This window comes from Deltaproteobacteria bacterium, from assembly GCA_020848905.1.
GTDB lineage: Bacteria > Myxococcota_A > Polyangia.
Window position 1 is genome coordinate 1 of the sequence record JADLHG010000054.1, and the last position, 57671, is coordinate 57671.

Consider the following 57671-nt stretch of genomic DNA (forward strand, 5'->3'; position numbering starts at 1 on the left):
GCCGCGATCCATCCCGGCAGGCTGTGTCGCGCCTGCGCTCCGGTGCTCACAGCGCCACAAGGCTGCTCCGCTCCGGTGCTCGGCGCTCCTTGCCTGCCGGGCGCCTCGCGGCCAATGCGACCATGTTTGATCACGCAACAACGCGTTTCTGTGTCGACGGGACCCCTGGGCCGCGCGCCTCGACCACCACAACCCGATCAGCGCCTTCCGTGCCGGGCCTTCACTCGGCGCGACCGGCTTCCATCTCCGGAAAGTATCGCTCGCGCATCCGGTGGGTGTAGGCCACCAGGTTCGCGTGCGTTCGGGCGTGGTCCTTGAGCTCCGTCGGCACGGGGGACCAGAGGACGTTGGCGAGGAAGGCGAAGACCGTCGCATCCACGGACGAGGGAGCCGCTCCGAGGAGGAACTCGGAGTCGCCCAGCGTCGCGGCGAGCGCGTCGAGGTCCAGCTTGCCGAGGTGGAGCAGCTCGGGGACGCTGTGGCGGCCGACTCCCTGGGCGTGCAGCATCGAGCGCATCTTGCGCCGCACGATGGGCGCGCCGACCACGCGCAGGTAGGCGGGGAGCGAGGAGAAGAAGGCCTCCTTCACCAGCGCCCAGCCCGCGTCGGCGATCCAGCGCTGGTGGACCGCGACGAAGTAGAAGTGCTCCTCGAGCAGGCGTCGCACCGCGTGCCCCTTCGCCCACGCCTCCCGGGAGAGCGCCCCGTCGAGCGGGTCCCCGTAGCGCTCCTTCAGGTATTCGAGGATGAAGCCGCTGTCGGCGACGAGCCGCCCGGCGTCCTCGATGTACGGCATCTTCCCCTTCGGCGCCTTGCGCATCTCGAGGCCGGCCACGACCCGGTAGGGCAGCTCGACCATGCGAAGGTAGGTCTCCACCTTCATGCAGAAGGGGCTCAGGTTGGGAAGGCCCCACGCGGTGGGGAATTGATAGAGCGTGATCACGAGGCGTCTCCTCGGGCCGCGAGTGGCGGAGGCCCGTCACTGACGGTTGAAGGCCATGGGGTAACGAACCAGCGCCACGCGCGCGTCCGGGCCGTGATGCTCGCGGGCCTGCGCGAGCGCGTCGGCCAGCGTGGCCGTCGGTACGAAGCCGAGGTGACGCACGAGCTCCGGCCGCTCGGCGTGGGCGACGAAGACGCGGGAGGCGTGCCGGAGGCGCTTCAGCGGAAAGGTGGCCATGATCCCGTGCACGGGGTGGAAGCCAAAGCTATGTCGGTATTTAGCGATATAGCCCGCGTGCTGCGCGTAGCGTGCCTCGTGCGCCGCGCGGATCGCGTAGGGGTCGCGCGAGCTCGAGAGGATGTCGTTCCAGACCTCGCGGTAGGTGGGGTGGTGCGCCTCGTCCCATTCGTCGGGGCACGGGGTGGCCAGGATCACCGAGCAGCCGGGCTTGCCGAGCGCCTCGATCACGCCGCCCAGGTAGCCGAGCCCCGTCGAGACCAGGGTGAGGAGCGGGTTCATGCCGGCGTAGGCCGCGTACGGGCTCCAGGCCGGCACTCCGTAGGCGACGATGTCGGCCTTCTCCGCGAGGAGGCTCCGCCGCGACTGGGTCTGCTCGCGCTGCAGGTCGAGCACCGCCTGCCGCGTGGCGCGCACGCTGCCGCCCCACATGCGACCCACCTGGAGCGGGTTCGCGAGCACCGTCTCCACCTTGAAGACGTGGTCTTCGCCGAGCCGCGCCACGACGAGCTCCCCCATCTCGTCGAGGATCTCGTGCATGCGGTTCTTCTCGGTGGACATGGACATCACGTCGGGGCTGTGGTGGTGCCGGATTGAGCGATAGGTCGCGAGACCGACGCAGATCGACTTCCACCCGCCGTTGAAGGCGCGAAAGACCGACGTGTTGAGATAGACGCATAGGTCGGTTTCGACGGCGAGGCGGTTCAGCTCCACCTCGTAGCCGTTCGAGGTAGTGCCGAGGTGCACCATGTTCGCCGCGTCCTCGGCGTCGTGGCAGAGGAGCCGTCCCCGGAAGCGCTCGGCGAGCGGCCGGCCGATGGTGCGCGCGAGCTCCTCGAAGGTGAACTGCCGGTGGAGCGCGTTGGCGCAGAGCAGGGTGATCTGCTCCTCGGCGACCCCGCCGGCGACGAGCGCCGACACGATCTGGCCCAGCGCCTCTTCCCAGAGCGGGGCGTAGCAGGGGACCGTGGGGTCGTCGAAGGCCACGGTGACGCGCTTCGCGCGGCGGGCCAGCTCGCGCAGGGGCGGCCGATCGAGCGGCGTCTCGACGGTGGGTCGCACCGCGGCGGCGAGGTCGCTCTGGGCCGGGATGCCGAGCGAGGCGCCTTGCGAGACCTGCTCGACCCTCTCGTCGAGGGGAAAAGGCACCATCTGGGTGCCGCAGGGGACCATCACCTCGGGCATGGGCGCTCCTTCGCGGGGAAGGCGGCGATGGTACCTCAGGTGCACGGGCACCGGAAGACGCGGTGCGGCATGCAGCGCTGGGCGAGGCGCGTGCGGCCGATCCCCTGGAATTTCTGAGAGCTTGGGAAAGCGCGGGGCCTATGTAGGCACCTGTACTCTACTGTAATTTAACACCTTCTCGCGATCGTGGGCTAGCCTTTGCCGTTGCACCGCAGTATGCTGGAGCCTCTTCACAACCATGGGCGGACACACCGCGGCAGCTCGGGCGAGGGCGCGAGGTCGGGGGATCTCCATGCGCGGGCCCTGACGTTCCTCGCCTGCGGCGGGAGGTCGGCCGACCGCGCCGGGGTCGTGGGCATCCTTCCGCCACTCTGCTATGTTCCGCCTCCATGTGGTCTTCACGGCTGTTCGTCGTTCCCTTCACGCTCTTTCTTGCGGTGGCCTGTAGCGGCTCCTCGTCCTCGGAGGACGGGGGTGTGGCCGCCGACCAGGGGCAAGCCGTAGGTGATCGCGGGGCCGCCAAAGAGGGAGGGGCCACGCGCGACCGCGGGCTCACCGACGGCCGGCTCGGAGATCGGGGGAACCTCCCGCCGGCCGATGCCGGCCCAGAGGCCTGCGACCCCTACGGAGTGCGGAACCCGGGGGCGGAGGCGCTCATCGGTCCGACGCCGCTCGAGCCGAGGCTGGTCACGCTGCTGGGCGCCGCGAAGAGCGAGATCCTCTTGCTCCTCTACGAGCTCAGCAAGGACAACGTGCTCGACCAGCTCGAGGCGGCCAAGAAGCGCGGCGTCTCCGTGCGCGTGCTGCTCGACCCGAAGCAGGACGCGAACGACACGGCCAAGAAGAGGCTCACGGCGGCGGGTATTACCTTCAAGGACACGCCGAGCCAGTTCACCTTCTCGCATTCGAAGGTGGCCATCGTGGACGGAGCGACCGCGATCGTGGCCTCGGCGAACTTCAGCTACACGGGGCTCACCTACCAGCGCAACTACGCCGCGTTCCTGAAGGACGCGGCCGACGTGGCGGACCTCAAGGCCATCTTCGAGGCGGACTGGGCGGGGACCGCGCGACCGGACCTGGCGTGCACGCGGCTGCTCGTCTCGCCGGTGAACGCGCGCCCGAGGCTGCAGAGCTTCGTGGGCTCGGCCAAGACGCGGCTCGACCTCGAGGTCATGTACTTCACCGACAAGGACCTGCTCGCGGCAGTGAAGCAGCGCGCCGCGGCCAAGGTCCCGGTGCGCGTGATCCTGGCCGACCCGGCCTGGCAGGACGGCAACCTGCAGACGGCGGCCGACCTGAAGGCGGCCGGCATTCTCGTGCGCTACCTCAAGAAGCCCGAGGTGCACGCGAAGCTCATCGTGGTGGACAGCGTGGTGTTCGTGGGCTCGCAGAACCTCTCCTACACGGCGATCAACAGCAACCGCGAGGTGGGGGTGCTGCTCACCGAGACGGCCGCGGCCGCGGCTATCCGGTCGCAGTTCGACACCGACTGGAACGCGAGCACGCCCTTCTGACCGCGCGTCTCTGCCGACCGCTCCTTCCGCGCGACTCGGCCCGTCAAAAAGCAAATTTTTTGCCCCGCGCGCGGAGGCCCTCTAACGTGGGCGCCATCGCACGGAGCGGAGCTGTCCGCGGAAGGAGGGAGCGATGCCGACCACGAAGAAGACCCGAACGTCGAGCGCCACCAAGGTTCCCGAGACCAGCGCGGTGACGGTCAAGAAAGTCCGCACGCGGACGCGTACGCCGCGCCAAGGGGCCGTCGCGCCCCTCGTGGTGCGGGCGCCCGAGGAGCCGAGCTACGAGACGGTCGCCGTGCGAGCCTACGAGCTCTACCTGGGACGGGGCGGCGCTCACGGCTGCGACGTCGAGGACTGGCTGCAGGCCGAGCGCGAGCTGCGAGACGCGTAGGGGGAAGATCAATCTGCCGCCGGCGGCGCGGAGCGGCCGGGCAGCTCGATCCCCGCGGCCTGGCCCAGCGCCAGGAGCTGGCCGAGCGCCTCCGCGAGAAACGACAGCCCACGCCCTTCGCCCGAGGAGATCTGCGTGATCTGCACCGGGCCGAGGCTCCCCGCGAGGGCCTGCGCCAGCGCCGGGAGGGCGCGGGTCACGAGCTCGTAGCGAATGCGCGCGTCGGAGACCTCGTTGTCGAGCGCGCGGGTCTGCCGCTCGAGCGCGAGGCGTAGCTCTCCCTGGAGGCGCTCCGCGGCGGCCTGCGTCTCCGCCACGCGCGTGGCCGACGCGGCGGCTTGCTCGGCGAGCGCGAGGCGAGCCTCCTCCTGCAGCCGGTCGAGGGCGCACTGGGCCTGGGCGCGCTCGCGGGAGTGGGCGTGTTCCCTTTCGGCTGCGCGAGCGGCGAGCTCGGCGGCCTGCGCGGCGCGGTGCTCGTCGAGGGAGTGCTCGACGTCGGTGAGCTCGCGCGTCCGCGTGCGCTCGGCCAGGTCGGCGGCGAGCTGGGCCTGCCCCACGCGGGTACGCGCCCCCTCCTGGCTCAGGCGGACCTGCTCGTCGCGCGCTACCAGCGCCAGGCGCGCGCGCAGCTCGAGCTCGGCCCGGTAGGGGGCCTGGAGCTCGGAGAAGACCTTCTCGCTGAGGATGCGCACGTCCTGGATCGCGATCGTGTCGATCACCAGCCCCCAGCCCTGGTCAGCCGCATCGTCGGCGCGTCCGAGCCCCGAGACGACGGGGGCGATCTCCTGCAGCAGCTCGGCGGCCAGGCTCTCCTTGCGGCGGGTCAGGCAGGCCTCCACCGTGAGGCTCGCCACGAGGCGGCGCGCGGCGCCGACGAACATGTCCCGCAGCACGGCCTGGAGCTCGTCGAGTGCCGCCGTGCGCTCGGAGAAGTCCAGCATGCGCGAGGCGAGCAGGGGGTCGGCGATGCGATAGACGGCCACTCCGGTGACCGCGACGCCCACGCGCTCCGCCGTCACCTGGTCGGCGACGAAGGTCACGCGCTGGATCGTCGTCGGCAGCACGGTGTAGGTGTCCCCGGGCCAGAGAAAGCGACTCAGGCCCGGGCCGTGGGCGCGCAGGCGTCCGCGGCGCAGGACGATCAGGTACTCGCTCGGCTTGGCCGAGACGCGGCCCCAGCGCCGGGGACGCGTCGGGCGCGGGCTCGTCGCGGAGCTACGGCTCGGATGCGACATGTGCAGTCCTCCTGCACAGGGCAAAGTGCACTGCGCGTGCCGCTCGCCGGGCGGGCGAGGGGGCCGAGATCACGCGGTGCGCGCCAGGCGGCCGCTCCAGGGCGGTGCGTTCGCCCGGGCGGTTGCGCCGAAATCGGGCGGGCGGCGCCGCGTCTCTCTGGCTCGCCGCCGCCGCGAATCCGAGGAGGACAGCCCGAGGGCGAAAGGCTTGACCGTCCCGAACGCCTTATGCATACTCACGCCGCGTTGTTCATGCACCCATAGCTCAGCTGGATAGAGCATCGGTCTACGGAACCGAGGGTCGGAGGTTCGAATCCTTCTGGGTGCGCGAAGAAGTCGAAGCCCCGCTGGCACCTAGCTAGCGGGGCTTTTTGCTAGGACCCCTCTGCTCCCCCGACTTTGACCAAATCTTGACCAAACTCGTCGCCGGTCTCGAGCTTGGCTACCGCCGCCCGAAGGTCGTCCTCCTCGACCACGTTGTAGCGCTCGAAGACGGCCCGCGTCCGGTGGCCGGACGCGGCCCCAGAGTCCGCATCGAGACTCCACCGTCAGGGTGGTCTGCCACGAGACGGCGCCACAGGCACCGTGCCGGAGTGCCATACACGCGGGGCGGAGGATCGAGAACGGACCCAGCGGCCAAGCCCTTGCGCAACGCAAGACTTGCGTCGTTAGGGCTCGGTGCCACTCGCTAGGTCGGGTCGGCCTCTCTGACGGTTGTCGGAGTCCGACGGCTATGCTATCCGATGTTCATGGGGCGCGTCGTGGGGGGTGGTTGGGCATGACGGTGGACCGACGCGGGCCCAAGCCTCCGGGGCCGCCAGACTTTCAATCCCTCTTCGAATCCGCGCCCGCGTTGCTCCTCGCGCTTGCACCCGATCTGTCGATCGTGGCGGCGAGTGATGCGTACCTCGCAGCCACCATGACCCGAAGGGAAGAGATCCTGGGCCGCGGGATTTTCGAGGTTTTCCCGGACAACCCGGACGACGCCAGCGCCGATGGGACTAGCAACCTCCGCGCCTCTCTCGAGCGGGTGCTGGCAACGCGCGCTGCGGACACCATGGCCGTCCAGAAGTACGACGTACGCGGTCCGGACGGGAGCTTTCAGGTCAAGTACTGGAGCCCGAAGAACGTCCCCGTGCGCTCGGCCAGCGGCGAGCTGCTCTACATCCTGCACCGCGTAGAGGACGTCACCGAGCTCGTCCGGGCGAGCGAGATGGGCGAAGAGCTGCGCGATCGCACGCGCGAGATGGAGCAGGAGGTGCTTATCCGCAGCCGCGAACTGGCCGCCGCGAACCGGGACCTGCGGGACGCGAACGCGCGGCTCGGCGAATTGGACGCGGTCAAGACCGCATTCTTCAGCAACGTGAGTCACGAGTTCCGTACGCCCCTGACGCTGATGATCGGGCCCCTTGAGGACGCGCTCAGCGCATCGGAACCAGCGCTCGCGGGCGAGGCGCTGCAGATGGTCTGGCGTAACGCCTTGCGGCTCATGCGCCTCGTCAACGCGCTGCTCGACTTCTCACGCCTCGAGGCCGGCCGGCTTCAGGCGTCTTTCGAGCCAACCGATCTAGCGGTGACGACCACGTATCTGGCGAGCGCCTTTCGGTCGGCGGTCGAGCGCGTGGGTCTCGTCCTGGATGTCGCCTGCGACCCTCTGCCAGAGCCGGTCTACGTCGACCGTGGACTCTGGGAGAAGGTGGTGCTCAACCTTCTCTCGAACGCCCTGAAGTTCACCTTTGAGGGGTCGATCCGGGTGGCGCTCCGCTGGTGCGGCGACCACGTCGAGCTGGAGGTGCGGGATACGGGGACAGGGATCCCGGGCGAAGAGCTGCCGCACGTCTTCGAGCGCTTTCATCGCATTCAGGGCGCGCGGGCGCGCACGCATGAAGGCTCAGGGATCGGGCTCGCGCTGGTACACGATCTGATTGCGCTCCACGGTGGCACGGTTCGTGTCGCCAGCACGGTCGGCTCGGGCACGACCTTCACGGTATCGCTCCGACGAGGCTCTGCGCACCTGCCACCCGGGCGCATCCGCGAGCAGGGTCGCGACGAAGACGCATCAGCCGGCGCCAGGCCCTTCGTGCAAGAGGCGCTCCGGTGGGCGGGAGGCGCCCCCGTCTCGTTCACGAAGCCCACCACCCTCAATCCAGTTTCCGTCCCGCCGGCAGAGAGAGCGCGCATCCTTGTCGTAGACGATAACGCCGATCTCCGCGACTACATGCGGTCCCTTCTCGGCGAGCTCTATGTCGTCGAGACCGCTATCGATGGCCTCGAAGGGATGAAGGCGGCCGAGCTCCACCGCCCCGACCTCATCCTGAGCGACGTGATGATGCCTCGGATGGACGGGTTCGCCCTGCTCCGGGCCCTCCGCGCGCACGCCACCTTGCGGAGCGTTCCCGTGATCCTGCTCTCCGCCCGCGCGGGTGACGACACCAACATAGCCGGGCTCGAGGCGGGTGCAGACGACTATCTCGTCAAGCCCTTTTCCGGCCGCGAGCTTCTCGCGCGGGTGCGCACGCACGTCGAGCTCCTTCACCATCGTGAGACGCTCGAGCGCTTCTTCGCGCTGTCCCTCGACATGCTCTGCGTCGCGAGTGTCGATGGGTATTTCAAGCGAGTGAACCCGGCCTTCGACGTGCTCGGATATACCGCCGAGGAGCTTACGGCGAGGCCGTTCCTAGAGTTCGTCCACCCGGAGGATCGGGCGGCGACGGTTGCGGAGATCGACAAGCTCGCCCACAAGATCCCGACGCTCCACTTCGAGAACCGCTACCGGGGCAAGGACGGGTTGTATCGGTGGCTTGCGTGGACCTGCGCTCCAGATCGAACCGGGACGATATTCGCCGTGGCCCGCGATGTGACCGAGGAGAAGCAATCGCGCGAGGCGCTCGAGCACGCCAAGGAGGCTGCAGACCGGGCAAACCGTGAGCTGGACGCGTTTTGCCACTCCGTGGCACACGATCTGCGCGCACCGCTGCGGAGCCTCGATGGCTTTAGCCTGGCGCTACTCGAGGACTTCGCCGACCGGCTCGACGACGAGGGGAAGAAGCATCTGTCGTTCATTCGCGAAGCGGCACAGCAGATGGCGCAGCTCATCGACGACCTGCTCGCCCTCTCGCGAGTGACGCGCAGCGAGCTGGAACGTGAGCCGGTGGACCTCACCGACTTGGCGCGAGCCACCGTATCCCGGCTTCAGTCCCGACATGCCGGCCGGCGGGTGCACGTGACCATCCAAGAGGGCCTCGCCGGTCTTGGTGACCCACGACTGCTCACCCTTGTGTTCGACAACCTCCTCGGCAATGCGTGGAAGTTCACGAGCAAGCGCGATCACGCACGCATCGAGTTCGGCGCGCGCGCGCAAGACGGTTGTCCGGTCTATTTCGTTGCCGACAACGGAGCCGGGTTCGACATGACGTACGCGAATAAGCTCTTCGGCGTATTCCAGCGGCTGCACGCGGCCTCGGAGTTCGAGGGGAATGGCGTAGGACTCGCAACGGTGCAGCGAATCATCGGTCGGCACGGCGGACGTGTCTGGGCGGAGGCTGAGGTCGAGCGAGGCGCGACCTTCTACTTCACTCTTCCGGAAGAGATCCGCTCGTCATGACAACCGACAAGGTGATCTTGCTCGTGGAAGACAGCCCACGGGACGAAGCGTTGATCCTTCGGGCGCTGCGCAAGGGGAACATCCTCAACCCCATCGTCGTAGCCCGCGACGGTGTCGAGGCGCTCGACTACTGCCTCGGCCGGGGGGCCTACAGCGAGCATCCTCCGCCCGTTCTGCCGCAGGTTGTGCTGCTCGACCTGAAACTTCCGAAGGTCGACGGACTCGAGGTGTTGAGGACCCTGCGCGCTACCGCGGCGACCAGGCTTCTTCCGGTCGTGGTGCTCACCTCCTCCGTCGAGGACCAGGATCTGGTCCAGAGTTACAGCCTCGGAGCGAATAGCTATGTCCGCAAGCCTGTAGATTTCGCGCAGTTCATCGATGCCGTTCGGCAGCTCGGGCTCTACTGGCTCGTCCTCAACCAGAACACACCCACCCTGAGGAGTCCGTAGTCGATGGGGAAGCCGCTCCGAGCCTTGATCGTCGAGGATGTAGAGAAGGATGCGTTGCTCCTCGTCCGGGAACTCAAGCGCGGGGGCTACGATGTCACGTTCGAGCGTGTGGACACCGCCGACGCAATGGGGGACGCTCTGGCGCGCCGCACCTGGGATGTCGTGCTTTCGGATTACTCGATGCCCACCTTCAGCGCCCCGCAGGCTCTGGCGGTCGTCAAGGCGCACTCGCTCGACCTGCCCTTCATAATCGTTTCTGGCACGGTGAATGAAGACATCGCCGTGGCGGCCATCCATGCTGGAGCGCATGACTTCATGGCCAAGAACAAGCTCCAGCGCCTCATTCCGGCCATCGAACGGGAGCGGCGTAATGCCGCCATGCGAGCCGAGCAGGCCACCATGCAACAGCAGCTCCTCCAGTCCCAGAGGATGGAGGCCATGGGTCAGCTCGCGGGTGGGATTGCCCACGACTTCAACAACATCCTCGCCGTGATCTTGTCGTACGCCACCTTCGTGCGGGACGCACTGCCCGAGGGGGACGAGCGACGTGCGGATGTGGTCGAGGTGCTGAAGGGCGCCGACCGCGCGGCGGGACTCACGCGCCAGCTCCTCGCCTTCTGCCGGCAGCAGCCGGCGGCCGCGCGGCCCACGGACCTGAACGAGAGTCTCACGCAGCTTCACAAGCTCCTTGTCCGGACCCTTGGCGACGACATCGCACTGAGCGTGCTCCCTTCTGCGCGACCCGCCGTCGTGCGCATCGATCCGGTGCAATTCGATCAGATCGTCCTGAACCTGGCGGTCAACGCGCGAGACGCGATGCCTGGAGGCGGAGAGCTGCGCATCGTCGTGCGTAATGACCAGGACGAGGAGGCGAGGCCGGTTGTGCGTCTCAGCGTTTCGGACACGGGCACCGGGATGGACGAGGCGACGCAGCGACGCATTTTCGAGCCCTTCTTCACGACCAAGGAGCGCGGCAAGGGAACAGGCCTTGGGCTCGCCACGTGCTTCGCGATCGTCGAGAAGGTGGGAGGGCGGATACGCGTCGAGAGTGCACCGGGACGAGGTAGCCAGTTCACCGTGGATCTGCCTCTCTGCGACGAGCCAGCGCATGACCAGGGGCGGGACTGGGACATCCCACTACCCGCGAGTGGGGAGGCGGTGCTCGTAGTGGAAGACGAGCCGTCACTTAGGCGCGCGACGGCGCGCGTCCTCGAGCGCGCAGGCTACCGGGTGCAGGTGGCCTCCGACAGCTTGGAGGCGATGCGGCGGATCGATGCCCTCGGGGATCGTTTGCGCGTCGTCGTCACCGATGTGGTGATGCCGGGGGCGAGCGGCGTCGACGTGGCCGCATACGTGGCGCGCACGGCGCCGCATTGCCGCGTCATCTTGACCTCGGGATACTTGACGGACGCGGTACATCGGCGCCAGCCCGAGGAGCTGCCCATGCTCTGGAAGCCCGTCCCACCGCGTGACCTCCTGAGGGCCGTCGCTCAGGCAATCTCCGAAGGCACGGCATCCGAACGAACGCGGTCCACGGAGTCACCGGCGAGCCGCCCTGGCGAGCTCGTTCTCGTGATCGACTGCGACGCTCCGTCACGGCGCGCGATTGTGAGCGCTCTCAACACCGCAGGGTACCGTGCGCTCGAGGCAGAGGCTGTTGCTACTGCTCGGGCCCTGGTCGAGGGCGGCGCGGAGCCAATGTGGATTCTGTGCGAGCAGGGGCTCCTGCATGGCGACGGGGAGGCGCAGTTTCTCCGGTGGATCGAGGTAGACCGGCCAAACCTCATCGAGCGCGTACTGATCCTGTCCGACCGAGCGACGAACGACGGGTGCTCGCACGGGGTCCGATGGCGAGAGGATCTTGTGATCTCCAAGCCCGTGGACGTGAGCGAGTTGCTTTGGCGGTTGGTGCGGACTTCGGCCGACGCGCCGTCGAGGACGGAGATAGGCGTCCCATTCGGGAGCTCCGGTGACCTGGCGCAGCAAGCGCGCGCGGGTGGAACGCTACGGCGCAGCGATGCAACGGGAGACAACGAGGGGGGTCGGGGACACCTGCGCGAGTCCGTTCTCGTGGTGGAGGACGACGAGTCTCTTGCTGGCGCTGTATCTCGTCTCCTCGGTGGCGCGGGTTACGAAGTTCTCGTCGCCGGGTTGCTGGCCGATGCGCGTAGCGCGCTGGCGGCCAAAGAGTTCGACGTCCTAGTCGTTGATCTTGGGCTGCCGGACGGTGGCGGCCTCGACCTGGTTCGTGAGTTGCGCGGCGGGCGGTCGGACGTCCCCATCGTGCTGATGACGGCATCGCCGTCGGTGGATTCGGCTGCTGAGGCAATCCGGTGGCGGGTCAGCGAGTACCTCCCCAAACCCTTTCCGCCGGACGATCTGCTTCGTGTGGTACGCACGACCGTGGACGGCGGACGCATGGCGCGCGTGCGGAACAAGCTTCTTGCGGCACGCTTTGGCGGCAACGAGTTCGTGGCGGACCTGCGCGGCACCGAGCAGGCTTTCTTGCGAGCCCTACCGAAGATCTGGATCGCCTACCAGCCCATCGTACGAGGAGGTGATGGGTCCCTCTTCGGCTACGAGGCGCTCCTCCGCTGCCACGAACCGGATCTGGCCTCTCCCTTGCGGCTGTTTGCAGCGGCCGAGGTGCTGGGACGGGTCCACGAGGTCGGGCGTGCCGTCCGTGCCGTCGTGGCCTCGACGATGCTCGAACACCGCGAACGCCTGGAGGCCATTTTTGTCAACGTGCATCCGTCGGAGCTGCGGGCGGACGTCCTGGCTGACAGCGCCGAGGCCCTCCTGCCCCTGGCACGCCGTGTGGTGCTCGAGGTGACCGAGCGAGCGTCGCTCGACCGGGGCGCGAAGCTCGACGAGGAGCTCGCCCACATCCGAGGTCGCGGTTACCGCCTGGCGGTGGACGACCTCGGCGAGGGCTACGCGGGCCTTTCCAGCGTGGCTACCCTCCGGCCGGACATGGTGAAGATCGACATGTCGCTCGTGCGAGACGTCCATCGCGCGGCTCTCAAGCGGGACATTATCGCTGGGCTCGTCGACACCGCGCGGCGGGCAGGGATCGTGGTGGTCGCCGAGGGCGTCGAGACCGTGGACGAGCGCGACACCCTCGTGACGCTCGGCTGTGACCTCCTACAGGGGTATCTGTTCGCCAAGCCGGGGCCAGCATTTCCCGTTCCACGTACGAACTTCAGATCGGATCCTGCCGCGGCATCTGAAGGCTGAGAGGCGCCGAAGCCGAGCGGCGTCCGTGAGGCTCCCGGAGGCGGATCTACTAGGTCATCCAGAGCCGAACTACCGGAAGCGCGCCCATTGCGTCGCCGCCGGTGTGGCCGTCAGGGTGAACGACGTAGGCTAGAATGACGTGGTGACATCGCGCCCGGCGCGAGGCGACCGGAGCAGGTCGCGAGGTCGCGCCGCAATAGGCGCTCCAACCCGGTCGGCGTTCTAGGTCCGGAGGAAGGGGAGGCTGGACTGGAGAGGGATCGAGGGACGGCGCCTACTTCTTCTCGCGCGGATAGGGCGGCTTGTACGGCCTGGAGATGGCGTGCACCTTGTCCGCCGCGAACTGCCGATCGACGCCGTGGCAGGAGGCGCAGGTCTCCTTCTCGTCACCGCTGTAGGGCTCCGCCGGCGTCGGATCGAAGGTGTTGAGCATGCCGTGCAAGATCGCGCTATCCCGGTCGTGGCAGGACAGGCACGCGAGGCGGCTCGGACGCTGCTTCCAGTAGTCGGCCTTGGCGTGGCAGGTGGTGCAGTTGCGGATGTCCTGAGGGAAGATGCGCGCGGCGAAGTTGACCGTCGGGTTGTAGGCGGGGGCCACCTCCAGCGGCTTGTCGAGGTAGTGTCCGTAGTGGACGCCGTGGACGCGGCGCGAGAGGGGCGCTGCGCCGAACCCGTTGTTCGAGTCGGAGTTCTTGGCCCACCCGGACCTGCCCTTGAGCTGCCGATCGTAGTCGTGGCAGGAGCGACACAAATCCGTGTCGAACTTCACGGCCCAGTAGTTCTCGTGGATCGCGGTGTTTGCGTGGCAGGAGGAGCAGTTCGTCGCGTTGTACTCATCGACGGCCTTTGTCCCCACCTGGAAGTTCAGCTTCGCCACACCGCCGCAGACGTGGCCGTCGGGGCAGGTGATGCCCGAGGGGACCATCTCCACGAAGGCGGTGTACGTGCCGGGGGCCAATCCCTTGACGTCATCGAGCTGGTACTCGACGAATCCGTTGGCACCGGGGGTGCGCTTGACCTTGGGATCGTCGTCGCGCGGGTCGGCGGGGACGTTGAGATGGTTCGCCGGATAGGAGTCGGTCTCCACCGGCACCGCGATGCCCGCGGGAAACTCGAGCGCCGACCCCACGGTGCTGGCGAGGACCTCGACCGAGGAGGTCGCTCCTCTCGAGTTGCTCTTGATGGTCAGCGTCGGAGCGGCGCTGGACCCGGAGGCCGACGCCGTCGCCACGGCCTTGAACGTGGCGTTGGCGTTGAGCCAGGCCGCAGCCTCCGCCGCGGTCGCGGCCGCGAGGTTGGCAAAGGTCCCGGAGGAGATGGGGATGATGATGGCGGCCCCGCCGTCGATCTTTACCCGCAGGTCTGTCGTAGTGGAGAGACTCCAGGGGCCAGCCTTCTTGCAGGTGACCGCCGCGCGAATCATCGCCTCGCCTCGAGCCGCCGTGGTCAAGACCGGCATCGCCTGCTGCGAGCGTGGACCGCTGACGAAGAGGTTGAAGCGGAGCCAGGCGGGCGGCTTGATGGCGGTCGGGTCCGCGATCACTCCCTTGCTGTCCTTGAGCACGATCTTCACCGTCGGAGCCTCGCCCCCCACGTAATGCGTGCCGTTCGCCGGCGGCGTCATGCTGAGCTCGGCGGTAGGCTGGACGAGCGGCTCGATCTCGTGTGACTTCGCCACGGGCACGGTGCCGTTCGGGCCGTGGCAGTTCGCGCACGTGCCGTCGGTCTGCTTCCCGCCCAGGTGCACCGCGAGCTGGCACATCCCTGTCGTCGCGTTGCACGTGGATTCCTTGTTGAAGTCCGCGACGCAATCCGTGCTCTCCTTGCACTTGCCGGCCTTGGGACGTCCCTGTACGCGCGGTGGCGAGAGCACGCCGCTGGCTGCATCGAGGTTGTCGTGGCAGCTCGCGCAGGCCTGCGTCGAGGGCTTGGTCTTCCACGAGTCGTCGAGGTGGCACTTGGTGCAGTTGCGAGGATTGGCCGGAAAGCGGACGCCCGGGTTAGAGCCCACGCCGCCCTTGGCCTGGGAGGTGTAATCCCGGAAGTCACCCGTCACGGGATCGATGTTGAAGAGGCTGCTGAGGCCCCTCGTGGGCTCGCACACGTGGGCGGTTCCGGGTGCCCCGCAGCCCCCGCCCATGTGGACGCCGTGTACGCGCCGCACGATCGCGTCGGAGACTCGGTTTGTCGACTGGCAGGGGCTCTCACCCTGCTTGCCGCAGTAGGCGGCGTAGCCGTCCTGGTTGTGGCAGTTCTTGCAAGTGCGGACAGGATCGGAGTCGATGGCGTAGTTTCCGACGGCAGCGCCCTCGCGATCGATGTGGTGGAGGTAGGTCATGCCGCTGAGGGCGCCCTTGTGGCAATCGGCGCAGTTGCCGACGATCTCCTTCTCCACCGCGGCGGCGCCGAGCTGGAGCTCCTGAACCGGGAAGGCCTGGTCGATGGGAAAGTCCTTCGAGATCGCCCAGAAGCTCACCAGGTACGTCCCCGGCTCCTCGGTCGTGACGGGCTCGAGAGTGTAGGTCAGGACGTTCCCCTTCACCGCGAGGTTGGTCTTCACCGGCTTCTCGCAGGTGGTGGTGCCGCCCGCGGTGGCGCAGGTCCAGTCGGTTCCGCCCTTGGCGTCGGTCGCGGTCGAGGTGCACGTGTGCTTCGCCGCCGAAACGCTGCACTTCCAGGAATACGCGCCGCCCGGGGTGGGGAGTGCGGTGAGATCGACGAAGTGATGCTCGGTCGCGGTGCGCGCGGCGCTCACGTTGAGCAGCTTGGACGCCGTCTTCGCCTTCAGCGCGCTGTTCGGACCCACCATCATGAGGCGGGCCTGGCTCAGGCCCTCGCGAGGAATCGGAGCGCCGGCCTCGTCGGTGACCGTGATGGTGATGACCGGCCTGTCACCGGGGACGAAGTGCGTGCTGTTCGAGGGCTTGGAGACCTCGAGCTTGACCCGCAGCCCGGGGCTGAATCCGGCATTCATGCCATTGGTGCCGTTCGTCCCTGGCGCGCCGGCGGCGCCGGGGTCGCCCTTGGTCCCGGCGGCGCCGGGGTCACCCTTGGTCCCAGCGGCGCCGGGGTCGCCCTTTTCTCCGGACGTACCGGGCTCGCCCTTGGCGCCGGGCTCCCCCTTGCTACCGTCGCAGCTCCCGAGGAGACCGATCAACCCGGCCAGCAACACGACCCGGGCGGGCCCGGCCGCCGACCGCTTGTAGAACGCCAACAGTCCATCGGCCAAAGCTCTCGTCATCGTCAACTCTCCGGGGATAAGGGATGGGGTGGTGCGCGCCCGGCCTAAGCAGCTTGCGTGCCAATGCCGCAGCCTGCGATATCGCTGAGGAACGAGCAGCCGCGGGGCCGAGATGTCGCACGGCACCGGCGTAGCCGGAGTAGGCGCGCCAAAAATATTATTCTTTATCGCGGCGTTAACTTGCAGCCGAAATGTCGGCCGCCTCCGGGCGAAAGGTCGGCCCCCTGGCGGCCTACCGGGTCCGCTTTAACTTGCTCTGCAGGGTGCTGCGCGGCACGCCGAGGATCTTCGCGGCGCGATGCAAGTTGCCGCCGGCCTTCTCCTGCGCCCAGTCGAGCACCGCCTGCTGGAACTGCTCCGTGAGCTGCGGTAGCTCGACAGAGGCCGCCTGGTCGAGGTGGAGTGCAAACGGGAGGGGTTGCTCGTCGGGGGTCTCCCCCCGCAAGTACTCGGGGAGGAAGGTCGGCGTCACGTCCGGCCCCGGGCAAAGGACGAGGGCCGACTCCATGGCGCGGCGCAGCTCCCTCACGTTTCCAGGCCAGGGATGACGCTGGAGGAGGTCTGCGGCACCCACCGAGAGGCGCTTCTTCGGCTGCCCCTCGGTGGTCGCCAACAGCGCGAGGAAGTGCGTGGCCAGCAGCACGATGTCCTCGCCGCGCTCGCGTAGCGGCGGCATATGGAGCCTGAGCCCGTTGAGCCGGTAATACAGGTCGTCGCGGAACCGCTGAGTCCTCACGTGGCCCAGCGATAGATCCGCCTTGGTGGTCGCCAGCACCCGGACATCCACGGCGATCTCGTCGGTGCCGCCCACCCGAGCGAAGCGGCCCTCCTGAAGCACGCGCAACAGCTTCGCTTGCAGCTCGATCGGCAAGTCGTCGATGTCGTCGAGGAGCAGCGTTCCTCCGTGGGCTCGTTCGAAGCATCCACGGCGGGACTGCGTGGCGCCGGTGAAGGCGCCTTTCTCGTGCCCGAGCAACTCGCTCTCGGCGAGCTCTCTCGGGATGGCGCCGCACGCGACCACGACGAAGGGTTCCTGTCGCCGCGGTCCCTGAAGATGCAGGGCACGAGCCGCCATCTCCTTGCCCGTTCCGGTCTCGCCGACGATGAGGACTGGCGCGGACGCCTTGGCGAAGATGGCGAGGCGCTCATGGACCTTTTGCATGGCGGCCGACCTGCCGATCAGCCCCGAGCCACCACCCTCCGCGCTACCCACCAGCGCCTTGAGCGAGGAGAGCTCGCGCCGTGCCGTCGATAGCTCGCGCAACTGTGCGAGCCGCACCTCGAGCTCCATCGTCCGTTCCGCCACCTTCCGCTCGAGACCGTCTTTGAGGGCTCGCAGCTCCACCTCGAGGCGTTTGCGCGCAGTGATGTCCCGGACGAAGTGAACGAAGACTGGACGTCCTTCTGCCGTGACGAGTTCGACGGGGTAGACCAGAGACTCCACCCAGCTCCCGGTTCGCGCGTCGAAGAACTCTCGCTCGGCAGGCCCGCCTTCGGCCACGGACGCCTCGAGGGGGCAGCCCGGAAAGGGCTCGTTGAGCCCGTGCACCTCCCTGGGGCAATAGCAGCCGAGCAGCTCCCGGGAGCTGCGCTTGAGGTCTCTCTGCATGGCGCGGTTGCTGGCGAGCACCCTGTGGGCGGAGTCCAGGACCAGCACGTAGAAGGGCAACGCGTCCAGCAGCGGCTGCAGCAACTCGAGCGCCGCCGGCGGTAGCGGGAGCCCGGGACTCGGGTGTGCGCCGTCGTCGCCTGCTGCCGGCGCGCGCTGATCAGGTTTAGTCTGCACCGGGTTCGTGACGTTGAGTCTCGCATGAGGGGCCTCGTCCCGCAATCGCGGCCCTGGCGCGCGTCGGGGCGGTCGACAGCTTCTTCACTGGATCCTCCCGAGAGAGGTGCGGCCGTTCCTCGGGCCTCAGGTCGAGCTTGGCGAGCCGGCCCTCGCAGAAGGGGGACCGTGCCCCTGTCGTGGACCGCGCGCTGGAGGTCGTAGGCGCCGATGTAGTTGCTTGCCGAAGACCGCGCGCGGGTTCGTGTCGGTCAGCTCGACGGGCGTCCGGGTTACGCCTACAGAGGACGCGTTCGGCAAGGCGTCCCGCAGGCGGCGAGCTCGTGAACCGAACGGCTCAAGTCCACGTCACAGGCCGCGAGTCGCGGGCTTGTTCGATGCCGAGCCGCGTGTCATGCTCCGGGCCTACAGGTGCTGGTGCTCACTCGCCTACCCAGAAGTCGTTCTCCGCGACGGTGTCACGAGGACTCCTGCGCGAGCCCCTTGCTCTTGGCGGGTTTGCTCGCCGCGCTGCAGGCCGGACTGGTGCCCGAGTCATTGCTGTCCGAGCTTCGCCCTGGACGGGGAGGCGCTGGTGCCGGGTCATCCTCGCCTGGCGACGCCCCGCAGCAGCTCGCGGGCGTGCTGCCTGGCCATGGTCTCTCCGCTCGAGTGACGAACTCCGTCGGCGTTCGACAGCACTCCGCCGCAGCGGCGTGGGCCGTCCCGCATGCGGCCATCCATACGACGCTCAGGCATGCGGCGGCCTGTCTGCACTCGACCATCCACGTGGCGCGGAGGGGTGCCCCTCCGCGACCGAGAGTCGCCCATTCCGCAAGCACCCCTCGCGGCCCTCCCTGCCAGTCCTAGCCGCTGAAGCGAGGTCAGTGTCGGTTCGCTCGGCTTACTGACAATCGCCGACGGAGTAGTCGGCGCTACGTCTCCACAACGACGCTGACGCCGCTGCCGCACCGGACCGCGCGGCGCTTGAAGGAACCGCCTCGTTCTTTCTTTGTTTCGTCTCGAAGCGGTGCTGTGCAAATGTGAGGCAGAGAACCCTCAAGGGAGTACCCAAATGGCGATCGGGTTGCAGGCACTAATCACCACCCTCTTGCTTCTCAAGCGAACGTGCCCAAAGTGCGGGCGGGAGCAGGTGGTGTCGGTAAGTAGGCGAAAGGCAACGATACCGTGCAGGGCCTGCGGCGGTCCCGTCCCGCCACCCAAGCGCTGAGGCGGGAGGCGGGATTGCCAGAAGCATCCGACGCAGCGACCTCGAATCAGGGCGGTCGGCCCTCGCCACCCCCTTCGGACGAGAAGACACCGGGGCGAGCGTTCGGCGGGACCGGCCCCGGTCAGAGCACCGACCGGCGCGACGCCAACGGACCACGACGCCGATGGCTGACGCTTCTCGTCTGGACGAGCACCCTTGCGTTCAGCGGCGCCGTCGCGTTCTCGCACCACTGGCTCGCCGACCTCATCTTGGCGCTGCTTCCCCTCGCTCTCATGTTGGTCCTCAGCGTCTTCGGTGTCGTCACGTTGTTGCGCGGGAGGTAGCGATGGGCCTTCTCGATCTCATGGTCCCCGGGCGAGACGACGTCACATCGCGCGCGTTGTCGGGTGAGACAGGGCCGCGCGACTGGGGCGACCAGGTCAGGATCTGAGCTCGGTCCCAGCAGGAGAGGGCGCATGCACAACCTGCAGATCTTGATGACCTTCGCTGTCGGGCTCGCTGCGGCCCTCATCCTCGCCTATGTCGCGCACAGGCTGAAGCTCTCGCCCATCGTGGGCTATCTGCTCGCTGGCATCGCCGTGGGCCCCTTCACGCCGGGGTTCGTGGCCGATCGGCTCGCCACGGAGCAATTCGCCGAGATCGGCGTCATTCTGCTCTTGTTCGGGACCGGGCTGCGTTTTCATCTGCGCGAGCTGATCGCGGTCTGGCGCGTGGCGGTGCCAGGGGCCTTGCTTCAGAGCGCCGCCTCGAGCATCGCCCTCGCGCTGCTCCTGTTGGCGCTGGGATGGAGCTGGAGCGCCGGGCTGCTGCTCGGGATGGCGATCTCGGTCGCCAGCACCGTCGTCATGGTTGTGGTGCTGGCCGACCGTGGAGACCTCGACGGCCCCATCGGTCACCTCGCGGCAGGCTGGACCGTGGTTGAAGACCTCATCACGGTCGCGCTGCTGCTCGTGCTGCCCATCATCGTCTTGCGCGAGAGTGGAGGACAGGGTGTCTGGGTACCGCTCGGGCTGACGGCACTCAAAGTCATGGCACTGGTCGCGGCGGTCGTCGTGCTCGGCCGGTGGATCATCCCGTGGGCCCTGGAGCGCGTCGCACGGACCCGCTCGCGCGAGCTCTTCACGCTCGCCGTGCTCGTCGTCGCGGTCGGCATCGCGGTGGGCGCTGCACGAGTGTTCGGGGTCTCGGTCACGCTCGGCGCCTTCATGGCCGGACTGGCCGTTGGACGCTCCGAGTTCGCCGCCCGAGCGGCTGGCGACGCGGTACCCATGCGCGACGCCTTTGCCGTCCTCTTCTTCGTCTCGGTCGGCATGCTCTGCGATCCACGCGCCCTCGTCGAGGCACCGCTGCTCACTTTGGCGGTGCTGGCAGTCGTGGTCGGGGGCAAGCCGCTCGCCGCGCTGGCAACGATGCGGCTCCTGAGACGGCCCATGACGATCGCCGTTCCGGTCGCAGCGGCGCTCGCCCAAGTCGGTGAGTTCAGCTTTATCCTCTGCTCCTTGGCCAGGGAGCTGGGATTGCTCGGCGGCGCCGGCTGGAACGCCATGGTGGCTGCGTCCATCATCTCCATCGCCGTCAATCCGTCCTTGTACCGTTGGGCCCGTCGGCTGGCGGGCAGAGCCGGAAACCTGATCGGCGACGACGTGCGACGAGGAGTCGTCGATCCGCGGAGCTGCATCCTGGTGGGCTACGGCCCGGTCGGCAGCACGGTCCATCGGCTCCTCGCTGAACGGGGCGCCGCCGTGACCGTCATCGAGCTCAACCTCGACACCGTCCGCCGGCTGAGAGAACAGGGGGTCGCCGCAATCTACGGCGACGTGCTTCGGCCGGGGGTCCTCGAAGCTGCGGGCATCGCCACCGCTGGAAGCTTGATCCTGAGCGCGGACGTCGAAGACGCTGAGGAGGTGATTCGTCAGACACGCAGCGCAAACCCCGGCCTGCGGGTGCTGGTGCGCTGTACCCACCTCCGTGACGTCGCGTCTCTACGACACGCTGGAGCGTCGGTTGTCGCTGCCGGGGAAGCGGAGGTCGCGGTGGCCTTGGCCGAGGCGGTGTCCGTCGTCAGTGGAACAGGCGAGGGTTGGCAGCGAGAGGACATCAGACGCCGCCTCTACGACGAGGGACCGCCCCTCGGTGGAGCATAGAGGTCCCAGCTGCCTGGCACGGCGCTCGGGGGTCAGGCGAGCGGCACGCCCAGCTTGTCGAGCGCGTAGTAGCCGAGCTCTCCGAGGGTGGCCGAGACGGCGTTGGCGAAGAAGGCGAGGCCCAGGCACCAGAGCGCCGAGGTCCCCTCCCAGCGCTGTCGGCGCGCCAGGGCGTAGAGCAGGACTCCCTCCACGCTCACCGCCACGAGCTCGGCGAGGAGGCTGTAGTGCACGGGGTTCTGCATCCACTTGGGGAGCGCGAGGAAGATGAACGGGTGGGTCACGAGGTTGATGAGCAGCGTGAAGCCCACCAGGCGCGAGGCCGAGAGGAAGCGGCGCAGGAAGAGCGCGTAGACCGGTAGCTCGAGCAGATAGGTCGCGGCGAAGATGACGAGCCAGAGCTTCACGGGACCTTACTTCGCGCAGGTCCCCGAGCAGGCGACCTGGCCGGCCTGCGGGGCGCAGAACTGGCTGGGGTCGGGCGCCGTGGCCTTGGTCAGGAAGGCCACCGGGTCCTGCTCCAGGCTGGCCTGTCGCGCGAGCTGCCGCACCTGCCGGGTGAGCGTGCGCGCCTTGGCGGCGAAGTCCGCCACGCCGGTGGCCCGATGGGCGTAGGCCTTGAGCTGCGCCTGGCCGTAGGTGAGGAGCACGGTGGCCGCGTCGTCCTCGAGGTCCTCGAAGAGCGCTTCGTTCTCGGACATCATGTCGCTCTGCAGCACGAGCTCCCAGGCCACCTCCTTCGACAGCGTGCGCTCCACGCAGCGCAGCTTCGGCTGGCACTGCCGCGCGTTGCCGAAGAAGCCGCCGCACCCCTCGTTCTGCTCGGAGAGCGTGCCGGAGTGCATGGTGAAGGTGGAGGGCTCGTGCGCCGGGCGCAGCCGGAGCGTCTCTCCGTCCTTGGAGAAGGAGAAGGCGTCCATGGCCATATAGAAGCCCGTCGAGAGCGGCCCGCCGGTGCGCGGGGTCCAGAAGAGCAGCCACTCGCCGACGCGCGTGACCCAGCCCGCCTCGTAGGTGACCTCGGTGCAGTTGTTCGCCGTGCAGCGGGAGCGCGCGAAGCCGCCCCGCGGGTCGATGACCAGGCTGACGAGCTGGCCCCGGTAGGCGCGCGTGGTGACGAGCCCGTAGCTGCCCGCGAGGTTGACGCGGCTCGCGGCGGAGCGCACGGAGCCCTCGTCGGCGCTCTGGCCCACCTCGGCGGGCCCGTCGGCGCCGCAGGCGCCAAAGGCGGTCAGGCCGATGAGAGCGGCCGCGAGAAGAAGGGGCCTATTCCGGATCGAAGACATGGTCGTGCTCCACGGGCTTGGCGGGCGCGACGGGCGCTCGCGTGACCTGATGGGTTCGAGAAAGCTCGCCTCCGTCGGCTTAGCAGGGACCGTGCCGGATCCTTCGCGAGCGACCTCACGATGTTCCGCGCGCGCGCGGCACCGAAAGTCGGGTACCCGGCGACGGGAGGGGTCAGGGAAGGGTCAGGGAAGGGTCAGGGAGGGGAGAACGCGGGGGGACTTGCGCCCCCTTGGGCCGGGCTATAGGCCGCAGACGTCCTTGATGGGATCCGCGCCCGCCGGGAAGTACTGACCCTGCGGCAGGCAGCGCTCCTTGCACCAGAAGAAGGCGCACTGGCCGGAGCAGGCGTTGATCCCTACGCCCGGCTGGGTCACGTCGATCGTCGCGCAGTGCCAGACCTGATTCCCGTCGGTCCCCCGCGGCAGGCACAGGTTGACGTTCGAGTAGTACGCGCAGCGGTGGGTCGAGGGGAGCGCCTTGCAGGTCTCGAGGGAGATGGTGCCGCACCAGGCGTTCGCCGCAGGCAGCGGAGCCGGCTGCACGGGCGTGGTGGGCCCGAGGGCCTCGAGCTCGCTGCTGCAGCAGTGATCGCACTCGGACCAGTTGTAGTTCCGCGTCGAGGGGCCCTTGCCCCGGCAGGCGCCATACGCGCCGTCATTCGCCCCGCGGTAGTTCTGCTCGCAGATGGCGCCCTTCCACCCCTGCTCGCGCGAGAGCTGGCCGCAGCTCTTGTTCACCCAGGCCGGCAGCGCCTTGCAGTTGCCGTCGGTGGCCGAGATCATCTGGCAGGTCTGGCCGCTCTCGCAGCGCACGATGCTCGTGTTCCCCGCGCACCACTCGTCCTGCTTGCGGTGGGCCGTCCACTTCCAGGTCGAGCCGTACTGCAGGCAGGTCAGCGTATAGGTCTTGCCGTTCATCTGATTGAACCAGAGGACGGCCTGACCGGCCTGGCAGGCCTTGCCCGGCTGATCATAGATCGGCGTCGTCGTCGGCGTGGTGGGCGACGTGGTGGACGGCGTCGTGTAGTACGCGGGGGCCTTGCAGGTCCCCTGGCCGGCCGCGTAAAGCTCGCACTTCGCGGGGGCCGTGCAGCGCACGATCGTGTCGTCTCCGGCGCACCAGTCGCTGACGTCGCGGTAGGCGACCCACTTCAGCGAGCCGCCCTGGTACTGGCAGGCCATGAGGTAGTTGCGCCCCTTCTTGTCGTTGTACCAGCAGGTGGCCGAGTTCTCGGTGTAGCAGCCGACGCCGGGCTTCGAGTAGCCGTACGAGGCGCACTGCTCGTTGGTCATGTCGGCCTTGCTGTCGGACATCACGGCCTGCTTGGCCGCCCAGTCCACCGGGCCGCTGCCCTGCCCCGTCTCCTGGCCGCAGCCGGGAAGCCACGCCGCGCTCCCCACGGTCCCTGTAAGCAGGGTGCAAAGAATTATCGTTCTGCGCGTTTTCATTGTTATACGCCTCCTACCTGTTACAGGGCACAGCTCCGCCAAGACCGTTCGGCGAAGACAAGCCGCGGTTGTTTGCTGGGCCAGCCAGCGGGCCACCAAGAGGTGGCCAGGGGTCGTTGGTCGAGCGCGCCCTGAGCACGTCCCGTACCAACCGATCGGGCGGCCAGACCCGCGCCGCGAAACGATCTTTACGGCCAGTCGGCCAGCCGGGTCTCCGAATGTCGGACGGATCGACGGAGCCGATCCGCAGATCTGGAAACGCAACGACCGCTGGTCGGCTGCCCCCAAGTGACCGCAGTGATTGACTCGAGCGGCCACGCAAAAAGACCCGGATCCCCCTGGCGGCGGGAGGGGCCGCGGCGCACCGGTTTCCGGGCAGGGGCCTCTTTCCGCCGTGCTAGGGCGGCGTGGGCCACGGTTCTGGGCCTCGATCGCGGCCAGCGAAGGTCCCCTTGGCGGTCGGGCCGTTCGTGATGTCGCGGAGCCTGGCCTGTCGCGTGCAAAGCTGCGCCGTACGATGGCCAACCGACTCGAGCAAGCCCGCAAGAACCCCGATTCGAAGAAAGCCACCATCTTGAAGGCCGCGCGTCGCATCTTCGCGCGCCGGGGCTACCACGCCACCGGCATTCGCGACGTGGCGGCCGAGGCGGGCGTGGATACGAAGACGCTCTATTACCATTGGAGCTCGAAGCAGACCCTCTTCGAGGCCGTGCTGGCGGACATCCAGCTCGACTTCGAGAACCTGCTCAAGTACTGGATCAACGCCACGCAGGAGATGGGCTTCGAGCAGAGCATCGAGATGCTCATCGACAAGGTCATCCCGGCCATCCTGGACGATCCCGACGCCGGCCGCATCGTGCTCCTCTCGATGGTGGACTACGGCATCGAGGACGCCCAGTGGGACATCCGGTACATGCCGACGCTGCTCGCGACCATGCGCCGCTACGTGGAACGCCGCCTGGGGATCGAGGCGCTGCCGCCGCAGTTCGACACGGTGGTCCTCGGGGTGGTGAACATGATGATCATGCTCTACGGCGCGAAGAACTATCAGATGAAGGTCCTCGGCGCCGAGACCCACGAGGCCTACCGGGAGCGCATCAAGAGCATGGCCCGCTTTTCCATTGCCGCGGCGATGACGGTGATCGGGCAGGGGGTCGCGAGCGCACCGCAGCACGTGCCGGCCATCGCGCCGTAGCGCGGGGCTGCGGCCGAGGCGCCGGTCTCGCGACGATCGATCAGTTGGAGCCGCCGTCGGCGCGCGCCGCGGGCCGGCTGTCGCGAGCGGCGCGAATCGCGGGCCACATCCCCTTTGGCGCGGCGTCCACCGCGGAACCGGCTCCGCGCACGCCGCCATCGCCGCGAGCGGAGAGCCCGGCCTTCGGAGGCGCGGGCTTCGGTGGAGTGATCCGCCGCGGCACAGCCCTCGAGGGACGAGCCTTCGCCGCCGGCTTCGACCGCGCTATGGCCGCGCCCTTGTCGCCGGCACGCCCCGACTTCGCCTCCGGCTCCTCCTCGGACGCACCGTCGGCTCCCTTCGCGGCGTCGTCCTCCGCTGCGCCGCCGTCCGCTGCACCGGCCGCGGCGCTCGCTCCGTCGCTCGCAGGCTCCGCGCCATCGGAAGTGCGCGTCCCCGCATCCCCGCCGCGCACCACCCCGTCCCCGCTCCGCGCTCCTGCGTCGGGCGCGCTCGCGTGCCCCGCCGCGCCGGCGTCGTGCTTCGTCGCCAGCGGCGCGCCCACGCCGAGTCGCCCGCGGAGCTGCACGAGCCACGCGGGCCCGGGCTTCCAGAGATAGAGCGCCGCCGCCACTCCCCCGGCGAGGGCGAGGAGCACCACGAGCAGGCCTACGAAGGGCGAGCGTCCGCGGTGCCGGCCGAGGCCGTACCGCTCGGCCGTCTCTCCGCCGCGAGAGTGCGAGCGCAGCGGCACGTCGTGCTCGTCATCGAGGGGCAGGCGCGTCGCGGTGTCGTCACGGTCGCGCGGGGCGAGCTCGTCGTCGAGCCGGGGCAGCCGGGCCGGGGCGCTGTCTCCTCGCCGGGCCTGGGCCGGGATGCGTTCGTCGAGGGCGCGCAGGTCCTGAAGCGTGGCGTCGTCGGTGGGGCGAGAACGCCGCGCGGGCGGGGAGGGTGTGGGCTGGCGCGCGTCCTCCTGGCGCAGGGCGTGGATCGTGGCGTCGAAGGCCAGCCGCGGCCGCTGGCTCGGGGAGGCGCGCACCCCGCCGCGCGCGGTGTCGCGGCTGGAGGTCGTGCCCTGCTCCGTGTTGGCCACCGCCTCGTCGAAGGCCAGGCTCACGTCGTCGCTCAGCTGCGTGCGGTCGAGCTTCTGGAGCCACTCGCCTACGCGCCCGGCCGAGACGACGAGCCGGTGCTCGACCTGGAAGGCCAGCAGATCCTCCTGCAGCTCCTTCACGTGCTGGTAGCGATCGTCGGGGTCGAGCGTGGTGGCCTTGAGAAAGATGCCCTCGAGCTCGGGCGGGTAGTCGGGGATGATGCTGCTCGGCGAGGGGAGGTCGCGTTTCGCGGCGGCGAAGATCATCGCCGTGTCGGTGTTGGCCGGATTGGCCCTGCGCCCGACGGTGACCTCGAAGAGCAGAAGCCCCATGGCGTAGATGTCCGAGCGGTAGTCCACCGCGTGGCCGCGCGCCTGCTCCGGCGAGAGGTAGGCGAACTTCCCCTTGAGCACGCCCGCCGCCGTCTGTTGATTCTGGCGCGCGACCTTGGCGATGCCGAAGTCGGAGATCTTCACCGTGCCCGCGTAACCGACGAGGATGTTCGGCGGACTGATGTCGCGGTGCACGAGGTGCAGCGGCTGGCCGTCGTGTCCGACGGCGTCGTGCGCGAAGGCCAGGCCCTCGCACGCGTTGAGCAGGATGTAGAGCGCGTAGGAGAGCTCGAGCGGGCCGCTGACCATCTCGAGCATCGTGCCCAAGTCGCGACCGGGCACGTACTCCATCGCGATGAAGTAGATGCCGTCCACCTCGTCGAGCTCGTAGATCTGGACGATGTTCGGGTGGTCGAGGAGCGCGGCGACGCGGCCCTCGTTCAGGAACATCTCGACGAAGTGCGGGTCGTCCACGAGCGCGGGGCGGATGCGCTTGACCACGACCTGCTTCGAGAAGCCGGCGATCCCCGGTTGCTGGGCGAGGAAGACCTCGCCCATGCCACCCACGGCGAGCCGTCGAAGAAGCGTGTAGCGGCCGAACGGCTCCACGACGGACATGGTACGCCAGGACGGGGGACGCGGGGGAGGGATCCTGCGTGCGCAGCCTCGCACGCGACGCTAACGCAGGAGCGGCGGACCGACGACGAGATCCTGGTTCCCACGAGGCCCGCGCAGCGTCAGGCGATGACAGGGGGCGCGTCCGTCGACGAGCCCCTGGGCGCGGCCCGGGTCCACGAAGCTGCTCGCGGCGTGGGCGGACCGCTCCCAGCGGGCGAGGTGCGGTTCGGTGCGCTCGTCGGGCTGGCAGTAGCAGAGGTGGTCGAGCTCGGGCTCGGACGCGTCGTCGCCGTCGTGCACGGCGAGCGTCGGGAAGTAGAGGCGGTCGGACCATCGTCGCGGAAAGTGCAACGCCACCGGAAGGACGAGCCGCGCCTGCGGCCTACGGAAGTGCGCGAGCAGGCCGCCCCACGAGGTCAGGCGAAGCACGGCGAAGGCGAAGTCGGCGTACTCGGCGAGGCGCGCGAGGAGCCGGGGCGAGGGGGCGAAGCGCGCGTCCAGGCGCGCGAGGGAGGCCAGGTCGGGTGCGACCGAGAGCTCGAGTGGCGCGATCGCGTGCGCCCTGGGGGTGCCGCGGAGCGCGCGGGGGGGCGCAGCGGAGGCCGCGCGGGGCAGGGCCGTAAACCCGAGGCCGAGCTCGTCGAAGAAGGTCGGGTAGCTCTGCAGGTCCAGAAAGCGCACCGCGTCGGCGGCGGTCCCGGCAGGGGTGGGCAGCGGGACGAGCAGGGCCAGATCTTCGCGAGCGGCGACGGTCGCGCTGATCGCGAGGAGCTGCCCGCCGTCGTCGGCCGCGCGCGCGTAGAGCTGCGTTTGACCGACGGCCGCCACGGGGCGCGTGAAACAGGGCATCTCGTCCGACTATAACGCGGCCACGGGCCCCCAAGAACACCGACTACCGCCTCTCCGATTTCTCGCGTCCGGGAGAGGCGTTCGCCGGATTCCGCAGGCCCCGAAGAAGGAGGCCGCGCGCGGATCCGTGGCCCGGCCACGGCTTAGGCTCGTGGCACATGCGTTGCTCACCTGCGTGGGCATGCACGTGCTGCAGGGTCGCGCGGTATGGCTCGCGCTTGCGCTCGGGTGCGCCGGCGCGGCGGGCTGCCAGTCCGAGGGAGGCGCTCCTCCCACCGCGCTCGCCGTGGGCGTGGGAGGCAAGGCCGACGGCGTGGCCCAGGGGTGGGTCGAGTGCATCGCCGAAGCGTGCCCGGTCTACTGGTCCCGCAAGCCGAACCTCGGCCCCGACGAGGACGCGCCCGTGATGAGCGTGCCGCGCGGGCGACGCATGGGGGTCTACTCGGTGGCGCGCCCCTACGCGGTCGTGGCCTATCCCGACCCCGAGCAAGAGCATGCGGTTCAGCTCGCGGAGGTCTTCTCCGAGGAGGGGCAGCTCACCTGGCGGACGAGCGGTCTGCCGAGGCCGGGGGAGGCCGTGGTCTGCACCCGCGCGATCGGATGTCCGATCTACAGCACCGACCGCCCTCTCGGGTCGCCGTCGGGGATGCCCGCGACGACCGCCAGCCAGTGGACCGTGCAAGAGGCGCGGGCGGTGATGGGCGGCGCGACGGTCACGACCTTTCCCTACTGGTTCGATGCGAACCGCGTACGCGTGGTCTACGCGACCGACGGCTGGGCTTCGCCCAGCCTGAAGGTCCCGTTCGTGACGCAGCAGCCGTACGGCGTGGCCTGCGCCGCGGCGGTGATGTCCATGGGCCTCGCGACCTACGGGCAGACGGTGAGTGTGAAGAAGGCCTACGACTGGTTCGCGACCCACGGCGGGCTGAACGAGGCGGGCTACGTGGTGAGCGAGCTCATCCCCGATGCGGCCCGCTCTCTCTCGGGGGGCGCGGTGCGCGCGGTCGTCGACTGGTGGCAGGGCGAAGGGCTCGAGGGGCTCCGGCGGCGCCTGAACCTCGGCATGCCGGCCCACATCTTCGTGAACCACGCGAAGCTGCCGGGCTCGGGGATCACGACCAACACGCCGCACAGCGTGCTCGTCACGGGCTACCGCGACGGCGTCTTCACCTACCACAACCCGTGGCGCTCCGTCGGCGGGCAGACGATCAAGGAGGCGGAGCTCGAGAAGGCCCTGCTCGCGAAGGTCAGCATCAATTACTTCGAGGCGGGGCCGTTCGGGGATTACGTGGAGGCGTTGACCCAGCGCGACCTGGCGCGGGCCCTCGGGCTCTACGCGCCGGAGCGGGTGGTGGTGAGTCCCTACGGCTTCTATCAGACTGACGCCGAGCTCACGACCTGGTTCAGCGAGCTCCTCGGCGAGCACCTGCCGGGAGCGGTCTTCACGCTCGAGGAGGTGCGGGGGCGCGGGACGCACAAGGTCCTGCGCTGGACCGCCACCACCGCGGGGGGCGAGGTGCGCGGCGAGGACACCTTCGGCCTCTTCGACGGGCGCATCCGCTATCAGAGCACCTCCTTCACCGCCGCGGCACCGTAGTTATTGTTGACGCACTAGCGGCGCCAGAGCGAGTCGGGCGGCGCGTACGGCCGAACGATGTGGGCCAGCGCGGCCGTGTCGCGCAGCGCGGCGTCGACCGCGGGGCCCAGCGGCGGGACCGAGAGCCGCCGCGCGAAGGCGCTCTGCGCGAGCGGGGTGGCCAGATCCCCGTCGGGGGCGAGGGGGTCTGCGGGGAGCGCGTCGTAGTAGGCGCGATGGTCCGTGGTGGCGGCGAGGAGCCGGCGCAGACCGTGCTGCTCCGCCCACGCGGCCTGCAGCCGGAGCGTCGCCTGCTCGCGCACCAGGTGCCGCTCGTCGGTGTTCACGAGACCCCAGTCGGGCAGCGCCCAGCTCGCGGGGCCCTCGACGACCGCGTGGCAGAGCTCGTGAAAGAGGAGCTGCGCCAGGCAATCGTCGGCGTCCAGCGTCTCGGAGGTGCCGATGGTCAAGAGGCCCGCACCGTCCCAGGCCACGTTCACCTCGGGGGAGCGCGCGACGCGCACGCCGAGCCCCGTGGCCAAGCCGAGCCAGAGCGTGTCGAGCGGGTCGGCGTAGATCGCCTCCACGCGGCGAGGCGTAGGTCCCGGCAACGGAGAGCGCAGCATCGGCGGCCAGCATAACTGGCCCGCGCGCGAGCGGCCAGGGCCCTAGCCTGGTGCTATATCCTCGCCGGGCCTGTAAAGGAGCTTGGAACATGGCGCTGGCCACCTTCGGTGCGGGGTGCTTCTGGGGGGTGGAGGTCGCGTTCCGCGCCGTCGCGGGGGTGACCGGTGCCGCTGTGGGCTACATGGGGGGCGAGCTCGCGCACCCGAGCTACGAGGACGTGTGCACCGACGCGACCGGGCACGCGGAGGTCGTGCAAGTCCGGTTCGAGCCCGAGCGGCTGAGCTACGACGAGCTGCTCGAGGTCTTCTTCGCCTGCCACGATCCGACCCAGCGGAATCGCCAGGGACCCGACGTGGGGCGGCAATACCGCTCGGCGATCTTCGTGCACGGCCCGGAGCAGGAGGCCGCCGCGCGCGCCATCATCGCGCGACTCACCGAGGCCAAGCGCTTTCCGCGTCCCATCGTCACGACCATCGAGCCCGCCGCGGTCTTCTGGCGGGCCGAGGAGTACCACCAGCGCTACCTCGAGAAGCGGGGACTCGCGCACTGCCACGTGTGATCCGCGCGCGGCGACTCCCGCGGGTTGCCCCGTGATCGACCGTGGCCGCTCCGGTCCTGGCCCCGCGTGCGGCCGTTCGGGCGGCGGCTGACGCCAGGCGCACGGGCCGCGGCATCGGGCACGTGGCTCGGAAATTCACGCACTTGGCGGCGAGGCGGGCTCGCCCGGGGCTGGCACCCCCATTGCAATTCTGGCCACCAACGGCTGCCCCTCTTCGGGGCCCGACAGCGGAGGAACGACGATGAGACGCCAACGCATGGCTTCGTGCACCGCTCTGGCGGCCATCCTGCTCGTGATGGGCGGCGCGGCGCACGCAAGGGTGATGGAGAACCTATCTACCTCGGGCAACGCGCTGGCGCAGAAGCTGGCGCAGCGGGCGACGGCGGCGCGTGAGGCGCTCGGCGTCGTGAAAGCCGAAGCGGTCGGCTACCGGGACCGGATGGTCAAAGGGCAGGTACCCGCCACGGCGAATCTGGTGACCTACGGTGGCTTCCTGTCGCTCTTCATCGGTCTCGGGGTGGACGTGGGTCTCGGGGTGGTCACCAAAGACGGAAAGAGCCAGCCAAACCTGCATATAAACTTCCACACGTCGACCTCGAACTACGGGGGGGCCGGAAGGGTCGGTGTCGGGGGACGCCTGTCGATGACGCGCATGGTGCGTGGCGCCAGCTCGACCGAGCCGGCCAACGTGGTCCCCGTGCTCGAGGATCGCACGCAGGCCCAGCGCCCGGGCTGGGCCTTCGGGCTGGGCGTCGATCGCCACCCGTCGGACCAGAATCACTCGTCGGGAAGCGTTACGGACACTACGGTGATCTACCTGCCGGCGCTGGTCATTTCGGACAACGCGCGCGAGAGGCGGGCCGGCATCTCCATCCCCTTTTTCTTCGGGCTCCCCTCGGCGCCGCTGCGCCAAGCGAACGGCGTGGTGAAGCAGACGGGCCAGATGCTGGCGGAGCTGGACCGCGCGGAGGCCTCGGGCGATCTGAACAAGCTCCTCAAGGCCGTGAACAAGGCCGAGGGCCACCTCGAGGGCTACCGCACCACGAACGCGGGCATCTCCCGCCAGCTCACGGCGGTCAGCAACCTGGCGCACTCGCTCGGCGCCGTGGATTGAAGCTGGGCCCCTTGATCGCGAGACGACGAGTCTTCATACAGGCTCTGCCGCTCGTTCTGGTCCGTCACCGCTCCGCCACCCGCACCCCATCGGCCACCCGATCGCTCGGGTAGACCACCACCCGCTCGCCGAGGCGTAGGCCCGAGAGCACCTGCACCTCGAGGCCACTGCGCGCGCCGACGCGCACCGGGCGCAGGTGCGCGCGCCCCGCATCGAGGACGAAGGCCATCCACTCGCCGCTTCTGCGAAAGACCGCGCCCGCGGGGGCCACGAGCGCGTCCGCGAGGCGCTGGATGCGGATGCGCGCCTCGACGCGGTAGCCGTCCCCGAGGGGGGCGAGCGTGGCGAGCGGCTCGTCGAAGTCGATCACCGCGTTCACCCGCTGCGCCTCGACGCCGAGGGCCGAGAGGCGCGTGAAGGCCGAGGGCTCGATGAGCCGGAGGTGCGCTCGGAGCGCGGCCTCTCCCCCCCAGCGCTCGATCCGCACCGCGGCGCCCGGCGGGATGCGCACGGCGTCGCTCGTGAGGAGCGCGGCCACGACCTCGAGCCCCGACGCGTCGCCGAGCTCGAGGACCGGGGTGCCGAGCTGCACCACCCCGCCCCCCTGCTGGAAGACGCGCAGCACGCGACCGTCGCTCGGCGAGGTCACGCCGAGCTGCTCCTCGGCCGGGGCGCCGCCCCGCAGCCGCGTGAGGGCCACGCGCGCCATCTGGACCTGGTGCTCGGCGACGTGGAAGCCGAACTGCGCCGAGGTGAGCTCCTCGGCGCGCGCTCGGAGCTCGAGCTCGGCTCGCTCCACGGCCTGCGCGACCGTCGCGCCGCGGGCGGCGAGCTGGCGCTGTCGCTCGGCCTCGCGGCGGGCGTCGTGCAGTGCGAGCTGCGCGCGCGAGACGGCGGAGAGCGCCTGGCGCTGACTGGCGTGCGCCGCGCCGAAGCGCGCCTGCGCCTCGGCCCGCGTGCGGGCGTCGAGGAGCGGCGGAGGGAGCGGCACCATGCGGGCCAGGATCTGCCCCTTCTTCACGCGGTCGCCCACGCGCAGCTCGAGGCGCATCAGGTTGCCGGTCAGCGGCGCGGTGACCGCGTAGCGGTCCTTGACCCGCGTCTGTCCTTCCTCCTCGACCACGAGCTCGAGCACGCCGCGCCGGAGCCCCGCGAGGTCCACCGGGACGGGCGCCGGCCGCCACGCCACGGCCAGAGCCGCCGCGAGCCCGCCCACGAGCGCGGCGAGCAGCACCAGCCGTACCGCGCGCTGCAGCTTCCGGCGGTGTCCCCGGCGGTGCTGCTCGATGGTCTCGGCGCGCGGGAGCGACCCCGCTGGTTCCACCTGAGGTTCGGCTCGTGTGGTCATGACTCACTCCCTCGTCTTGAGGACCGCGACCAGGTCCAGCTGGTCCAGCATGCGCCGGACGAGCAGCGCGCTCACCACCCCCGCCCCGATCACCACGGCCACCGCGAAGGCGTAGGTGCGCGCGCTGATCACTGTCGGGAAGCGATACTGCTCGGGGTCCACGGTGCTCATCATCCCGTGCGCGAGGGCGGTGCCGATGAGGAGCCCCGGCCCGAGCGCGAGGAGCAGCTCCGTCGCGAGCTGGCCGAGCAGCAGCGCCGAGACCTCCGCGCGCGAGAAGCCGAGTACCCGCAGACTGCCGAGGTCGCGACTCCGCACCGAGAGCGCCACGCGCGCGTTGTTGTAGACCACGCCGACCGCGATGGTGACCGCGAAGAAGGTCAGGATCGCGGTGGTGAGGCCCATGTTCTCGGCCATCTGCTGGCGCACGCGATCGATCAGCGCCTGCCGCCGCAGCACCGAGCCGACCGCCGGGAAGCGCTTCAGGCGTTCGTCCACCGCGCGCACGCGCTCCGGGTCCACGGTCAGGAGCGCGGCCGATAGCTGCCCCTGCTCGCCGAGGAGGCGCTCGAGGGCCGCCAGGCGCAGGTGTCCCTGCAGCCCGAGCGGCTCCTCGGTGAGGCCGGACACGATGAGCGGTTTCGTGCGGCGGTCCCCCTCGCGGAGCTCGGCCAGCACCGTGCCTCCGACCCCGACGCCGAGGACGGCGGCCAGCTTGCGCGTGAGCACCACTCCCTCGTTAGGGAGAGGCACGACGCGGGCGGGAAACTCGACCACCTGGCGGAGCGTCACCTCCGGGCCGTAGCCGAGGAGCACGCTCTCGCGGTGGCGGTGTCCGACGTGGAAGCGCACGGGCACCGCGCGCAGGCCCTCGACGCGCTGGACGCCGGGGAGCTGGGCCAGCTCGCCGAGCGAGCGTCTCGGCTGCGGGCGAAGGAAGGTGACCGTCAGATCGTCGCGCTGCGCGAGGCTGAACTGGAGGTCCATGAAGTCCTCGACCGCGTCGTACATGAAGCGCCCTACGACCAGGATGCCGATGGCCAGCGCGATGCCGAGAGCCGAGAGCGCGGTGCGGAGCGGGCGGCGCGTGAGCTCGCGCAGGATCATCTTCCCCGCCGGTCCGAGCCACGAGAAGAGCCCCGCGCGTTCCAGCCAGGAGGTGCGGTAGCTCGCGGGGGCCGGCGGCTGCATCGCCTCGGCGGGAGGGAGGCGCATCACCCGCCGGGCGGTGCCGAGCCCGCCGAGCAGCGCCGCGGCGAACGCGGCCAGCGCCGCGGTGGCCACGAGGCCGCCGTCGAGCGCGAAGGAGAGGTTCGGGAAGCGGAAGTACCGCTGATAGAGGTCCGTCATCCCCTGCCCGAGGTACGCGCCGAGGCCGATGCCGAGGAGCGTGCCGCCGGCGACGACGAGGACCACGAGCTTCAGGTAGTGCAAGCCGACCTGGCGGCCCCCGTAGCCGATGGCCTTCAGCGTGGCGATCTGCGTGCGCTGGAGCGAGACGAGCCGGGCCAGCACCAGGTTCAGGAGGAACGCGGCGACGCCGAGGAAGATCACGGGGGTCACGGTGGCGAAGGTGCGGAGCTGGGTGAGCTCGCCGGTGACGAAGCGGTGCGAGAGCTGTTGCTCGCGGGCGTAGGCGCCGCGGCCGCCGTAGGGCTCGAGCTGGCGGTCCAGCGCGGCGACCACCGCGCGCGGCGAGGCGCCGGGCTGGAGGCGCACGACGAGGTCGTTGAAGGCCCCTTCCATGCGGAAGGCCGGGCCGAGCTGGGCCCGGTCCATCCAGAGCACGGCGAAGCGCTTGTCGTCGGGGAAGGCGTCGCCGCCGGAGAGCGCGAAGACGTACTCGGGCGAGAGCGCCACGCCCACCACGCGGAGGCTCCGGCGCTTGCCGTTCAGGATCGCGGGAAGGCGATCGCCGGGCCCGAGCGCGTGGGCCTTCGCGAAGGACTCGTGCACCAGCACCTCGTCGGGCTGACCGGGCTCGGGGAGGCGGCCGCGGCGCAGGTAGATGCCGCAGAGCGGGGCGGGGCCGCTCGCGGGGAGCGAGATGAGGCGCGCGCTCGCGAGCTCGGTCGGGGCGGGGAGGGGCAAGCTGACGCTCTGCACGATCCGCGGATAGACCTCCGCCACGCCGGGGATGGACTCGATGCGGCGGGCCTCGGCCTCGGGGACGCGCTCGGCGCTCGCGAAGAGATCGGCGAAGCGGTAGCGCTCGTAGTAGGTCGTCTGGGCGGTTTCGATCGACGCGTAGGTGCCGCGGGTCGTGATGTACGAGGCCACGCCGCAGGCCACGACGAGCGCGATGGTCAGGACCTGCCCCTTGAGCGCGAGCAGGTCGCGCAGGAGCTTGCGGTCGAGCGCGCTCACCATCGCAGCTCCTCCGGGCGCGCGCGGGCCAGGTTGCGTTCCTCGCGCTGGAGTCGGCCGTCGGCCATGGTCAGCACGCGATGCGCCATGGCGGCGATGGGCACGTTGTGCGTGATCACCGCGGTGGTGGTGCCGAGCTCGCGGTTCACCTGGTCGATGGCGGCGAGCACGAGCCGGCCGGTCTGGAAGTCGAGCGCCCCCGTGGGCTCGTCGCAGAGCAAGAGGTCGGGACGCTTGGCGACGGCGCGGGCGATGGCCACTCGCTGCTGTTCGCCGCCCGAGAGCTGCGACGGGAAATGATCGAGGCGGTCGGCGAGTCCGACGAGCGCGAGCGCCTCCTCGGGGGCGAGCGGGTCGGGCGCGATCTCCGTGACCAGCGCCACGTTCTCGCAGGCCGTGAGGCTCGGGATGAGGTTGTAGAACTGAAAGACGAAGCCCACGTGCTCGCGGCGATAGCGCGTGAGCTCGGCCTCGCTCGCGGCCGAAAGATCGTGGTCGCGATAGATCACCGTGCCGCTCGTCGGCACGTCGAGGCCGCCGAGGATGTTGAGCAGCGTGGATTTCCCGCTGCCGGAGACACCGACGAGCGCCACGAGCTCGCCGGCGTAGAGCTCGAGGTCCACGCCGCGCAGCGCCAGCACGGACACCTCGCCCATGACGTAGGTCTTCGTGAGGGCTCGCGCCTCGAGGACGGCGTGCGGCGGCGCGGCTACCGCGTCGTCGCTGCGGATGGAGGCGCGAAGAGGGCCGTCCATGCTGCCAGGTAGAGCAAGCGGAGTGCCACCGTGTGCGAGACGGAGGCCTCGATCCGCGGGGGGAGGGCTGGGGCGGTGAGAGGCCGAAGACAAGGATCTCGCGGGCCTCGACGCGTGGGGAGGCGCCCGCGCACAAGGGGGGTGCGCCGCGGGCGGCGCGGCCTGGGCCAGCTTGCGGAGGGTGCGAAGCGCTGCGAGGCGAGGTCCGGTGCGAGCTGACCCACCCCTTGCGCCAGTCGCACGGCCCCGTGGCCAGGCTGGCCCGTACCAGGGCGCAGCCGGGCCCGCGCCGGCCCGTCGTCGTGGTTCGTCGCCCGGGGGCCGGGGAAGCCGCGGAGGCGCGTTCGGCCGTTGCTCTCCGTCGGGGCGCGCGAAGATCCTTGACCTGGGGCCCGTGGCACGCGAGATGCTCCCTCTCACGGCACATGCGGTTCCTCGGCATTGCACTCGGCTTGGCGGTCGTCGCGCAGGGCTCCCTGGAGCTCTCTGCGCGGGCGGAAGGCTCGTGCGGCAAGGGCGGCGCCTCGGGCGAGAGCCAGCAGAACCTCGGGCAGAGCTACTACAAGGTCAGCACCCCGCCCGGCTACGACGGGACGAAGGCCGTCCCGCTCTGGCTCGTGCTCCACGGCGACGAAGGCTCGCCGAGCACCGTCTATCCGAAGTTCTTCGCCCTGCAGCAGCAGCGCGGCGGCGACTTCCTGCTCGTCACGCCGAAGGCCTATCTCGACGGCGGGAGCTGGTGGCACACGCCGGACCCGCACATCGCCTTTCTCGATCAGGTGCTGGCCAAGGTGCTGGCCGACTACAACGTGGACAAGGACCGCATCTACCTGGCCGGCTTTTCGGGTGGCGGAAGCCTCTCCACGCGCTACGGCGTCGAGCGCCAGGACCAGTTCGCGGGGATGCTGCTGCTCGCCGGGGGCTCTCTCGGCACGAGCTACAAGCCGCCCGCCGGCTCGTGCAAGATCCCCGCGCGCTACGTGATGGGAGACGTGGACAGCCTGCGCTCGATCAACAAGGCGCACTACACGCTCCTGCAGGGCAAGGGGCACGACGTGGTCTGGGTGACGCTGCCGGGCACGGGCCACGAATGGCAGAAGCTGCTCGCGGAGACGGTGCTCGACGAGGCCTGGGCCTGGATGAAGAGCAAGACGATGTGCGGCACGACGAAGGCCGGACCGTGCGGCGGCGGTGGCACCGCGGACAGCGGGGTTCCTCCCGTGCGCGTGGACAGCGGCTCGCCTCCGACGAAGAGCGACGCCGGTATCGGACGCGCCGACCTCGGTCCGGTCGGGTTTTCCGACGGCGCGCCGACCGGAAAGCCCGCCGCGGCCTCTCCTCGCGCCATGCTCGGAGGGTGCGAGGTGGGTCGTGCCGAGGCGCTGCCCGCACCGACCGCGGCCGCGCTTCTCCTCGCGGTCGGGATCCTGCTACGCAGGTCGCGCCGTCGCCGCCGATAGCCCGCGTTTCTCGCTCCCCGCCGATTTTTCGACATGCACCGGGGAGGCCACACTGGCCGCTTTCAGTAACGTTCCTCGAGGGATCGCGTCGCCGCGTCGCACGGTGGGGCCTGCGGGGCCGCCTGGAAATCGGTCAGCCGTCGTTACTGGCTTGAACCCTCGTCTCGCTAACCCGTGGCCATCGTGCGAGATCCGCGGTCGTGGGCGTGGCACGTCCGTTGCTCCTCCTACGCTTCCGGCGGGGATTGCCCGTCCGATTTGTAGAGGAGTGACATGCAGACCCATCGAGCGACGTGTCGTCGCGCGGCGTGGTGTATCGCCGCCCTGACGGCGAGCCTCGTCCTGGTTTCCGCGCGCGGTGCGTTCGCGCAGAACCTCCAGCAGCAGTGGCGCGCGAAGGCGCAGGCCTATTGCCAGCAGTTCGGCCTGCCGATGCGGGAGGTGCCGCTCGCGGCGCGCCCCGGCATGTGTCGCATCGTGGTGCCGATCCTCGCCAACACGTATCAGGCCTTCGAGCAGACCTTCAGCATGGCGAACGGCGCGTTCATCTATCGCGCGGCGAACGACAAGGTCCACGTCACGCTGAACCTGGGGCCGAACGACTTCATGTCCTACGGCTACGGCAACGGCGTGAACGGCTACTTCGCGCTCCGCAATCGCGCGGCGAACGGGAACATGAGCCCGCAGCTCGGCGGGGAGTACCAGGTGCTCGGTCTGCCGGCGCCGGAGTTCAACCACCTGACGAACTTCTGGGCCCAGGACGGCGCGAGCTGGCAGAACTACGCCGCGCGGCGCCCGGGAGCCCAGCAGCGCGCCGGCTGCATGTGGTGGCTCGTCTCGGCCGAGAGCGGCCCGAACCAGAGCCTCTGGCACCGCTTCGGCGTCAGCCGCTCCGCCACGCCGGCGAACCTCTTGCCCAAGCTCATTCATGCAGGGAACGAGTGGGTCGGCCCGCTCGGTATCCCGGTAAATAGCATTCAAGAGTTCAACGCCATGAACGATGCGCAGCTGCTGCGCCCCCCGCCGGGTGGTGGGGCAGCCGACGCGGTTCGCTGAGCGCGACACCCCGTCGTCAGCGCCGGTCGCTCGACTGGCCCGAACGTGGAGAGCCTGTCATGACCTCACTCGGGGCGAGAGCCCTTCGCGCTGCCTGGTTCCTCGGTCTGCTCGGCGCTGTGACGCTCGTGGGCGGCGCGAGGGTCGCTTCCGCGCAGAACCTCCAGCAGCAGTGGCGCGCGAAGGCGCAGGCCTACTGCCAGCAGTTCGGGCTGCCCATGAAGGAGGTGCCGCTCGCCGCGCGCCCCGGCCTGTGCCGGATCGTGGTACCCGTGCTGGCGAACACCTACCAGGCCTTCGAGCAGGCCTTCAACGTGACGAACGGCGCGATGATCTATCGCGCCGCACAGGACAAGATCCACGTCACGGTCAATATCGCGCCCGGGGACTACGCGCATTACGGCTACGGCGCGGGCGGGAACGGCTATGCGGCTGGGCGGACGCGTGCCGCCAATCCCAACATGGCGCCGAACGGTACCGGTCAGTATCAGGTCTTCGGGCTGCCGCAGCAGGAGCTCCAGCACCTCCTGAACTTCTGGGCCGCCGACGGTGCGAGCTGGAACACGTACGTCGCGCGGCATCCGAACCAGCAGCAGCGGGCCGGGTGCATGTGGTGGCTCGTGCAGGCCGAGGTCGGGCCCAACCAGAGCCTCTGGCACCGTCTGGGCGTGAGTCGCTCGGCCTCGCCGGCGAATCTGCTGCCCAAGGTGATCCACGCCGGGAACGAGTGGGTCGGCCCGCTCGGCATCGCGGTGAACAGCATCGAGCAATTCAACGCGATGACGGCCGATCAGCTGCTCGGACCTCCGCCGGGGGGCGGGGCCGCGGACGCGGCGCGATAGCACGCTATCGCGGAGGCGCGTCCTAGCGCGATACGATCCTCGGTAAGCTCTACCAGTCCCCGAAGTCGAAGCCCCCGCCGCCGTCTCCGCCGAAGAAGTCCCCCGCCGAGCGTTCGAAGTCCCCGCCGTCGAGGCCGCCCATCTCGCCGCTCAGGTCGCCGCCCAGGTCGCCGTCGTAGGCCGAGCTCAGCTCCTGGCCGCTCGCGGCCGCCTGCAGCGAGTCGACGCTCATCGTGTCCGTCGCGCCGAGCGGGAAGCCGGCGTAGTTCACGACCGTGTAGTGCGGCATGAAGGCCCAGGAGAGCATGGAGCTGAACATCATCATCGAGAGCAGCCCGGAGAAGGGGCTCGGGTAGTAGCTGTCGTAGGGGTCGTAGCGGTGGTCGGTGGGCGCCACGGCCGGGGGCCGCTGGCCCTGGCTCGGCTGCTCGACCTTCGCCTCGGCCTCGCGGACGCTGATCTCGGCATCCGCCAGGGTGCCCCGCAGGGCGTCGGCCACGCGGCTCACGAAGGCCTCGAACTGCGCGCGGTGGGCCTCGAAGATGGCCGGGGTCTTCGTGAGCGGTTCGACCCGCGCGCGGTAGGCCTCGGCCGTCTCGCCGGGGCGGGGCTCGAAGTCCTTGATGCGGCCGCCGATCACCACGCGGGCCGCGGTCTCGTTGGCGGCGTGCTCGCTGCGCGCCATCACTTCGATGACCGTGTGCAGGCCCGCTTCCTCGTGCTCCACCACCAGGCGGAGGAGGTCGAAGTTCGTGCCGAAGACGGGCGCGTTGTCGCGGAAGGCGGCCATCAGGTCCGCGAGGTCGTCCGGGTGGCCCTCCTTGTCCTCGAAGAGCACCTGCTTGTCGATGACCAGCGAGATGGCGTTGGTCGCGCCGAGGCGGGTGAGCGCCTGCCGCGAGCCCTCGACCAGCGTGGCCGCCTCGAGCGAGGTGCGGACCCGATCCGTGCGCAGGTCGGGCGAGCCGCCGAAGGCCTTCTTCACCTTGTCCCAGAAGCCGGGGTCGCGAAGCACCTGCTCGCCGTGAACGCGAATGTCGATCATGCCGTGGAGTTTCATGCTGGAAACTTAGGCTGGATCGGTCGGCGGTGCAACGGGCCGGAAAAAGCGGGCGAGGGAGGGCCGCGGCGGCGCGCTATCGAGACGGCCGCAGGGCGACCGCCGAGAGAGCCCAGGGCTGCGGGGTTCCGGTCTGGCTCCAGCGGAGCTTCAGGTCGGCAGCTCCCGGCGCGCTGCTCGAGGCGCCTTCGTTGTGCTCCGACTTGACCGACCAGCGGCGGGACTGGCCAGCGCCCGGGGCGAGCTCGGCGTCCTTGAACTGCGCCGTCACGACGTCCACCGCGAGCTGGCCGGTCTCCGACGGGAGCGGCAGCTCGAGGTCCTTCGCGTCCCCGGTGGCGCCCGCGCCCGTGCCCACGAAAGGGGTGGCGGGGTCCACGCCGGCCCAGCTCGTCACGCCGATGACGAAGTGCTGCACGCGATCGACCTCGACGCGCAGGGGTTGCTTGCCGCTCGGTGGCGCGACGAGATACCAGAGCTCCGTGCGCGCATCGGCGCCGGCGCCGTCGTGGCGAAGCTTCTTGAGGGGCGTCCCGGCGTAGGTGACCGAGACGACCGTCGCATCTCCCCGGGCCGCGAGACCGAGGAGCAGGAGGCGATTTCCGTCGGTTCCGGTGGTGTGCTCGACGCTGAGCTCCTTCGCCCCGCCCCCCCCCGGCGGCACCGCGGCCGTGCTCGCGCTGTCGAAGACGATGCCCGTGGGGGGCGTCGGCCCGCGCTGGTCGCCGGAGACGACCTGGCCGTCGGAGGTGGGACCCGGGAGCTGGCCGTCGTGGCGCAGGGGGGAGATCGCGCCGTCGAGGGGGCGCGACTTCTTGTTCCCCGCGCACGCGGCGCACAGGAGGCCGCAGACGAGGACGGGGAGCAGCGGCCGAGAGCGACGAGCCAGCGTCATCGCCGCCGGCGGAGCCAGAGCGCGAGGGCGAGGAGCGCCGCGGCCGGAAGGAGCGTGCCGTATGGCGCCCAGTCGTCTCCTGCGCCGCCGTCTCCTGCGCCGCGGCCGAGCGTGCAGCCGCCGCGTTTGCCCGAGCTTTCGCAGGAGAGGCAGGTGCCGACGGCGTTCCTCGGCCTGGAGCACAGCTCCGCCGGCTGCCTGACGCATCGGCCGTTCGGGTAGTAGCTCGAGGCGCACGAGTCGCCCTCTCGCTTGCCATCACAGACGGCCCAGGGTGCCGGGGCGTTGGCCCGGGCCTCCGAGAAGGCCAGCGCGACCAGACAGATCGGCAGGAGCAACGGGGAAAGCTTCGATCCCATGCGGACTCTCCGGAAGAGCGCGGCGATCATACCAGAGCGCCGCCGGCAGTTGGATTGCAGGATTGACCCGTCCATGGCTTCACAGTTCAGGGTAAGGGAAGTGGCCGTCGCGGTGGCGACCGGCACCGGAAGGAGACGAACGATGACGAGCGCGAACTTCGGCAAGGAGGCCTGGGTGGAGCTGTTTCACGAGGTAGGCCTCGACGACGAGGCGATGCACCGCTGGCACGTGGCCTTCGAGAAGAGGTGGCCCGAGGCCCACGGGAGTTTTCTCGCCTGGCTCGGGCTCGGGGAGCCGGAGGTGGAGCGGATTCGCACCTGGTCCCGGGCGGGGTAAGCTCGTCGGCGGCGCATGCAGACCATCAGCCAGCTCGCGCGGCGCTTCGGCCTCTCCCGGAGCACCCTGCTCCATTATAGCCGCATAGGCCTCCTGCGTCCGGCGCGACGCACCGCCGCGGGTTATCGGCTCTACGGAGAGGCCGATATGCGGCGGCTGGAGGCGATATGCCGCTATCGGGAGGCGGGGCTCGGGCTGCGCGAAATCCAGCAACTGCTCGACGGCGGAAGCGGCCGCACCGTCGAGCTCCTGGAGCGGCGGCTGGAGGAGCTGAACGGCGAGATCGCCGCGCTTCGCGAGCAGCAGCGGCTCGTCGTGGCGCTGCTGAAGAACCCGAGCCGGCTCGGGAGCGCGCGGGCCCTGGACAAGGCGGCGTGGGTCGCGCTCCTGCGCTCTACCGGCCTCTCCGAGGAGGATATGCGGCGCTGGCACGTCGAGTTCGAGCGCCTCTCCCCCCTCGGACACCAGGACTTCCTCGAGTCGCTGGGCATCCCCGCCCCGGAGATCGACGCCATTCGAGGCTGGTCGCGGGCGGCGCGGGCTGGCGGGTAGATCTGCCTCCGGAGGGGTCGGTGGACGCCAGTTCCGCAGCCCGGCGCCCACGCGGGCCTCGGCCGGACGCGGGGTTGCGTGCGGCACGCCGGGCCCACCTCCTGGCACGGCCGCTGCACACTCCTCGCCCATCGACCGTCGTCGACCGAGCGTGTCATGCCCCTCAGCCCCGGTCGGCTCCTCCCCTGGCGGGCGCTCGCCGCCTGCTCGGCCCTCGCCCTGGGCTTGGCCCTGGTCCTGGCCGCCCCGCGGCTCGAGGCGCGGCGCGAGCTCGCAGCTCCGACGGTAGCCTCGCTCGCCGCGCACGCCCTCGGCTCGGAGGAGTCGCGGCGCCCCGAGAACGCCCGGCGGCTCGCCGATTACAAGAACGCGCTCGGTAGCACGAGCTCTCTCTGGGTCTTCGAGGCGCGCGACCATCGGCGGCCGGCGAGCTCCGGTGCGGGCCTTCACAAGGGAGGGCTTTCCCGGTTCGACGAGCAGGTGCTGCTCATGCGCCGCGGGGACCGGCTGCGCTTCCGTTCCGCCGCGGGGACCACCCGCGAGGTCGTGCTCGGTCGCTTCCTCGGCGCGGGGAACGCCTCGCAGATCTACGCGCTCGAAGGCCAGCCGGACCGCGTGCTGCGCGTGCCCCTCGTCGCGGGCGACGCACGCACACGTCTGGCCGATCCCATCGCCTTCGGCCTCGAGCGCCTGGCGCAGTTCACGTCGCCGCCGAAGGCCCGAGGCGTGCGTCACGCCCGGGTCTTCGAGGCGGGAGAGGGCTACGTGATCCAGGAGCGCATCCCCGGCACCCTCAACGGCCGCACCTTCCTCGAGGGCCACGCGAAACTCTTCGCGCAGTTCGACGCCGCTCCGCCCACGAAACGCGAGGCGACCGGCCTTTCGCGCTTCTTGCTGTTCACCGAGCTCGGCTGGCGCTTCCGCATGCTCCCCGGTCGGGTGGGGCAGCTCCTCGCTCGCCGCGAGGCCCTGCAGCGCGCGGTGCTGGCCTCGGAGAGCGTCGAGGTCTATGCGCATCGCGAGGGCGAGAGTCCGTCCCGACGCGCGGCCAAGCTTCGGCTCGCCGCGCGGCAGTTCCTCTTCGACGAGCGCGCGAAGGAGTGGGTGCTCGTGGACTGGTAGGGGCGTGCGCGCAGCCCGCGTAGGCCGCGGGAGCGCGGGCGGGCCGAGCCCCTAGTCCACGATGCGGTAGCCGCGTCGCGACGGATAGTCGAAGCGCAGGTAGAGCAGGTCGAGCCGCGGCACGCGCACCTCCTCCTGCGTCTTCTCGATGAGGAGCGAGTAGGGGTCGTGGAGCTGGGTCACCCGTAGCCCGCCCACGGAGCCGATCCACTCCGCCACCGGCACCTTCCGGCCCCGGGCGTCCTCGAGGCGGGTGTCCGCATCGAAGGTCACGTAGGCGCGGCCCCCCACCTTGAGCATCGAGGCGTAGGTCGCGAGCACGCGGTCCAGTCGATCCGAGTAGGCGAAGGCGCCGAAGACGTCGGTGATCACGTCCACCCGGCCGAAGAGCGCGCGCCGCTTCTGCTCGGGGAGCTGCTCGATGGGCCCTTGCCCGACGTAGCGGAAGCGATGGTGGGGGAGCGCCTGGTAGGCGAGCAGGGAGAGGGCCTTGAAGAGGTTCCGCGTGGGCAGCGAGAGGCCGACGGCGACGAGGCGGGCCTCGCCCCCGAGCTCGCGGTAGTCGCGCTGCGCGCGAGCGTACCCGGCCCCCGCGTCGACCCAGACCGCGTCGCGACCGAGCCCGAAGAGATGGGCGCCGAGCGCGGAGCCCTGCTTCACGAGGGCGTTGTTGGCCTTCGAGAGCGGGCCGCGGAGGCGCCGCGGCGTGCTGCCGTCGAAGGGCCGGAGCCCCGGGATCCCCGCCGGGCTCGAGAACTCGCTCGCGTAGTGGTGGAACCGCCGCTCGAGCTCCATGTAGCGGTCCTTGCGGGTCCGCTTCAGAACCTGCGCTACCTCCTCGCGGGGCACCTCGGCGGAGGCGACCCCGACGGAGAGGCAGAGCAGCAGGGTGGCGGCGGCCCAGGGGCTCCCGCGGCGCGCGCACCAGCCGCGCGCGCACCAGCCGCGAGCACCGGGATGGGCCCCGGCACGCGTCGAGACGACGGAGTGCATGCCGTGCGCCGTTGCAAGGGCCAAACCGCAGGGCAGCGGAGTGCGAGCTCGAGTCCTTTCGGTAGGCTGCGCGTCGGTGGGGGCCGTGCTCCCCCTGCGGTGTGCTCCGAAAACGCGCGGAGGGTGTGAGATGCGCCGCCAGCCTACGCGGCCCCTCGGGACGTCGGGCGCCCGTCCTGGGAGGCTCCACCCCGATCGAGGCCCCAAGCCCCAGGGCGGTCCGCGATCCCGCACGCCTTTCCCTCGAAGGATCACCGCCGCGCGTGCCCGGCACGCAACCTGCTCACTGACGGGGTCCGAACGAGGAGGTGCCTTATGCATTCGCTTGCCCGAGCTGGATTGGCCATCGCCCTGGGCTTCGGTCTTTCGGCGACCCCGTGGCTCGAGAGAGAGGCCCGCGCCTGCTCCCAGCCCGACACGAACACGAGCGCGGACGGCGTCGCGCCGGGGAAGCCCGGGCAGCAGCCGCCCCTCGAGCCGGCTCCCGGCGGGACGACGGGCGACGAGAGCGCGGTCCCGGCCGACGAGCCGGTGGTCTTCAGCTTCAAGACGGGCTACGACACCGACGCCGACCCGAACAAGAGCGCCTACTACGGCCACCCGCACCGCGCCTACACGCTGGTTACGGTGACCGACCAGACGACGGGCAAGGTCGTCGTCTCGCAGCGCGTGGCGGTCTGGGACTACGACGCGCTGGCCGCCGGGACCAAGCAGCGCGGGGACGCCTTCGAGCGCGTGGGTCAGCTCACGGTGGCCAAGCTGCCGGCGGGCAAGTACGAGTTCCGCACGCAGGCCGTCTTTGCCATGCACGACAAGGAGACGGTGGGGCCGGCCTCGACGCGCCTCTTCTCGGCGACGAGCGTGGAGCCCGCGGGCTCGACCGCCACCGGAAGCTCAGGGCTCGTGCAGGCGCCGACGCCGTCGGGCTCGACGCCGGAGACCCTGCCGTCGCGCGGCGATCACCAGCTCGCGGGCGGCTGCTCCGTCGGCAGCGACGCGCGCGGCTCGAGCGGCCTGGTCGCGCTCCTCGCTCTGCTCGCGCTGGTCGTGATGCGTCGACGCCGCGCGCCGCGCTAAGGGCTCGCGCCCGAGGCTCGGGACTGCGCTATGCTGGGAAGGTGCGGCGTGGCCACGGGCATCGCGGGAGCTACGGAGCGTCGTTGGCGGCGGCCCTGGCGATCGTCGCGTGTGCCGGGTGCTCGCGCCTGGGATTCGACCGGACGCGTGGCGCGGCGGACGCCGGCGTGGCAGAGGACGGCCCGGGGTTCGTGACCGACGGATGGAGCCGGGATGGCCTGGCACTGCATGACGCGACGGCCGGGGCGCGCGACGGGGCGCGCGGGGATGGGGCGGCGGGCGACGGAGCCGGGACCGACGGGAGCCCCTACGGCGGCACGGCCTGGTGGGACGCGAGACATCCGTACCGCAAACTCCTCACGGTGCCCGCCGGCGCGGTCACCGCGGACCTCCTCGACTTCCCCGTGCTCGTCTCGCTCGCCGGAGATCCGGACCTTCGCGCGCAGGTCACGGGGCCGAACGATCTGCGCTTCGTCTCCGTGGATGGCGCGGTGGTCTACGAGCACGAGGTCGAGTCCTGGTCGGCGTCGAGCGGGGCGCTCGTGGCCTGGGTCAAGCTCCCTCGACTGGCCTCTGCTACGGGTGCGCGTTTCTACCTCTACTTCGGTCGCGCCGCGGCGCCGGCCCCACCCGCGGGCCGCTCCGTCTGGTCAGCGTATCGGCTCGTCTATCACCTCGCCGACCCGATGGGAGGGGCGGTGCGGAACGCCGCGTCCGAGATCTTCGACGGGACGGCCACCGGGACCGTCAGCGTCGTGGGGCGCGTCGGGAGCGCGCGCCGCTTCACCAGTCTGGCCGACGGCGTGAGCGTCGCGGGGGCGAGCGCGCTGGTCTCGGGAGCTCCGCGCTTCAGCCTCTCCTTCTGGCTCTTTCCGGACTACGCAACAGACGGTGCCGTGAGCCCGGCCATGGAGCCGCGCGTGTTCGAGCAGCTCGGTCCGTGGACGGCGGGCCGGCTGATCCGGTTCGGCTCGACGCCGCCGGGGTGGTTCCTGCTGCAGGTCGACCTCGAGCTCGTGGGCGGGACCGAGTACGCGCAGGTGCCCGTGCGGCGGGCCGGCTGGACGCACGTGGCGCTCGTATTCGATGGAAACACCGTCCGGACCTATTCGGACGGACAGCTCGCGAACACCTACGCCGCGGCGGGTAAGCAGGTGCCGGTCGCTCGCGACGAGCACTTGACCCTCGGGCACACCACGTTCGGTCGGCCATCCTTCATCGGCAGCCTGGACGAGTTCCGTCTCACCCTCGACGCCCGCAGCAGCGCGTGGCTCTCGGCGGAACGCGCGAACGCGAGCGCGCCGCAGACTTTCGTCACGGTAGGAGCGCTCGAGCAAAAATAGGCTGCGACCCGAGCCTTCGAGCTGGCCCTCCGTGGAAGAGCGGCGTGCAACGCGCCGCGAAGGAGGGTCACCATCATGCGATCGATTGCCAGCTCCACGCTGCTCTGCGCGCTGCTCCTGACCGGCTGCAGCGACGACTCGTCCGTCGGGTCTTCGGGTGGGGGCGACGCAGGCTCCGGCGGTGACCAGCGCGTCCGGCGCGAGGACCCGCTCGGGACCTCCGACGCCGGACCCTCACGGGACGGGGGGAGGGGGCGTGCGGACGCTCGCGGGAGGGCCCTCGACGGCGCCGCACCGGACGGTCGCGCGGCGGCCGGCGATGGCGCGCTTTCAACGGTCACCAACTCGGGCAAGACCTGCACGACGCCGAGCGCCTGTTCCGGCAGCGAGCAATGCACGAGCCTGCCCGACTGGACGGGAGGGCTCTGCCTCGGGCGCTGCCAGAAGGCGGGCGAGAGCTGCCCTACCGCGGGGCTTGGTCAGCTCTCGGCCTGCCTCTTCTCCGATGCGGCCGAGACCGACTGGCGCTGCGCGTACGTGTGCGAGCTGAACGGGCAGAAGTACGCCTGCCCCGAGCCCGCCACGCAGGACTGCGCCGCGTCCTCGCAAGCGGGGCTCAAGCTCTGCCGGCCGAAGGGTGGCGGGAGCTGCACGCCGAGCTGCACGGGCAAGCGCTGTGGCCCCGACGGCTGCGGCGGCACCTGCGCGCCGGGGTGCGGGAGCGCCGAGACCTGCCAGCCCGAGGGGACCTGCAAGGCGGGGACGGTGGGCGGTGACCCGGCCGGGGTGGACCGCACGAGCTGCATGGGCGTCGCGTCGTCGAGCGGCTCGGTGCTCAGCGCCACGCCCAAGGTCACGAGCGGGACCGTGCTCACCGATCCGAGCGGAGCGCTGCGCCTCGTGCTGCTCCCCGTGCCCCTCGCCACGGGGAGCCTGACGATAGGCCTCTATTTCTTCCCGATCGCGGGGCAGCTCAGCTATCCGCCGAACGGAGCCGTGGGGTGCGCCCTGCTGCGCAAGACGGCGAGCGGCTGGTCCACCGTCGACAAGACGCAGCTCTGCGAGCTCACCTTTTCGGTGCTCAAGCACGCCTCGGCGCCGAAGAGCTGCGACGGCACGCTAGCCGGCGTCTATCGCGGTATATTTACCGGTAATCAGGTTCTGGCCGGAACCTTCTATCTGCCGTCCGACGTCGCGGCGAGCCAGATCAAGCAGCCCTCGTGTCGGCCCATGAACAGCATTTGCAAGCAGCATAGCGACTGCTGCAGTCAGTCCTGCTCTCCGGTGCTGGGGGTCTGTCAGTAGCGGGCTAACTCAGGGCTGCAGCTTCAGCACGTCCACGCGGTGGATGATCTCCTTGTTGGTGATCCAGAGCGCGTGGCGGACGGTCTTGCCCTCGCGACCGTAGTCCATCCAATTCTCCCCGCCGAACAGCCCGGAGGATGGAGCGCGCGAGGAGTCCCAGGTCAGGACCACCGGCCGCTCCTGGCTGGCGCCGATCGGCGCGATGAGATCCTCGATCCCGCTGCGGCTAATCGTCTGCGAGTAGCGGATCTCGCTCCACACGGACTTCGGGCTCCAGCGGTCGCCGGCGGTGTAGAAGTAGTAGTCGCGCTCCGCGACGTCCGCGGGCAGCGCCTCGTTCCGTCGCGCGGCCGACTGCACCGCCACCCGCACGTCCCGGTCCTTGCGTCCCGCCGTCACGATCAGCTCGCCGATCACCCGGTCTCGGGTGTTGCGCGCCGTCGGGAGCGGCTCGAAGTAGCGCACGCCCCCCTTCTCGCGCATCCAGCCCACCTGCTGGCTGCCGCCGCGCTGCTTGTCCCAGAACGCCGCGACCTCGCCGTCGATCTTCTTCAGGCGCAGCGCGCCGCGCCCGAAGACGAAGGACATCCAGTGGCTCGGCGTCTTGAACTTGGCCCAGTACCCATCGAGCCCCTTGAGCGAATCCACGCGGACCGGCTGGCCCTGGTGGTCCACGAGCTCGGTGCGGCGGAAGAAATCGTCGGCGACCTGCCAGGCCGCCTCGGGCACGGTCTTGCGCTTGAGCGCACGCTTCTGGGTGCGCACCCAGGTGTTCCGCTCGTGGCGGGCCTGCACCGCGTTCTTCAGGCCCGGGCCGAAGACGGCCACGCTGTACTTGGCAATGCCACCATCGACGAGCAGCCGATGCTGCGCCCACTGTCCCTCGGGGAGCGGGTTGCCCTTGGCGTCCTTGCGTGACCGCCAGGAGACGGGCAGCGGTCGCTCGTTTTCGTTCGCGCGGTTGAACTCGGGCCGCTCGAGCGCCAGGGCCACCTCGGCGTCGGAGGGCGCGTAGGGGCTCCCCGCGCGCCCCTTTCGACCCTTCGCCGGGCGCAGCACGCGCCGCAGGACCTCGGGCAGTCCGGCGTCGACCGACTCGAGCATGCCGGAGGAGGGCGGAATCGAGTTGTAGACGCGTTCGCCGGTCTTCCAGTGGTAGGTGGCGGTCTCGAAGGCCGTGCGATAGAGCCCGTCCTCGGTGGTTTCCCACGACCGCGCCGGGTCGGGTCGCCGGTAGTCGCTGGCCTCGAGATTTAGCTGCTTGATCAGCGCCTCCCCGATCGACTGGTTGCGCAGCTGGACGGCCTCCGTCGTCGGCACGAACTGCGCGCGCCGGCCGCGGCCGAGGATCACGCCCAGTGGGCGCGCCTGCTCGAGGCTCGCCCCCCAGAGGACCTGCGTGCCGCCGGCGACGGACCGATAGTGCGCCTCGCCCGGCCCGAACATGGCGGCCAGGACGCCCGCGGGAGTGACGCCCTTCGCGTAGTAGGGCTCGAGACCCGAGAGCCCGACAGTCAGCGGGTTCTTGGCCACCAGCCGCCCGTTCTCCTGCCGGTAGCCCGAGAACTGGGCCAGGTGATCGGCCACGAGATAGATGCGGCGCTCGGCGGTCTTGCCCGTGCGCCGGAGCTCCGTCCCGGCGGGGCCTTTGGGCTGGGCCGCCTGGGCGCTGCCGCCCGAGGCGAGCAGGGCCAGAAGGAACGCCTGAAACAACCTGGGTGCGTGTCGCGTAGGCCGCATGGTGTTCTCCTGGGCGGCGAGAGAGCACGGCTCGTGCCAAGCGACAGAAGCAAAAACGCGTTATGTCATAGTTGTTTGAGCGCTGTGCAGACAGACGTTGGCGGCCCCCGTCCCCTGCCCTCCTGGCCGCTCTCCTGGCCAGGGGCGCCCCTGCCAGGCTATGCTACGGGCCGAACCCGTACCTGGAGCGATTTCCGATGCTGAAGAAGATGATCATCTCGCTGGCCGCCGGTCTGACCCTCAGCCTGGCTGCGATGCCGGCCGCCGACGCCTGCCCCTGCAAGGGGGACAAGAAGGCCGACTGCGCCTGCAAGGGCAAGGGCGCGAACGGCGCGTGTGAGTGCGCGAAGGGGGGCAAGGGGGCCAAGGGCGGCGCCGAGAAGGGCAAGTAGCGCCCCTCCGATTCTCGACGGGCCTGCCTGGCGAGGGGGACCAAGCAGGGCCTGGCTGAGCACTCCTTTCCAAGCGATAAAACGCGATCTTAGCCGACCCGCGGGTTGGCCCTCGCCGTGCAATGCGCCAGGGCGGGATGCAGCTCCGTCGCGCCATCGTGCTCGCGTTCGTGCTGGTCGGCTGGGCCGGCCCGGCGCTGGCTCGCCAGGTCGAGAACCTCGAGACACGCTACCCGCGTGGCGAGTCGATCGGCGTGGGCGCGGGCAAGGAGGTCTTCGCCGTGGTGGGGCGGCCGGAGCTCGCGCTCGTCGTGGCGCGCATGCACCCCTGGGCGCTCGACCACTGGAAGCAGGAGCTACGGCTGCAGAAGGTCTTCGCGCGGCTCGGCTTCCCCGTGGTGGAGGTGCTGGAACTCGGGAAGAGCGGCGACGGCCGTCCGGCGATGGTCCAGCCCCGCTACGCGATGGGGACCAAGGACTACTGCGTGCGCGGAGGACGGCGTCTGGTCAGCGCGCGCACGGCGAGTGACTGGGCCCGACTGCTCGAGCTCGGCGAGCGCCACGGGATCTGGCCGCAAGACCCGCAGGGGCTGCTCGGCTTCGACGGCTCGCTCGTGCTGGCCGACTTCGGCTACGGGCTGAACATCTGGGGACGCGGTTCCCCGGAGCGGGAGGCGGCGCTGCAGGAACTTCGTTCGTCGGGCTCCCAGCCGCCACGGATCGACGGAGGCCGTCCGTACGTGCTCCAGCTCTACGGCCTCATGCTGGCGGACGTCACTCCGCCGGCTCCACGCTGACCGTCGGGGCGACCCATGCAGAAAGAACTTCTCCTCGGAGATGAGGCGGTGGCCCAGGCCGCGCTGCACGCGGGGATTGGCGGCGCCTTCGCCTACCCCGGTACTCCGGCCACGGAGATCTTCGAACACGTCGAGCGGGTCGTGCGCCGGCACGCGCTGCCCGTGGCTACCGTCTGGTCCACGAACGAGAAGGTGGCCTACGAAGAGGCCCTCGGCATGTCCTACGCGGGACGCCGCGCGCTGGTCTCGATGAAGCACGTCGGGCTGAACGTGGCCGCGGACCCGTTTCTCAACTCGGCCCTGAGCGGTGTGAACAGTGGATTGGTCCTGGCGGTGGCCGACGACCCCGGCATGCACTCCTCGCAGAACGAGCAGGACAGTCGGGTCTACGGAGATTTCGCCCAGGTGCCGATCTTCGAGCCCGCCACGCAGCAAGAGGCCTACGACCTGACGCTCAAGGCCTTCGCCGCGTCGGAGGCGCTCGGGCTGCCGGTGATGCTCCGTCTCGTGACGCGGCTCGCGCACAGCCGGGCCGGGGTCGCGCCGCACGGAGCGCCCGTCGAAGGCGCGGCGCTGCCGCAGCGACCGCTCCCCGACCCGAGCAACTGGACCCTCGTCCCGGCCAACGCGCGGCGGCGCTTCGCCGAGCTGACGCGCCTGCAGGCGCGTCTCGTGGCCGAGTCGGAGTGCGCGCCGGAAAACGAGCTCATCCTGGCGGGGCGGCGCGGGGTGATCGCCGCGGGGCACGCGGTGACCTACGTGCGCGAGGCGCTGGGTGGCGCGACCGATCGCTCGCTGCTCAAGGTCGGCCGCTACCCGCTCCCCGTGGCGCGGATCCGCGAGCTCGTGGACCACTGCGACGAGCTCCTCGTCGTCGAGGAGAGCTACCCCTTCATCGAGCGCCGGCTGACGGGGCTCCTCGGCCTGCCGGGGAAGGCCGTGCGCGGCAAGCTCACCGGGGACCTCCCCCCGACGGGCGAGCTGACTCCCGAGCTCGTGGCGCGAGCGCTCGGCCTCGAGACGCGCGCGACGGGTACGGCGCTTTCGGACCTCGCGAACCGCCCGCCCCAGCTCTGCCGGGGTTGTCCGCACGCCGACTCCTTCAAGGCCCTCGTCGAGGCGGTGGCCACCTTCGCGAACCCGCTCCTCTTCAGCGACATCGGCTGCTACACCCTCGGCGTGATGCCGCCGTATCGCGCGGTCCACGCCTGCGTGGACATGGGCGCCTCGATTGCCATGGCCCACGGCGCGGCGCGGGCCGGGGCCTACCCCGTCCTCTGCACCATCGGCGATTCCACCTTCGGGCACTCCGGCATGACGGCGCTGCTGAGCGCGCTGCACGATAACGCCGATTGCACGGTGCTCCTCCTCGATAACTCGGCCGTGGCCATGACCGGCGTGCAGCCGAGCCACACCACGGGGGAGCGACTCCTCGCCATCCTGCGCGGGCTCGGCGTTCCCGAGGCCCACTTGCACGTGATCGAGCCGCACCCGAAGCACCACGCGGAGAACGTGGCGCTGCTCAAGCAGGCCATCGCCCACCGCGGGCTGAGCGTGGTGGTGGCCGAGCGCGCCTGCATCCACCTGAAGACCCACTGAGAGAGACGACGCCGTGGAGCACAACATCCTTCTCGCGGGCGTGGGGGGGCAGGGCATTCTCTCGATCGCGCAGGCCATCTCGGGGGCAGCGCTCCGGCGCGGGCTCGAGGTGCGCCAGGCCGAGCTGCACGGCATGAGCCAGCGCGGCGGCGTGGTGCAGGCGCACCTCCGCATCGCCGACCACGTGCTGCACAGCGACCTCATCCCCGCGGGGCGCGCCGACCTCCTCATCTCCGTCGAGCCGCTCGAGGCGCTGCGCTACGTGCACCTGCTCGCCGACGGGGCGTCGCTCGTCTCGAGCGTCAACGCCTTCGTCAACCTCACGGGCTATCCGGCCGTCGAGGGGCTGCTCGCGCGACTCGCGGCGCATCCGCGCCACGTGCTCATCGACGCCGAGCGCCTCGCGCGGGCGGCCGGCTCGGGGCGCGCGGCCAACGTCGTGCTCCTTGGCGCGGCCTCGCTCTTCGTCGAGCTCGCCGCGGACGAGCTCGAGGCGGCGGTGGCCGGGCTCTTCGCCGAAAAGGGGGGCGCGCTGGCTGAGGCCAACCGGCGGGCCTTTCGCTTCGGCCGCCACGCGGCGCGCACCTACCTCGACGGCGTGGCCCGCGGCGCGAGCTCGGCCGCGGTGCGCCACTTCATCGAGACCCTCTCCCCCGAGCACCTCGCCGCGGCCGAGCGCCCCGACGAACCGGTCTTCCCCGTCGAGCCCTTCGAGGAGCGGCTCTCGGGGGCCGAGGAGCACGCGGTGGCCCTGTCGCTCAAGGCCGCGCTGGCGGAGGGCCGCACGCAGCTCTTCGAGCACGAGGTCTACACCATCGTGCAGCTCGTGGGGGCCATCGCGCCGCCCGAGCACCTCTTCGTCAGCCACCACGAGCTCCCCACCGACGAGGCGCTGGCGCAGCTCCCGGGCGACCAGGTGGTGCTGAAGGTCGTCTCTCCGGAGGTGGTGCACAAGAGCGACGCCGGCGGAGTCGTCTTCGTGCGCAAGGACGGCGACGTCGTACGCGCCGCGCTCGACCGACTCTTCGCGCGTCACGCCGAGGCGGACGTGAGGGGGGTGCTGATCGTCGAGCGCGTGCCCCAGGCTGCCGCGGGTCTCGGGAGCGAGCTCTTCGTCGGACTGCGGGCCACGCGCGAGTTCGGCCCCGTGCTCGCGGCGGGGCTCGGCGGGCTCGATACCGAGTACCTGGCGCAGAAGATGCGCCCCGGGCTGGCGGTGGCCAAGGCCCTGGCGAGCGAGGTCACGGCCGAGGAGTTTCTGACCCTCTTTCAGCGGACGGCGGCCTACGAGCTGCTGGCGGGGCGCGTGCGCGGGCACGAGCGGTTGGTCGGCGACGGAGAGCTCGTGCGCTGCTTCCGCGCCTTCCTGCTCCTCGCCCGCCACTTCGCCACCGCGCGCGACGAGGGGCCGTCGCTCGTCGAGCTCGAGGTGAACCCCTTCGCCTTTCGCCACGCGCGGCTCGTACCGCTCGACGGGCGGGGACGCCTCGGGACCGCGGCGCGCGCCAAAACGCCCAGGCCGCGGCAGAAGCTCCGCGCGCTCCTCGAGCCCGGGCGCGTCGGAGTGATAGGCGTCTCGAGCTCCGCCGCGAGCTTCGGCCACATCATCCTCTCCAACGTGCAGCGGGCGGGTTTTCCGCGCGAGCGGCTCACGGTGATCAAGCCGGGGGTCACCGAGCTCGACGGCGTGGCCTGCGTACCGAGCCTGACGGCTCTCGAGGAGCCCGTCGATCTCCTGGTGGTCGCGGTGGGAGCCGAGCAGCTCCCGGCGATCGCGAAGGAGGTGGTGGAGAGCGGCAAGGTCCAGTCGGCGATTCTCATCCCGGGGGGGGCCGGCGAGACGAAGGGGAGCGAGGCGCTGGCCGAGGAGCTGCGGCGGATCGTGGCCTCAGGTCGCGCGCGTCCCGACGGGGGCCCGCTCTTCCTCGGGCCGAACAGCCTGGGGGTCGTCTCGCGCCCCGGCCGCTACGATACGTTCTTCGTGCCCGAGAGCCGCATGGACAAGCGCTTCGAGGCGCGGGCGCGTCCCGTCGCACTCGTCTCGCAGAGCGGGGCCTTCATCGTCAGCCGCCTGAGCAACCTGGAGACGCTCGACCCGGCCTTCGCCATCTCGATCGGCAACCAGCTCGACCTGACGCCGGCCGACCTGCTCTCGGCTCTCGCGGAGCGCAGCGACGTGAAGGTCGTGGCGATCTACGCCGAGGGCTTCGGCGACGAAGAGGGGCTAGAGCTGGTGCGGGAGATCGACGCCGCCACGCGGCGGGGCACGCAGGTGCTCTTCTACAAGGCCGGGCGCACGGCCGAGGGGCGCAGCGCGGCCGCGGGGCACACGGCGTCGGTGGCCGGCGACTACGACGTCTGCACCGCCGCCGCGACCGAAGCGGGGGCGCTCGTCACGGACACCTTTCGCGAGCTCGAGCAGCTCCTCGAGCTCTGCGCGTTCCTCTGTGACAAGCGGCCCGCGGGGACGGCGCTCGGTGCGATCTCGAACGCCGGCTTCGAGGCGGTGGGGATCGCCGACGCGCTCGTCGGACCGCGGTGGCAGCTCACCTTGCCCACGCTAGCGGCCGGGACGATGGAGGCGCTGCGCGCGGCCCTCGAGCTACACGGCCTGACGCGGCTCGTGACGCCCAGGAATCCGCTGGACCTCACCCCGATGGCCACCGACGCCGCGTACGAGGCGGCGGCGCGCGCCTTCCTCGCCGACCCCGGTCTCGACGCGCTGGTGGTCGGGATCGTGCCGCTCACGGCCACCCTGAAGAGCGTGCCCGGAGAGCTCGCCTCCGAGGAGAGTCTGGCCCGCCGCCTGCCCGCGCTGCTCGCCGGCTCGGACAAACCGCTCGTGGCGGTGGTGGACGCGGGGCCCCGCTACGAGCCGCTCGTCTCGGCGCTACGCGCGGGAGGCGTCCCGGTCTGTCGCTCGGCGGATCAGGCGATCCGTTCGGTGGGCCGCTACCTCACGCAGCATCAGACCGTCTGGAGCCGGCGCTGACCGCGCGCCTCGGCCTTCACAAGACGATCGGCTCGTTCCGTGCCGGGCCCTACACGGTCGTTCACGCCGGTCGATGAAGGGTACGGTCCTCGTTTCGTCCGTTACCTCTCGAGGAGGCCGCCCGTGCACGTCGATCCGGACTTCTTGCCCCTCATCGTGGGATTCTCACCCGACGCGCTAGAACGCCAGGAGGGCGCGATCTACGGGCTGTGGGGTGATCTGCGCCTGGCCTACTTCAACGGCAGCTACGAACGCTTCGCCGCGGCGAACGAGGGACGCCGGATGCTCGACGCCTGGCCGCTCGGTCGCTCGGTGCTGGACGCGGTGGCCGAGCCCCTCGTGTCCTTCTACCGCGAGCTCTTCGGGCAGACGCTCGTCTCGGGCCAGCCGCGCTCCCACGAGTACGAGTGTCCGAGCCCGACGCTGCGGCGGACCTTCCGCATGGACGTGTACCCGGTGACGCGGAAGGAAGGCCTGCTCGTGGTGAACAGCCTCCTCGTCGAGGCGCCGCACGCCGGGGACGGAGAGCCGGCGGGTCCGCGCGAAACCTACCGCACCGCGGACGGACTCATCGTGCAGTGCGCCCACTGCCGGCGCACCCGGCTCGGGCGAAACGACGACGTCTGGCACTGGGTCCCGGCCTTCGTGCGGACCCCGCCCGAGGAGACGAGTCACGGGCTCTGCTACCCGTGTTTCGCCCACCACTACCCTGAGCCCGAGGAGGGCGACGCGTAGGGCCTGAAGTCGCGCCCGAGCAGCGCGACGAGCGACGGGACCGGCACGCGTCCGAGCTCGCGCGGCTCGAGCTTCTGCAGGCCGCCGCCGTAGACGCGCCCCTCCCCTTGTAGCGCCTGTGGGTCGAGGGCGCGGAGCGCGCTCCAGAGCTCTCGACCGAGGCCGGGTCGGCGGGCGAGCTCCGCGGCCAGCGCGGGTCGGGGGTAGAGGAGCAGGTAGACGTTCGGCACCGTGGCGAGCGAATGGTTGAGCAAGAAGCGGAACGGTCGGCGCTCGCCGTGTCGCACGGCCGCGCCGCGGCCCATGTACGTGCACACGATGGGGGCGGGGAGGCGCTGCTCTTGCGCGTACCAGGGGCGGCGGTGCCGGCAGAGGTAGCGTGACGCCGCGCGGGCCTTGCCCTCCTCGAGGTAGCGGTAGAGCGCGCGCGAACGGCGCCTCACCTCCTCGAGCGACCACGCGCAGTCGAGGAGCACGAGCCGCGGCGTGACGAGGGGTGCGCCCGTCGCGTCCGCGGCGATCTCGTCCAGCTCGCCGAGAAAGCGGGGGCCCGGCAGGATCGGGCGCAACACTTCCGGGGGCAGGCCCAGCGCGCGCGCGCGTTCCGCCTCCAGGATGAAGTAGCGGTTGTCGCCCGTGGCGATTCCCCGACGGACCTCGAAGAGCTCCGCGAGCCGCGGGGTGTGGT

Annotated in this window: 43 protein-coding genes, 1 tRNA gene and 2 pseudogenes (1 of these 46 running past the window's edge); 25 read left to right on the top strand and 21 right to left on the bottom strand. The window is 70.3% G+C overall.

What is annotated here, in order from left to right:
• Nucleotides 1–220 precede the first annotated feature (220 nt).
• Nucleotides 221–943: a glutathione S-transferase family protein gene (locus tag IT371_23055; GenBank protein ID MCC6750562.1), complete on the bottom strand. Its 723-nt coding sequence runs from the start codon at nt 941–943 to the stop codon at nt 221–223.
• 36 nt (nt 944–979) lie between these two features.
• Nucleotides 980–2365 carry a DUF2088 domain-containing protein gene (locus IT371_23060; protein MCC6750563.1) on the bottom strand — a complete coding sequence of 462 codons (1386 nt, stop codon included), beginning with the start codon at nt 2363–2365 and terminating at the stop codon, nt 980–982.
• 389 nt (nt 2366–2754) lie between these two features.
• Between IT371_23060 and IT371_23065 the strand changes: the two genes are divergently transcribed.
• Nucleotides 2755–3879: a hypothetical protein gene (locus IT371_23065; GenBank protein MCC6750564.1), complete on the top strand. Its 1125-nt coding sequence runs from the start codon at nt 2755–2757 to the stop codon at nt 3877–3879.
• Nucleotides 3880–4012: 133 nt separating this feature from the next.
• Complete coding sequence (locus IT371_23070) at nt 4013–4273, top strand: DUF2934 domain-containing protein (GenBank protein ID MCC6750565.1); 261 nt, start codon at nt 4013–4015, stop codon at nt 4271–4273.
• Between the two features lie 8 nt (nt 4274–4281).
• On the opposite strand, the gene IT371_23075 is transcribed toward IT371_23070, so the two are convergent.
• Nucleotides 4282–5508, bottom strand: a complete 1227-nt coding sequence (locus tag IT371_23075; protein ID MCC6750566.1) for an SPFH domain-containing protein — start codon at nt 5506–5508, stop codon at nt 4282–4284.
• A 254-nt stretch (nt 5509–5762) separates the two neighbouring features.
• Between IT371_23075 and IT371_23080 the strand changes: the two genes are divergently transcribed.
• The 4 genes from IT371_23080 (at nt 5763) to IT371_23095 (ending at nt 12798) form a co-directional block, all read left to right on the top strand.
• A tRNA-Arg gene (locus tag IT371_23080) sits at nt 5763–5836 on the top strand.
• 225 nt (nt 5837–6061) lie between these two features.
• On the top strand, nt 6062–9112 hold the full coding sequence (locus IT371_23085) for a response regulator (GenBank protein ID MCC6750567.1): 3051 nt from the start codon (nt 6062–6064) through the stop codon (nt 9110–9112).
• Nucleotides 9109–9561: a response regulator gene (locus IT371_23090; protein MCC6750568.1), complete on the top strand. Its 453-nt coding sequence runs from the start codon at nt 9109–9111 to the stop codon at nt 9559–9561. The genes IT371_23085 and IT371_23090 overlap by 4 nt, the downstream gene beginning before the upstream one ends.
• A 3-nt stretch (nt 9562–9564) precedes the next feature.
• Nucleotides 9565–12798, top strand: coding sequence for a response regulator (locus IT371_23095; protein ID MCC6750569.1), 3234 nt, complete (start codon nt 9565–9567; stop codon nt 12796–12798).
• Nucleotides 12799–15772: 2974 nt separating this feature from the next.
• Here IT371_23095 and IT371_23100 read toward each other — a convergent pair.
• The 3 genes and pseudogenes from IT371_23100 to IT371_23110 form a co-directional block, all read right to left on the bottom strand.
• Nucleotides 15773–16039, bottom strand: a pseudogene (locus IT371_23100) (collagen-like protein).
• Between the two features lie 232 nt (nt 16040–16271).
• Entirely contained in the window at nt 16272–17825 is a 1554-nt protein-coding gene (locus IT371_23105; protein ID MCC6750570.1) for a sigma 54-interacting transcriptional regulator, read from the bottom strand.
• 158 nt (nt 17826–17983) lie between these two features.
• Nucleotides 17984–18137: pseudogene (locus IT371_23110) on the bottom strand (hypothetical protein).
• Between the two features lie 1353 nt (nt 18138–19490).
• Here IT371_23110 and IT371_23115 point away from each other — a divergent pair.
• Nucleotides 19491–21179, top strand: a complete 1689-nt coding sequence (locus IT371_23115; protein MCC6750571.1) for a cation:proton antiporter — start codon at nt 19491–19493, stop codon at nt 21177–21179.
• Nucleotides 21180–21211: 32 nt separating this feature from the next.
• Here the strand turns inward: IT371_23115 and IT371_23120 are convergent, their stop codons facing one another.
• The 3 genes from IT371_23120 to IT371_23130 form a co-directional block, all read right to left on the bottom strand.
• Entirely contained in the window at nt 21212–21586 is a 375-nt protein-coding gene (locus IT371_23120; GenBank protein MCC6750572.1) for a hypothetical protein, read from the bottom strand.
• Nucleotides 21587–21592: 6 nt separating this feature from the next.
• Complete coding sequence (locus IT371_23125) at nt 21593–22465, bottom strand: hypothetical protein (GenBank protein ID MCC6750573.1); 873 nt, start codon at nt 22463–22465, stop codon at nt 21593–21595.
• Nucleotides 22466–22705: 240 nt separating this feature from the next.
• The gene (locus IT371_23130; protein MCC6750574.1) at nt 22706–23866 is read right to left on the bottom strand and encodes a hypothetical protein; all 1161 of its coding nucleotides are present in this window, start codon (nt 23864–23866) and stop codon (nt 22706–22708) included.
• Nucleotides 23867–24431: 565 nt separating this feature from the next.
• Between IT371_23130 and IT371_23135 the strand changes: the two genes are divergently transcribed.
• Complete coding sequence (locus IT371_23135; GenBank protein ID MCC6750575.1) at nt 24432–25109, top strand: TetR/AcrR family transcriptional regulator; 678 nt, start codon at nt 24432–24434, stop codon at nt 25107–25109.
• A gap of 40 nt (nt 25110–25149) precedes the next feature.
• On the opposite strand, the gene IT371_23140 is transcribed toward IT371_23135, so the two are convergent.
• Both IT371_23140 and IT371_23145 read right to left on the bottom strand, forming a co-directional pair.
• Nucleotides 25150–27132, bottom strand: coding sequence for a serine/threonine protein kinase (locus IT371_23140; GenBank protein MCC6750576.1), 1983 nt, complete (start codon nt 27130–27132; stop codon nt 25150–25152).
• Between the two features lie 60 nt (nt 27133–27192).
• On the bottom strand, nt 27193–27981 hold the full coding sequence (locus tag IT371_23145) for a hypothetical protein (GenBank protein MCC6750577.1): 789 nt from the start codon (nt 27979–27981) through the stop codon (nt 27193–27195).
• A 151-nt stretch (nt 27982–28132) separates the two neighbouring features.
• Between IT371_23145 and IT371_23150 the strand changes: the two genes are divergently transcribed.
• Nucleotides 28133–29578 (top strand): nuclear transport factor 2 family protein, encoded by a 1446-nt coding sequence (locus tag IT371_23150; protein MCC6750578.1) that lies wholly within the window; start codon nt 28133–28135, stop codon nt 29576–29578.
• A gap of 14 nt (nt 29579–29592) precedes the next feature.
• On the opposite strand, the gene IT371_23155 is transcribed toward IT371_23150, so the two are convergent.
• A complete protein-coding gene (locus IT371_23155) occupies nt 29593–30183 on the bottom strand; it encodes a hypothetical protein (protein MCC6750579.1) in 591 nt (196 codons plus the stop codon).
• Between the two features lie 89 nt (nt 30184–30272).
• On the opposite strand from IT371_23155, the gene msrA reads away from it, so the two are divergent.
• Both msrA and IT371_23165 read left to right on the top strand, forming a co-directional pair.
• Nucleotides 30273–30743: a peptide-methionine (S)-S-oxide reductase MsrA gene (gene msrA, locus IT371_23160; protein MCC6750580.1), complete on the top strand. Its 471-nt coding sequence runs from the start codon at nt 30273–30275 to the stop codon at nt 30741–30743.
• A 241-nt stretch (nt 30744–30984) separates the two neighbouring features.
• Nucleotides 30985–31857 carry a hypothetical protein gene (locus tag IT371_23165; protein MCC6750581.1) on the top strand — a complete coding sequence of 291 codons (873 nt, stop codon included), beginning with the start codon at nt 30985–30987 and terminating at the stop codon, nt 31855–31857.
• A gap of 64 nt (nt 31858–31921) precedes the next feature.
• Here the strand turns inward: IT371_23165 and IT371_23170 are convergent, their stop codons facing one another.
• Genes IT371_23170 through IT371_23180 form a run of 3 tightly spaced genes read right to left on the bottom strand, consistent with a single transcriptional unit; the run spans nt 31922 to nt 36327 of the window.
• Entirely contained in the window at nt 31922–33205 is a 1284-nt protein-coding gene (locus tag IT371_23170; GenBank protein MCC6750582.1) for an HlyD family efflux transporter periplasmic adaptor subunit, read from the bottom strand.
• A 3-nt stretch (nt 33206–33208) separates the two neighbouring features.
• Nucleotides 33209–35575, bottom strand: a complete 2367-nt coding sequence (locus IT371_23175) for an ABC transporter permease (protein ID MCC6750583.1) — start codon at nt 35573–35575, stop codon at nt 33209–33211.
• Nucleotides 35569–36327, bottom strand: coding sequence for an ABC transporter ATP-binding protein (locus IT371_23180; GenBank protein MCC6750584.1), 759 nt, complete (start codon nt 36325–36327; stop codon nt 35569–35571). Before IT371_23180 ends, IT371_23175 begins: the two co-directional genes overlap by 7 nt.
• Nucleotides 36328–36752: 425 nt before the next feature.
• Here IT371_23180 and IT371_23185 point away from each other — a divergent pair, with 425 nt between their 5' ends.
• The 3 genes from IT371_23185 to IT371_23195 all read left to right on the top strand — a co-directional run bounded on the left by IT371_23185 (nt 36753) and on the right by IT371_23195 (nt 39685).
• Entirely contained in the window at nt 36753–37787 is a 1035-nt protein-coding gene (locus tag IT371_23185; GenBank protein ID MCC6750585.1) for a hypothetical protein, read from the top strand.
• Nucleotides 37788–38060: 273 nt separating this feature from the next.
• Complete coding sequence (locus IT371_23190) at nt 38061–38843, top strand: hypothetical protein (protein ID MCC6750586.1); 783 nt, start codon at nt 38061–38063, stop codon at nt 38841–38843.
• A 59-nt stretch (nt 38844–38902) separates the two neighbouring features.
• A complete protein-coding gene (locus tag IT371_23195; protein ID MCC6750587.1) occupies nt 38903–39685 on the top strand; it encodes a hypothetical protein in 783 nt (260 codons plus the stop codon).
• A gap of 49 nt (nt 39686–39734) precedes the next feature.
• On the opposite strand, the gene IT371_23200 is transcribed toward IT371_23195, so the two are convergent.
• From IT371_23200 to IT371_23210, 3 genes are all read right to left on the bottom strand, one after another.
• A complete protein-coding gene (locus IT371_23200; GenBank protein MCC6750588.1) occupies nt 39735–40745 on the bottom strand; it encodes a hypothetical protein in 1011 nt (336 codons plus the stop codon).
• A 76-nt stretch (nt 40746–40821) separates the two neighbouring features.
• Entirely contained in the window at nt 40822–41640 is an 819-nt protein-coding gene (locus tag IT371_23205; protein ID MCC6750589.1) for a hypothetical protein, read from the bottom strand.
• Nucleotides 41637–41999: a hypothetical protein gene (locus IT371_23210; GenBank protein MCC6750590.1), complete on the bottom strand. Its 363-nt coding sequence runs from the start codon at nt 41997–41999 to the stop codon at nt 41637–41639. Before IT371_23210 ends, IT371_23205 begins: the two co-directional genes overlap by 4 nt.
• A 142-nt stretch (nt 42000–42141) precedes the next feature.
• On the opposite strand from IT371_23210, the gene IT371_23215 reads away from it, so the two are divergent.
• From IT371_23215 to IT371_23225, 3 genes are all read left to right on the top strand, one after another.
• Nucleotides 42142–42336 (top strand): hypothetical protein, encoded by a 195-nt coding sequence (locus IT371_23215; GenBank protein MCC6750591.1) that lies wholly within the window; start codon nt 42142–42144, stop codon nt 42334–42336.
• Nucleotides 42337–42351: 15 nt separating this feature from the next.
• Nucleotides 42352–42888 carry a MerR family transcriptional regulator gene (locus IT371_23220; protein MCC6750592.1) on the top strand — a complete coding sequence of 179 codons (537 nt, stop codon included), beginning with the start codon at nt 42352–42354 and terminating at the stop codon, nt 42886–42888.
• Nucleotides 42889–43044: 156 nt separating this feature from the next.
• Entirely contained in the window at nt 43045–44010 is a 966-nt protein-coding gene (locus IT371_23225; protein ID MCC6750593.1) for a hypothetical protein, read from the top strand.
• 51 nt (nt 44011–44061) lie between these two features.
• On the opposite strand, the gene IT371_23230 is transcribed toward IT371_23225, so the two are convergent.
• The gene (locus IT371_23230; protein MCC6750594.1) at nt 44062–45003 is read right to left on the bottom strand and encodes a hypothetical protein; all 942 of its coding nucleotides are present in this window, start codon (nt 45001–45003) and stop codon (nt 44062–44064) included.
• Between the two features lie 315 nt (nt 45004–45318).
• Here IT371_23230 and IT371_23235 point away from each other — a divergent pair, with 315 nt between their 5' ends.
• The 3 genes from IT371_23235 to IT371_23245 all read left to right on the top strand — a co-directional run bounded on the left by IT371_23235 (nt 45319) and on the right by IT371_23245 (nt 48728).
• Entirely contained in the window at nt 45319–46080 is a 762-nt protein-coding gene (locus tag IT371_23235) for a hypothetical protein (protein ID MCC6750595.1), read from the top strand.
• Between the two features lie 191 nt (nt 46081–46271).
• Nucleotides 46272–47423 (top strand): DUF2341 domain-containing protein, encoded by a 1152-nt coding sequence (locus IT371_23240; GenBank protein ID MCC6750596.1) that lies wholly within the window; start codon nt 46272–46274, stop codon nt 47421–47423.
• Between the two features lie 75 nt (nt 47424–47498).
• Nucleotides 47499–48728 carry a hypothetical protein gene (locus IT371_23245; protein MCC6750597.1) on the top strand — a complete coding sequence of 410 codons (1230 nt, stop codon included), beginning with the start codon at nt 47499–47501 and terminating at the stop codon, nt 48726–48728.
• A gap of 9 nt (nt 48729–48737) precedes the next feature.
• On the opposite strand, the gene IT371_23250 is transcribed toward IT371_23245, so the two are convergent.
• Nucleotides 48738–50468, bottom strand: a complete 1731-nt coding sequence (locus tag IT371_23250) for a hypothetical protein (GenBank protein ID MCC6750598.1) — start codon at nt 50466–50468, stop codon at nt 48738–48740.
• Between the two features lie 197 nt (nt 50469–50665).
• On the opposite strand from IT371_23250, the gene IT371_23255 reads away from it, so the two are divergent.
• The 5 genes from IT371_23255 to IT371_23275 all read left to right on the top strand — a co-directional run bounded on the left by IT371_23255 (nt 50666) and on the right by IT371_23275 (nt 56983).
• Entirely contained in the window at nt 50666–50860 is a 195-nt protein-coding gene (locus IT371_23255; GenBank protein MCC6750599.1) for a hypothetical protein, read from the top strand.
• Between the two features lie 137 nt (nt 50861–50997).
• Nucleotides 50998–51657, top strand: a complete 660-nt coding sequence (locus IT371_23260; GenBank protein MCC6750600.1) for a hypothetical protein — start codon at nt 50998–51000, stop codon at nt 51655–51657.
• 15 nt (nt 51658–51672) lie between these two features.
• On the top strand, nt 51673–53256 hold the full coding sequence (locus tag IT371_23265) for an indolepyruvate ferredoxin oxidoreductase (GenBank protein MCC6750601.1): 1584 nt from the start codon (nt 51673–51675) through the stop codon (nt 53254–53256).
• 13 nt (nt 53257–53269) lie between these two features.
• Complete coding sequence (locus tag IT371_23270; GenBank protein ID MCC6750602.1) at nt 53270–56248, top strand: indolepyruvate oxidoreductase subunit beta; 2979 nt, start codon at nt 53270–53272, stop codon at nt 56246–56248.
• 123 nt (nt 56249–56371) lie between these two features.
• On the top strand, nt 56372–56983 hold the full coding sequence (locus tag IT371_23275; protein ID MCC6750603.1) for a hypothetical protein: 612 nt from the start codon (nt 56372–56374) through the stop codon (nt 56981–56983).
• On the opposite strand, the gene IT371_23280 is transcribed toward IT371_23275, so the two are convergent.
• A protein-coding gene (locus tag IT371_23280; protein ID MCC6750604.1) for an SAM-dependent DNA methyltransferase crosses the window boundary here: on the bottom strand, nt 56953–57671 show its final stretch. Its footprint extends 886 nt past the window's final position; the window shows 719 of its 1605 coding nt (coding positions 887–1605); the start codon falls outside the window, past its right edge; it ends in the stop codon at nt 56953–56955. The two genes, IT371_23275 and IT371_23280, sit on opposite strands and share 31 nt — an antisense overlap.

Bases quoted from the DNA above. Each gene is read 5' to 3' on its own strand.
- IT371_23135 (MCC6750575.1), top strand. From the start codon at position 24,432: ATGGCCAACCGACTCGAGCAAGCCCGCAAGAACCCCGATTCGAAGAAA.
- IT371_23260 (MCC6750600.1), top strand. From the start codon at position 50,998: ATGCAGCTCCGTCGCGCCATCGTGCTCGCGTTCGTGCTGGTCGGCTGG.
- IT371_23145 (MCC6750577.1), bottom strand. From the start codon at position 27,981: ATGCCCTGTTTCACGCGCCCCGTGGCGGCCGTCGGTCAAACGCAGCTC.
- IT371_23200 (MCC6750588.1), bottom strand. From the start codon at position 40,745: ATGAAACTCCACGGCATGATCGACATTCGCGTTCACGGCGAGCAGGTG.
- IT371_23175 (MCC6750583.1), bottom strand. From the start codon at position 35,575: ATGGTGAGCGCGCTCGACCGCAAGCTCCTGCGCGACCTGCTCGCGCTC.
- IT371_23170 (MCC6750582.1), bottom strand. From the start codon at position 33,205: ATGACCACACGAGCCGAACCTCAGGTGGAACCAGCGGGGTCGCTCCCG.
- IT371_23190 (MCC6750586.1), top strand. From the start codon at position 38,061: ATGCAGACCCATCGAGCGACGTGTCGTCGCGCGGCGTGGTGTATCGCC.
- IT371_23180 (MCC6750584.1), bottom strand. From the start codon at position 36,327: ATGGACGGCCCTCTTCGCGCCTCCATCCGCAGCGACGACGCGGTAGCC.
- IT371_23230 (MCC6750594.1), bottom strand. From the start codon at position 45,003: ATGCACTCCGTCGTCTCGACGCGTGCCGGGGCCCATCCCGGTGCTCGC.
- IT371_23210 (MCC6750590.1), bottom strand. From the start codon at position 41,999: ATGGGATCGAAGCTTTCCCCGTTGCTCCTGCCGATCTGTCTGGTCGCG.
- IT371_23095 (MCC6750569.1), top strand. From the start codon at position 9,565: ATGGGGAAGCCGCTCCGAGCCTTGATCGTCGAGGATGTAGAGAAGGAT.
- IT371_23220 (MCC6750592.1), top strand. From the start codon at position 42,352: ATGCAGACCATCAGCCAGCTCGCGCGGCGCTTCGGCCTCTCCCGGAGC.
- IT371_23265 (MCC6750601.1), top strand. From the start codon at position 51,673: ATGCAGAAAGAACTTCTCCTCGGAGATGAGGCGGTGGCCCAGGCCGCG.
- IT371_23165 (MCC6750581.1), top strand. From the start codon at position 30,985: ATGAGACGCCAACGCATGGCTTCGTGCACCGCTCTGGCGGCCATCCTG.
- IT371_23065 (MCC6750564.1), top strand. From the start codon at position 2,755: ATGTGGTCTTCACGGCTGTTCGTCGTTCCCTTCACGCTCTTTCTTGCG.
- IT371_23155 (MCC6750579.1), bottom strand. From the start codon at position 30,183: ATGCTGCGCTCTCCGTTGCCGGGACCTACGCCTCGCCGCGTGGAGGCG.
- IT371_23060 (MCC6750563.1), bottom strand. From the start codon at position 2,365: ATGCCCGAGGTGATGGTCCCCTGCGGCACCCAGATGGTGCCTTTTCCC.
- IT371_23195 (MCC6750587.1), top strand. From the start codon at position 38,903: ATGACCTCACTCGGGGCGAGAGCCCTTCGCGCTGCCTGGTTCCTCGGT.
- IT371_23115 (MCC6750571.1), top strand. From the start codon at position 19,491: ATGCACAACCTGCAGATCTTGATGACCTTCGCTGTCGGGCTCGCTGCG.
- IT371_23140 (MCC6750576.1), bottom strand. From the start codon at position 27,132: ATGTCCGTCGTGGAGCCGTTCGGCCGCTACACGCTTCTTCGACGGCTC.
- IT371_23070 (MCC6750565.1), top strand. From the start codon at position 4,013: ATGCCGACCACGAAGAAGACCCGAACGTCGAGCGCCACCAAGGTTCCC.
- IT371_23235 (MCC6750595.1), top strand. From the start codon at position 45,319: ATGCATTCGCTTGCCCGAGCTGGATTGGCCATCGCCCTGGGCTTCGGT.
- IT371_23125 (MCC6750573.1), bottom strand. From the start codon at position 22,465: ATGTCTTCGATCCGGAATAGGCCCCTTCTTCTCGCGGCCGCTCTCATC.
- msrA (MCC6750580.1), top strand. From the start codon at position 30,273: ATGGCGCTGGCCACCTTCGGTGCGGGGTGCTTCTGGGGGGTGGAGGTC.
- IT371_23090 (MCC6750568.1), top strand. From the start codon at position 9,109: ATGACAACCGACAAGGTGATCTTGCTCGTGGAAGACAGCCCACGGGAC.
- IT371_23075 (MCC6750566.1), bottom strand. From the start codon at position 5,508: ATGTCGCATCCGAGCCGTAGCTCCGCGACGAGCCCGCGCCCGACGCGT.
- IT371_23205 (MCC6750589.1), bottom strand. From the start codon at position 41,640: ATGACGCTGGCTCGTCGCTCTCGGCCGCTGCTCCCCGTCCTCGTCTGC.
- IT371_23185 (MCC6750585.1), top strand. From the start codon at position 36,753: ATGCGGTTCCTCGGCATTGCACTCGGCTTGGCGGTCGTCGCGCAGGGC.
- IT371_23225 (MCC6750593.1), top strand. From the start codon at position 43,045: ATGCCCCTCAGCCCCGGTCGGCTCCTCCCCTGGCGGGCGCTCGCCGCC.
- IT371_23250 (MCC6750598.1), bottom strand. From the start codon at position 50,468: ATGCGGCCTACGCGACACGCACCCAGGTTGTTTCAGGCGTTCCTTCTG.
- IT371_23255 (MCC6750599.1), top strand. From the start codon at position 50,666: ATGCTGAAGAAGATGATCATCTCGCTGGCCGCCGGTCTGACCCTCAGC.
- IT371_23215 (MCC6750591.1), top strand. From the start codon at position 42,142: ATGACGAGCGCGAACTTCGGCAAGGAGGCCTGGGTGGAGCTGTTTCAC.
- IT371_23245 (MCC6750597.1), top strand. From the start codon at position 47,499: ATGCGATCGATTGCCAGCTCCACGCTGCTCTGCGCGCTGCTCCTGACC.